The sequence below is a fragment of the Embleya sp. NPDC127516 genome (assembly GCF_044765325.1).
Lineage (GTDB): Bacteria > Actinomycetota > Actinomycetes > Streptomycetales > Streptomycetaceae > Embleya.
The window spans coordinates 1-56165 of the sequence record NZ_JBIWJT010000048.1 but is presented as its reverse complement, the minus strand read 5'-3'; the positions used below and the strand labels follow the sequence as shown (position 1 = coordinate 56165).

Here is a 56165-nt window from a genome sequence, read left to right as displayed (position 1 = left end):
GGCGATCACTTCGATGTCCGCAGAGCCCTCGCCGAGGAGGACTACGTGGACGGCCGGATGGCGATCCTGAACAAGTACGGGCTGCGGACGTGGGCGATATCCAACCACTTGGTGGGACAGGCGGTGTGCGACGCGATCATCGACGAGCGCCACCGCGCCATCCTGCCCGCGCACGTGTGGGGCGACGGTTCGCCCGAGGGGGTGCGCCGCAGGGCCGCCCGAGAGATCCAGGACACCGCGCGAGCCGCCGCCCGACTGGGCGTCGAGACCGTGGTGGGATTCACCGGCTCGGCCATCTGGCACACCGTGGCGATGTTCCCCCCGGTATCCCCGCAGCAGATCGCGGAGGGTTTCACCGACTTCGCCGACCGCTGGAACCCGATCCTGGACACCTTCGACGAGACCGGCGTGCGGTTCGCCGCCGAAGTGCACCCGGGAGAACTCGCCTACGACTACTGGACGACGGCGCGCATGCTCGAGGCGGTCGACCACCGGCCCGCCCTCGGCCTGAACTGGGACCCCTCCCACCTGTTGTGGCAGGGACTGGACCCGATCGCCTTCATCGTCGACTTCCGCGACCGCCTCTACCACGTGGACTGCAAGGACACCCGGCTGCGCGACGGCGACGGCCGACGCGGTCGTCTGGGTTCCCACCTGCCGTGGGGAGACCTGCGCCGGAGCTGGGACTTCGTCTCCACCGGCCGCGGCGACGTGCCCTGGCAGGACTGCTTCCGGGCGCTCAACTCCGTCGGCTATTCCGGACCGATCTCGATCGAGTGGGAGGACGCCGGTATGGACCGTCTGATCGGAGCACCCGACGCGCTCGCGTTCGTACGCACGCTGGCCGCCATCCAACCGCCCGACACCTCGTTCGACGCCGCCTTCCGAACGAATCGCACACCGTGAGGGCACGACCGGCTCGGCCTCTCGCCCATGTCCTACGTCCGCAACCTGCGACTCGACCGGATCCGCGAGGACATCCGCACCTCCACCGACCCCGTCGGCACGATCGCCTACCGGTGGGGCGTCTCGCACCTCGGCCGCTTCGCCCACGAGTACCGCGATCGCTTCGCCGAACTGCCTTCCCACACCGCAACCGGCAGGTCACCGGGCGTTTTTCCGCGTCTGCCACGCATGGCACCTGCCCGTGGGCACCCGCTCAGGCGGGAACCGGCGCAACCCTGGGATACGGGCTGAGCATGGTGTCGAAGTAGCCCTCCGGGGCCGCCTCCAGGAAGGTCGACAGGTTTTCCAGGAAGGCGCGCAGCGGTGGCGTCGCGTTGTGCCGGTCCAGGTCTTCCTGCGAGCGCCAGACCTCGTACAGGAAGAAACGGCCGTCCTCGTGCTCGTGGAGGTGGTATTGCAGATTTCCGGGCTCTTGCCGGGTGGGTTCCACGAAGGAGGAGAGGATGCGCCGAACCTCGTCCGCGCGCTCCGGCCTGGGGCGAAGGAAACCGTAAAGGCACTCAGGTAAGCCGCCTCCGCCACCGTGCGTCCGCGACTGTCGCCCAGCGCGGGTCAACCTGCCGGGTGGGTCGGCGCCGCGGTTTGCGACCTGCTCGTGATGCTCCGCCTTCGCTGCTTCGGCGCTTCCTGTGGCCGCTCTTCCGCGCTGGTGGTCGGGTACAGGAGGATGTTCGGGTGCATGAAGACCCGCCCGTACCGACGCCCGTCATCCTCGGCATCGACGACCTGCGACCGCTGCCGAGGGCCACGCGGATCGCCCGCACCAGCGGCGAGGGTATCCGGCTCCTGCGCGAGTACCGCGACCGCTTCATCGACGAACTCTGGCTCGACCACGATCTCGGCGGCGACGACACCATCCTGCCCGTGGTGACCCTCTTGGAAGAAGCCGCCTTCCACGGAAGCCCCTTCCGCATCGGAGCGGTCTTCGTTCACAGCGCCAACCCCATCGGCGCCGAAACCGTCGTCCGGGCGCTCACACGCTGGAACTACCGAGTCCGGCGGGCCACGGCTTAGGAATCGGGCTCTCCTGACCTTGCGCCGGCCCGAGAACCCGTTCGAGCCTCGCGATCGGCGCCGGGTGACCGGGCGGGTGCTCGTCGACAGCGCGCACGGTTGTCGGCGGAGTGGTCTCGGCGCGGTTGGCGTGTCCGCGCCGGTAGGCCGGTCAGGGCCGGTGGTTGCAGTCGAGGCAGTCGATGGGCGTGTCCGTGTAGACGGCGACCGCCGCAGCCTGGGCCAGAGCCGGGGGACAGTGCCGCGGATCCGCAGCCAACGAGCGTGTCGACCACGGTGGCCCAACGTCGGTCGGAGCGGCGAAGACGGAGTGGCCCGCAGGCGGGCCGGCTCCGACGGGAGGTGCGCGGGACAACCGGGCAGGGCCTTGAGGCCGCCTGCCAAAGGTGTACGGCCCGACACCGGAGAGGACTTCGCCGCTCTGCGCCGCCGGGATCGCCACTGCCGCCGACTTCGGGCCGACCACCGGCGGTCAGTGGTGCGCGGTGCCGGCGAGTGCCTGTTCGGCGGCGGAGTCGTTGGGGCTGCGGGGGGTTTGGCTGCGGTAGGTGTGGCCGAGTTCCGGGCCGAGTGCGAAGTAGTGGCGGAAGTTGTAGACGAGGGGGCTCCAGGCGGCGGGGTCGATGTGGTCGGTGCCGGGAACGACGATGCGGGAGTCGGCGTGAACCTTGTGTACGACGGCCTCGACGATGACGAATCCCCCGGAGACGTCCGGCTCTACCCGCTCGGCGCGGGCCTCCAGTTGGATCGGGCATTCGGCGACGCGAGGCGGACGGACCAGGTGGGACGGTTCGGCGGTCAGGCCGGCCGCGCCGAACTTGTCCGGCTCGAAGCGGAAGCCCTCGGCCTTGGTGGCCGGCACCGGGTTGCGTCCCGTCAGCGGCGCCAGCCGCTCCACCGCCGGCCACTGGGCGGGGGCCGGCAGGTTGATCACCACGTCGGGTCGGATACCGAGGTTGCGCGCGGTCTGCCCCTCGCGGCCCAGTCCGAGTACGACGGTGCGTCCGAGTGCCCATGCGGAGGACATCGGGGCGAGGTTGAACGAGCCGTCCTGGTTCTCCGTCGACAGGAGTGTCACCGGGGTACCGAAGTACAGGATGCTCGGCTCGATCTCCAGGTGGGTGGCGGGTGTCCGTGGGGACGGGGCGCTGCGGGGTGCGATGTCCATGGTCGGCAACCTAGGGTCCGGTCGTTTCGGCGGCGGACGACGCGTCAAAGGTGACAATGGGCCGCCTGAACACCCGGCGTACACACGAGAGCCCCGATCCGGCTTCGGAGGCCGGGCTTCCGGCACCCACACGAGCGGGCTTGCGTCCTGCCCTCCTCGACGGCCGCGCCTGGTCGGCGACGGAACCCCGATCGCCCGCACGTTCGTCTCGGTTCGAATCCCGTGCAGCCGACCCCCGCCTTCGCCGCGGCGGGTCGGTCGATCCCTTGCGGTCGGCTGATCTTCGCCGCCATGTCACAGGTGGCCGCGCTGTCTTGTCTCGGGTAGCGAAGACAGATTCTCGCGTCGGGAAGGTGATGATCATGCGGGTGTTCCTGGCGGGCGGAACCGGCGTTCTGGGGAGGCGGCTGGTGCCACAACTCGTGGCCCGCGGCCACCAGGTGACGGCCACGACCACGAGCGCGGCCAAGCTGCGCGAGTTGGCGCGGCAGGGCGCGGACGGCGTGGTGATGGACGGTTGGACGCGGTGTCGGTCGGCGAGGCGGTGGCCAAGGCTCGGCCGGAGGTGATCGTGCACCAGATGACGGCGATCTCCATGGCGCACGCCGGCAAGCCCGACATCAAGCATCCCGACCGTTGGTTCGCCACGACCAACCGGCTGCGTACCGAGGGGACGGACCACCTTCTGGCCGCAGCCGAGGCGACCGGTGTGTCGCATTTCGTCGCGCAGGGCTACGCCTCCTGGAACGGCATCCGCGCGGGCGGATGGGTGAAGACCGAACAGGATCCGCTGGACCTGCTCGAGGGCACGGCGGCGCACGTGGGGCTGAAAGCGTTGAGCCGTGTCGAGGACGTGGTCCTCGAGGCCGGCGGCGTGGTCCTGCGCTACGGCGCGTTCTACGGGCCGGGCGCCATCGACGACCAGGTCGAGTTGGTGCGCAAGCGGCAGTACCCGCTCGTGGGGCGTGCCACCGGCTACAGCTCGTGGGTGCATCTCGACGATGCGGCGAGCGCCACGGTCCTGGCCGTGGAGCAGAAGGCGAGGGGCGTGTTCGACATCGTCGACGACGAACCGGCCCCGGCGAGCGAGTGGTTGCCCCACCTGGCGGCGTGCGCCGGCGCGAAGCAGCCGATCCGGATCCCGGTGTGGCTCGTCCGACTGCCGGCCAGTGATCAGGCGGTGGTGATGATGACCGAGGGACGCGGCTTTTCCAACGCGAAGGCCAAGCGGGAACTCGGCCGGCGGCTGCGCCACCCCTCGTGGCGGCAGGGCTTCAAGGAGGAACTGAAGTGACCCACACCGAGGAGTTCCAGGAACTGCGACCGCTGCTGTTCTCGATCGCCTACCGGATCCTGGGCAGCGTGACCGAGGCCGAGGACGCCGTCCAGGAGACCTGGCTGCGCTACGCGACCTCCACGACAACCCCCACCTCGGCCAAGGCGTACCTGTCGGCCGTGGTCACCCGCATCTCGATCAACGTGCTGCGCTCGGCTCGCGTCCGGCGCGAGGAATACGTCGGACCGTGGTTCCCCGAGCCACTGCTCACCGACCCCTACCAGGACCCGGAGCAGTCGGCGGAACTGGCCGATTCGGTGTCGATGGCGGCGTTGCTGCTGCTGGAGCGGCTCAGTCCGCTGGAGCGGGCGGTCTTCGTGCTGCGGGAGGTGTTCGCCTTCGGCTTCCCGGAGATCGCCTCGGCGGTGGGCCGCTCCGAGGGGGCGTGCCGTCAGCTGGTGGTGCGTGCGCGCCGCCACATGGACGAGGGCCGGCCCCGCTTCGAGGCGGACCGTCGCGAGCGCGACGAACTCGCCGAACGCTTCTTCGAGGCGTTGCGGGAAGGCGACGTCGACGCGCTGCGGGAACTGCTCGCCGCCGACGTGTCGTTGGTCGCGGACAGCGGAGGCAAGGCCCCGCAGTGGGCCGGAGGCTTCTTCGGCGCCGACCGTGTGTCCCGGGTGCTCGCCGTCTTCCTCCCGCCGTTCGCCCGGATCGGCGGCGTCGTGCAACCGCACCGGATGAACGGCCAGCCCGGCGCGATCTTCCGCGACCGGGACGGCGGGGTCGTCAACACCTGGACGCTCGACATCCTCGACGGGCGGATCCAGGCGATCCGTACGGTGAGCAACCCCGACAAGCTTGGGCATGTGGGCCCGGTGGCGGATGCCTGGGCGGTCCTGCGCGAAACACAGCAGGCCGACCGGGACTCGGACTGACCGAAAAACCCACGGCGTTCCACACCGGGCACGGGATCCGGCAGCCGAACGCGCGCGCGACGCTGCGGACTTCGAGTTTGTGGACCGGATCGGCGACGGGGGCGCCGAGCCGGTCGGCCCGCTCCACCACGCCGTCTTCGGCATGGTCGTGGCGGTACGGAAGCCGCGCGGGCGGGCGTGCCGCAGATGGCCGACATCCGACCGCGGCCGGCGCCGTCGTCGCGGTGCGAGGACTTCCAGGGCTGTGCCGGGTGCGGCCACGCGAGCCGCACCAGGCGCAGGTACACGCACCTGAGCCGCACCCGGCACAGGTACACACACCTGAGCCGCACCCGGCGCAGGTACACGCACCGCTCGACGAACCGCCGGCGCCGGCGCGAGCACTCGGACCGCCGCACGCGGCTTCCCGATCGTCTCGGAGAAGACGTCGTCATCAGGAAAGGACCGTCATCATGCGTATCGCAGTCTTCGGAGCCAATGGCCCCACCGGCCGCCTGCTCACCGCCCGGGCCCTCGCCGCCGGACATCGGGTCGCCGCGGTCACCCGGCAGCCGGACTCGTTTCCGCTGCACCACGATCGCCTCGAGGTGGTCGGTGCCGACGTGCTCGATCCGGTGGCCGTCGACGCCGTCGTGACCGGGCGGGACGCGGTGCTGTCCACGCTCGGGGTGCCCGCCGCGAAGGAGCCGATCAACACCTATTCGCAGGGAGCGGCCAACATCGTCGCCGCGATGAAACGGCATCGCGTGCGTCGACTCGCCGTGGTCAGCTCGAGCGGCGTCGACCCGCACCCGTACTCCGACGGCGGGTTCCTGTTCAACCGAGTACTCCTGCCCTACGTCACCAAGGTGCTGGGCAAGACGCTGTACGACGACATGCGGCGGATGGAGACGCTGGTCCGGTCCGCCGATCTGGACTGGACGATCGTGCGCCCGAGCGGGCTCTACCACCTGCCGTTCGCCACCGACTACACCCTTGTCGAAGGCCACGCCGACGGCAGGTTCACCGCCCGTGTGGACCTGGCCGCGTGCCTGCTCGCCCTGCTGGACGACGACCGTCACCTGCACGGCACCGTCGGCGTCGTCACAACCGTCGACAACCCCACCCTGCTCCGGTGGATTCGCCGCGAAGCACTCGCCAAGCACGACGCGGCAGGGCCCTCCCGGAGTGTCGAGACAAGGGTGCGGCGTCCTGGCGTAGGGGATGCTTCGGGCTCTTGAATGGTTAACGCATGTGCGTTAACGTCCGCGACATGGAAAATTCGGCGGCCACCCGGCTGTGCTTGATGACAACGGCGGAACGTCTGTTCGCCGAGCGGGGCATCAACGCGGTCTCGGCACGGGAGATCGCCGTGGCGGCCGGGCAGCGCAATACGAATGCCGTCAAATACCACTTCGGGTCGCCCCAGGGCCTGGTCGACGCGATCTTCGAGTACCGCATGGGTCCGATCAACGCGCGCCGCACCGAACTGATCGCACTGTTCGACCGGCAGGGACGGGCACAGGATCCGTACGCCCTCGCCGAGGCATTCGTGTTGCCCCTCGCCGAACTGCTCGACCAACTGCGCGACAGCCCGTCGGAGGGCAGTTGGTACCTGCGGTTCTGCGTACAGGCCGCCTACACCGTGCACCCCGACGTCGTCACGTTCGCACTCGACGACCTCGGGCGCAGCCCGTGGACCACGGGGTTGAAGGAACTCAACACCCGCGCCCTGACCCTGTCCGGCGGCACGCTCCCGGACCGGCTCGCCCTGCGACGCTGGCAACACTTCGCCGAATTCGCCACGCGCGCGCTCGCCGAACGCGAGCTGCGCCAGAGCGTCGACTCCCACTACGCCCCGGGCACGACCGCGCTGTACGTGGCCGACCTGGTGGACGCCGGTGTCGGCATTCTCACCGCGCCGTGCCGCCCGGAAACCCTGGCACTGTCCGCATCGGAAACCTCTTTGGAACAGATCCGGAAACCCGGCGCCCCGTAGCAATCCCGCACACCCCGCAGGGGTGATTTCCTTCCGCGACCGGGGGGATCGCCCTTAGTTCCCTCAGCGCGATCCCCCCACCCACCGGAGCAGAGTCGCCCGCCGGCCATGCCCGCGCGCCGCCGCGCCCGCCGCCCCCCGCCCGGCCGGCGCGCCACCTCGACCTGCCCTGAGCCACGTCACGCCGCGCCACCACGTCGTCCGAAGGAGGCCCTCGTGGCAGTCATCCCATCCCCGACACCCGCACCGGAACCCGAACTGGAACAGGCAACTTCGGTCCCCGTGTCACCCACTCCGCCGTACAGCCGGGCCCGGCTCGCGGCCGGGCCCGCCGTCGTGACGGCACGCGACATCGCCCGCGCCGACGCGCGCACCGGCCGCATCGTCTACGCGGACGCCGCCTTCGAGCACGCCTTCGCGATCGCGGCGGTCGTCGGCCTGGTCGGCGTCCTGGTGGCCGTACTCATGCGCCACGGACGTACCCCGGCCACCGGCGGTGCGACCTCCGGAGCGTGATCGCACCGACCGACTCCCCGCGTCCACCGCGCGTGACCGTGCCCACTGTCTCCACCAACTCCTGTTCCCACCAACTCCTGCTTCCCACCGATCCCTGTTCCCACCAACCCTGTTCCCATCAACCCCTGTTCCCATCGATCCCTGTTTCCGCCTCACTCCTGGAGGTTCCCGCCGTGACCACTGCTCCCGAGAACACGCGCCGCCCGGTGTTCGACAACGGCCTATCCGCCGTGCCCGTGCGCGAACTCTGCCCCACCGGCGACTACCGGCCCACCGCCCCGTACGAACTGTTCGAACTGGCGCCGTGCAGCCCCACCATCGGCGCGGAGATCGCCGGCATCGACCTCGCCCGGCCGCTCGGCCCGGAACTGCACGCCGAACTGCACCGAGCCCTGCTCGAGTGGAAGGTCCTGTTCTTTCGCGACCAGAACCTCACGGCACCCCAACACCGTGACCTCGCCCGGCTCTGGGGCACACCGGAGGTCCACCCCTTCCTGCCCAAGGCGGACGACATCCCCGAGGTCGTCCGGCTCTCCCGGGGCGCCGACTCGCCGGCGGTCGAAAACGTGTGGCACTCGGACGCGTCGTTCGAGACCACACCCCCGATGGGCTCGATCCTGCGCGCCGTACACGTCCCCGCCGTCGGCGGCGACACGCTGTGGTCGGACATGGCAGCGGCCTACGACGGCCTGCCGGAGGCGACGAAGACCCGCATGGACGGGCTGACGGCCGTCCACGACTTCACCCAGACCTTCGGCAGCGCCCTCGAACCCGAGGAACTGGCCCGGCAGCAGCAGAAGTACCCCGCAGTCTCCCACCCCGTTGTCCGCACCCACCCGGAGACCGGCCGCCGACTCCTCTACGTCAACCGCATCTTCACCCACCACATCGAGGGCCTGCCGGACGACGAGAGCCGCGAACTGCTGGCATTCCTCTACGACCAGGCCCGCCACCCCGAATACCAGTGCAGGCTGCGCTGGCGCCCCGGCACGATCGCGTTCTGGGACAACCGCGCGACACAGCACTACGCGAGCGCCGACTACTACCCACACGAGCGAATCATGGAACGCGTGACCATCCTTGGCGACCGACCGCGCTGACCCGGCTCGCCGATTCTCCGAGCGCTCTGCGGCCTCCGGGCGCAGGCGGCTCCGATCCCGTCGCACCTGCCCGCCGCATGCGCGGCATCGCCCCGACCCGGCCTCGGGTCGGGGCGGGCGAGCCGTTCGATCAAGCCTCCACCGGGTCCCGATCGCAAACCCGTACGTCGCGCGCCCTCACGTGCGGCTTTTGCCGCAACCGGACATCTCCTGGGGTCGTCCCCGAGGGTGACCGGTCACGCCGGGTCCGAGGAGGGCACGACATGTCCATCGCCCTATCCACCCGCACCCTGCTCGTCTGCTCGGCCGCCCTCGTGCTCGGCCTGTCACTGACCGGGTGCGGCAACACCGAAGCCCGCCGCGAATCAGGGGCCGAATCCGGGCCCACCACCAGTCTCGACCACCCACCGAAGGAAGCTCCTGCCGACAAGACGCGACCGACCGAGGCCAAGGACGGATCGTCCGTCGAAGAACCGCGCGGACCCAGGCCCACGAAGTGGCTCGGTCCCGAGGACCCGCCGCCGCCGGCATTGGGCACCGAATTCGTCCTGCCCAACCTCGCCCGCGTATCGGTGACCCAGGTCGCAACACCCGGCGACGTCCCCGCGCCCGCCGGATCGCGGCGCGGCGACGTCCACGTCCGGCTCGGTCACGACGGCGCGAAGCCGCTGACCCTGGACGGTCAGGTTCACGTGAGCGTGGTGCGTCACGACGACAACGCCGTACACATGGCACAGGTCGACCCGCCGCTCCCCGACCGGACCCTGGCCCCCTCGTTCAACGGGCAGCTGACGAGCAAGGAAACCAAGAACGCCGTGATCGGCTTCGCACTGGAGGAATCCGCCTTTGCCGCGGGCTTCGAGGTGTGGGTGACGGTCGATCAGCCAGGCCGAGCCGCGCCCTACCCGGTCTAATTCCTGTACATCCCGAGCGCCGGCTGACCCCCCGGGCCACAGGATTGCCGTGGTCGCCCCGGCCCCGCGTAGCACCATGCGATTGCCCACGCCGGCAAGGTGCTCCGCCGCCGCAGTGCCACCGCGCACGCCGTTCCGAGCACCGCCCGGTCGCCGAAGTGGCAGGCGTCGTCGAACCACACGACCCGGTCTTACAGGTCGGCCGCGTTCCCGGCGACATCCACCACGAACGGCAGGGTGATCAGCGCGTCCACATCCCAGGGGAACGCCCGCCCCCGCCGCCGGACCCACCACCACACCGGCAGCGCCGGCACCGCGACCGGGTACAAGACGGCCCGCATGCCCATGGCCTTGTCGGCGAACCGTGCCCACGATGGGGCCGCGGCCGTTGTGGTGTCAGTTCAGGTCGAGTGGTGTGTCGGCCGCGATGTGGGTGAGCTTGGCGGGGTTCCGGACGAAGTAGATGTCGGTGACGAGGCCGTCGTCGAGACGGATCGCCATGATGCTGTCGATCTCGCCGTCGACGCGCAGGAGGAGCGCCGGATCGCCGTTGACGGTGGTGGGCTCGCCGGTGAGCGTGCCTTCCTTGTCGCCGAGGGCGGCGAGAAGGAGGCGGACCACCTTCGTGAGGCCGATGACGGGCCGTAGCGCGGCGCTCCTGACGCCGCCGCCGTCGCTGATCAGGACGACGTCGGGGGCGAGCACGTCGAGCACGCCCTGCAGGTCGCCGGTCTCCACGGCGTGTTGGAACGAGGCGATGGCGGCCTTGGCCTGGCGTGGTGAGACCACCTGGCGAGGGCGGCGGGCGTCGACGTGCTTGCGGGAGCGGTGGGCGATCTGGCGGACGGTGGCCGGGGTCTTGCCGACCGCCTCCGCGATCTCGTCGTAGTCGACGTCGAAGACTTCGCGCAGGACGAACACGGCCCGCTCGGTGGGCGAGAGGGTCTCCAGGACGAGCATCACGGCCATGGACAGGCTCTCGGCGAGCTCGACGTTCTCGGCGACGTCCGGCGAGGTGAGCAGCGGCTCGGGCAGCCACGGGCCGACGTAGGTCTCCTTGCGGCGCCGCAGGGTGCGCAGCCGGTCGAGAGCTCGCCGGCTCGTGACGCGGACGAGGTAGGCGCGCTGGTCGCGGACCTGCTCCAGATCGACCTCGGCCCAACGCAGCCAGGTCTCCTGCAGGACGTCCTCGGCGTCGGCCGCCGAGCCGAGGATTTCGTAGGCCACGGTGAAGAGCAGATTGCGGTGGGCGACGAAGGCATCGGTCGCCGGGTCCGCGGTGTGGTCGCGCATCCTCGAATCCTTCCATTCCCTTTCGTGGCGGCCGGTCCCGGGGTTCCGGGTATGCGGGCGGATGGCGGGCGGGCGCCGCCCGCCGTCCCGGGGGTTACGACACGCGTGCGGGTCGGTTCGGGTACTCGGCCCGGACGCGTTGTTGGCGGGTGTCGTCCTTGCTCTTGAGGACGCGTGTGCCGGGTTTGCGCGCCTCGTCGGCGAGTTGCCTGACGGTGTGCGAGACGACGAACTCCTTCAGGCGGGCGCCGGGGCGGCCGCCGACATGGAACCGGATGGCGGTGTCGTCCTTGCGCGCGAATTGGAAGATGCCGGCTCCGCGGCCGAGGCTGACACACAGCCCGGCGAAGGCGACGCCGACGGGTTCGGGCCGCCCGCCCTCGATCCGGCGGAGTACGGCGTCGGCGGCGTGCGGGCCGAGTTGGACGGCGGACTGGCATCCCATCCGGTAGGCGAGGCCCGAGGGCGCGGCCGCGTCCCCGGCGGCGACGATGCGGTCGTCGTCGATGCTGGTCAGGGTCTCGTCGGTGAGGAGGCGACCGCTCTCGTCGGTGCTGAGGCCGCTACGGGCGGCCAGGTCGGGAACGCCGAACCCGGCGGCCCAGATGGTCAGCCGGCCGGGCACTTCCCGGCCGTCGGCCAGGCGCACCGCGTCGGCGGTCACCGATGCCGCCCTGGTGTCGGGGCCTTCGAGGACGGTGACGCCCAGGGCGGCCAGGCGTTTGGCGACGGAGCGGCGGCCGTTGGGGTGGAAGTAGGGGCCGAGCGGGCCTCCGCAGACGAGGGTGACGGTGCGGCCGGCCTCGGCGAGTTCGGCCGCGGTCTCGATGCCGGTGGCTCCGCCGCCGACGACCGTCAGCGCCGCGTCGACGGGCGCGGCGGCCACGGCCTGCCGCAGCCGCTCGGCCTCCTCCAGGGTCGCGATGGGGTGGGCGAACCGGTCCGCGCCGGGCACCTGCGGGGCGCCGCTGCGGCTGCCCACCGCGTAGATCAGGTGGTCGTAGCCGAGGGTGCCGCCGTCGGCCAGCGAGACGGTGCGCGCGTGCCGGTCGATTCCGGTCGCGGTGTCGACCACGAGGTTGACGCGTTCGCTCAGGACGTCCTTGTAGTCGACGACCGCGTCGTCGGAGCCCGCCACCAACTGGTGCAGGCGCAGGCGCTCGACGAAGGTGGGCCGCGGGTTCACGAGGGTCACGTCCACGTCGTCGCGGCCGGTGAGGCGGTTGGCCGCGAGGACTCCGGCGTATCCGCCGCCGATCACGATGACTTCGGTCCGGCCGCTGTTGCGCTTGGTCATGGTCCCTGTTCCGTTCGTTCGCTTCGTCCGCTTGGGGTTTCGCACACAAGGCGCCGGACGGAGGGAACGTGTGACACGGTGTGGCCCGGATCACATTCGACGGCGAGTCGGGGCGCGTCGGACGGAAAGCGCGCATGTACGTCGGGTACCTCGCCGCGTGGCGGCGCTGCCCCTGACGGTCGGCTCGATCCGACCACCGGACCGTTTCGGGAGGTCGGCGCGGGCACCGGCTGCACGCCTGCCTCCCGTGCGCGGCTGCGGTGAGACGATTGCCGATGTGACGACGAGAACGGCTGACATCGAGAAGGCGGCCGCTGTGCTGCGTGATGGGGGCCTGGTGGCCCTCCCGACCGAGACCGTCTACGGTCTGGGCGCCGACGCCGAGAACCCCGCCGCCCTTGCGCGTGTCTTCCGGGCCAAGGGGCGCCCACCCTCCCATCCACTGATCGTGCACATCGCGGGCGCGGAGCGGTTGGGCGACTGGGTCCGGGAAGTGCCCGCGACGGCCCGCCTGTTGGCCGCGCGTTTTTGGCCGGGTCCCCTCACGCTGGTCCTGCGGCGGGGCGGGCGGGTGTCTCCGGCGGCGACCGGCGGCCTGGAGACGGTGGCCGTGCGCGTGCCCGATCATCCCGTCGCGCTCGCGCTGCTCTCGGCCTTCGGCGGAGGTGTCGCGGCCCCGTCCGCCAACCGCTTCGGTGCGGTCAGCCCCACGACGGCGGACCACGTCCGCGCGGAGCTCGGCGATGCCGTCGACTTCGTGCTGGACGGCGGCCCCTGCCTCGTCGGCGTCGAGTCCACCATCGTCGACGCCACCGGCGACGTTCCGAGCATCCTTCGGCCCGGTGGGGTGACGCGCGAGGATCTCGAAGCCGTGCTGGGACGCTCGCTCGAGGTCGACTCCACAGGCCGCACGCCGGTGCCGGGTCGGCATCCCTCGCACTACGCGCCTCGCGCGCGGGTGATCCTGGTCGGGCCCGAAAACGTGGTCGCCGAAGCGGAACTCGCGCAGGAGTCGGGGCAGCGGGTGGGCGTGCTCGTCCCCTCCTCCCGCGCCGGCGCTCCGGTGAAGGCGCACACGGTGATGGCCGTTCCCGAATCGCCGGCCGCCTACGCGCGGGGGCTGTACGGGATTCTGCGCGAATTCGATCGGCGCGGGTGCGACGTCGTCGTCGTGTCCCTACCCGCGGACGAGGGGCTGGGACTGGCGATCGCCAACCGACTGCGCCGCGCGGCAGGGCCCAGACCCTCCCGGTGACCGGCGACGATGCCGTCCGGGGGCGGCTCGGGCAGGGGCACGTCCGGCATCACGTCGCTGCGATGGGCCACCACCCGCGCCGCCCCTACCGTCTCCGCGGCGATCGTCCGCGACGGCTTCCGTTCCGCGAACCGTCCTGCCCGGCCCTCGTGTTCGCCGGTGATGGCCGCGGCGGCCGGCTCGCCCCGCCCCCCGCCGCACCGCGGCGACCCGTTGGACAAGGGACGAAAGACCTGCTTCTACGATGGACCGATGGCAGCGATCAAGCAGTTCCAAGTCACCTTCGACTGCGCGGAACCCGAGCGCCTCGCTCGTTTCTGGTGCGAGGTGCTGGGGTATGTCGTACCGCCACCGCCGGCGGGGTTCGCCACTTGGGACGAGTACAAGCTCTCACTACCTCCCGAGCAGCAGGACGCGTGGTTCGCCTGCATCGATCCCTCGGGCGTGGGGCCGCGGCTGTACTTCCAGCGCGTCCCCGAAGGGAAGGCCGCCAAGAACCGGGTGCATCTCGACGTGAGGGTCGGCACCGGACTCGTGGGTGAAGAGCGCCTGGCCGTGCTCGAGGCCGAGTGCGCACGACTGGTCCCGCTTGGTGCGGTACACGTGCAAACGCTGTATGACGGCACTGATTCGTGCATCCCGATGCAGGACATCGAGGGCAACGAGTTCTGTATCGACTGAGTGGCCGCGATCGCCACACCCTCGAGTGGCAGACAACGCCACACCGTCGCGGATCGACTGGTGCGGTTCGCCGTCATGAGGCGCTCGGGACCGCGGCGCCGGCGGTGGGCACGGGTAGTGCGCGGTGTTGTCGGGCGATGTGCTCCGGGTCCCGGCCGGGGCGCGGGATCGAGGCGAGCAGCAGTGGGGTGTAGGGGTCGGCGGGCGCGGTGAGCAGGTCGCCGACGGGTCGGTGCTCCACGGTGCGGCCGCGATGCAGCACGAGGGCCTCGTCGCACAGGTAGCCCACCACGGCCAGGTCGTGGCTGACGAAGATCAGCCCGATGCCGGTGTCCCGGCTGATGTCGGCGAGCAGATTGAGGACCTGCGCCCGGACCGAGACGTCCAGCGCCGAGACCGCCTCGTCCAGGACCAGCAGCGCGGGCTCCACCGCCGGCGCCCGGGCTATGGCCGTGCGTTGACGCCGGCCGCCGGAGAGTCCGCGCGGTCGGGTCGCCGCCTCCCGGGGGCCGAGGCCGACCTGGGCCGGCAGTTCGCCGATCCGCGCGCTGTGGGCGGCGCGGTGTCCTGTTCGACATCGCCCGCCTGGCCCCGGTCCCGGGCGACCCGGACGCGGAGTTCGCCGGCGCCACCTTCGACCCCGAAGGCCGGATCCTATACGTCAACATCCAGTCCAAGGTCGGCTGCACCATCGCACTGCGCGGTCCGGGCCTATAGTTCCGCTCGCCGGTGTCGAGGCGTTGCCTGTCGGGTGACGGGCGTGGTCGAACGCGCCCACTCGTTCGGGGGGTTGCTCCGTTGAACGCGGTTCGTGCAGGCGGTGGTCCGCGCACCCCCATCGTTGGTTCACCGGGTCGACATTCCACCGCGGGAGCGTGTACGGCGTCGGACCGGAGGGTGTTCGAGAAGCCCCGGTCGTGGGCGCGCGGGCCGGCGCGCGGGGACGGCCGGCTCCGGGAAGTGCCGGCTCCCGGTCACGGTCGGATCGACCGTGACCGGGGGCCGTTCCGGAAGCCGGCCGCCGGGGCTGTGCCGGGATGAGTGGGGATCAGGTGCAGGTGAGCCTGGGGTTTGCCCAGTCCGCGTGGTCGTAGTCAATGCCGTTGCCGCCATCGGTGACGGCGAGGGTCAGCGTGCGGCCTCCGGTCAGGTCGGCGGTGAGTGCCCTGGCCGGGTCCGACGTGGTCAGCACGCCGCTGTCCGCGACCTTGATGTCGTCGCGGTAGATCCGGAACGTGACCGACCCGGTCCGGGTGCTCTCGTCGTCGACGCCGACGTCCACTGTCAGACGGGTGCAGCGGGCGCCGAGGTGGTAGGTGAGGGTGCCGGGGGCGTGCGCGCCGAGGCCCTTGGCGTAGACGGTGCCGTTGATGGTCAGCGCCCGGCCGTCGCCGGCTGCCCGTTCACCGTTGCTGCGGTCCTTCTCCACCGGGCCCCAGCCGTTGAGCATGCCCGTCCAGGGGATGTCGGACAGGTGCGAGGTGCCGGCGGGGGGAACGGGCGCCGGGCCGGGGGTGATTCGGTAGACGACGGTGGCGTGGGAGGGTACGGAGGCGCTGATGGTGCCGGTGGTGTTGGTGGAGGCGACCTTGGTCCACAGATCCTTGAGCCGATAAGGGCTGCGGTTGGCGATGCCCAGGGCGTCCGTGGTGGTGGAGATGGTGGCGGTGCCGCCGGTCTCGTTGGTCAGCGACACGGCGCGGTCGCCGTTGGCCAACTCCTTGACCATGACCACGAGGCCGCCGTTGTTGGCGACGACGGTGCCTTGCTTGCCCAGGGGGTCCTGGTCGACGGCGATCACGTCGGGGTTGGACAGGATCGAGAAGGTTTCCGCGCTCGCCGTGCGCAGATCGGTCCCGATCAGCAGCGGCGCGGACATCATCGACCACAGGGTGAAGTGGGTGCGGTACTCGGCGGCGGTCATGCCGCCGTTGCCGACCTCCAGCATGTCCGGGTCGTTCCAGTGGCCCGGGCCGGCGTAGGGGGCGAGGGGTTGGTTGCGGTGGGCGATGTTGATCATCGAGAACCAGTTGTCCGAGATGTCGCCCGTGGTGCGCCACAGGTGACCGATCGGGGCGGCCCACTCCCAAGCCTTGCTCTCGCCCCAGTCGCAGAGGGAGAAGACGATGGGGCGGCCGGTGGCGTGCAGGGCGTTCGCCATGTCGGTGTAGCGCTTCCTGGCGTCCACGCCCTGGTTGTTGCAGTTGTCGTACTTGAGGTAGTCGACGCCGAAGGAGGCGAACAGGTTCGCGTCCTGGTGCTCGTGACCGAGGGCGCCGGGGAATCCGGCGGCGTCGCAGGTCTTGGTGCCGGCGCTGGTGTAGATGCCGAATTTGAGGCCCTTGTCGTGGACGTAGTCGGCGACGGCCTTGATGCCGTGGGGGAAGCGGACCGGATCGGCGACCAGGTTGCCCGCCGCGTCCCGGTTGGGGAGGGCCCAGCAGTCGTCGAGGTTGACGTACTGGTAGCCGGCGGCCTTGAGGCCCTTGGACACGAAGAGGTCGGCGATGCCCTTGACCATGGCCTCGTTGAAGTCGGCCCGGCAGTGGGTCGAGTTCCAGTTGTTGAATCCCATCGGGGGTACCACGGCTTGGCCGTCGGGTGCGGCGGCGGCCGTCGGGGCGGCGACGACGGATGCGCCGGCCAGGGCGGCCGCGCCCACCGTCGGGGCCAGGAGCGGCAGGGCGGTGAGGATCGCCGCGAGGCGGCGGGTGAGGGTGGTTCGTACCTTGTGCACGGACGGCTCCAGAGCTCGGGGATTCGAATGAGCACAGGTGCTGATTGGTGCGATGGGTACTTACGGCCCGTGGAAATCATCGTGATCGAACGTATTTCAACGGGAATTGACATCCCATCGGTGGGGAGTTGGGCGTGTCAAGGGATGGACCGGAGCAATACGCGTCACTTGTCGCGGTGTTCGGGGTGTTGTGATGTTGATATCTGTCGGGTTGTTCGGGCGACCGTTAGTGCCCGGCGAGCGCCCGGCGATCCCTCGGCGGAACTGCTTGACCGCGCCCGCCGGTTTCCGTGTGGGCAGGCCGATGGCCCGTTCGCCGTCGCGGTGTTGCCGGATGACGACGGCGACGCCCCCAAGGGAGCCTCGTTCCGGCGCAGTCCGGTCCCTCCGGTGCGTTCCCATGTGTCGACGGCGGGTCGATACTCGAGGAGTCCGTACGCTCACCGACCGAGGAGAGCCCGTGCGCAAACACCGCAGGAACGACGGCGACCACACCGATGCGACTCCACGCGATCTGCCGGGCGGGCCCGAACTCGCCTCCCGTGCGAGCGCCCTGACCAAGACGTTCGGAGCCGACGACACACGGGTCGTGGCCGTGGACGCGGTCGACATCGGCATCGAACGGGGTTGCTTCACCGCCATCATGGGGCCGTCGGGCTCGGGCAAGTCGACCCTGATGCACTGTCTGGCCGGCCTCGACTCGGTGACCAGTGGTCACATCTGGGTCGGGGACACCGAGATCACCGCGCTCAAGGACAAGGATCTCACCCGACTGCGCCGGGACAAGATCGGTTTCATCTTCCAGACCTTCAACCTGCTTCCCTTCCTCACCGCGATGGAGAACATCGTGTTGCCGATGTCCATCGCCCACCACCAGCCGGACCGGGCCTGGCTCGACCAGGTGGTGGCGACCCTGGAGATCGGTGACAGGCTGCGCCATCGTCCATCGGAGATGTCCGGCGGGCAACAGCAACGCGTCGCGTGTGCCCGGGCGTTCGCGTCCCGCCCCGAGCTCATCTTCGCCGACGAGCCGACCGGCAACCTGGATTCGCACGCGGGTGCCGAGGTGCTGGGCGTACTCCGCCGCAGCGTCGACGAGCTGCGCCAGACCGTGGTCATGGTCACCCACGATCTGGTCGCCGCCTCCTACGCGGACCGCGTCGTCTTTCTCGGCGACGGCCACATCGTCGACGAGATGAGCACGCCGACCCACGAGCGGGTCCTCGAACGCATGAAGCGCTTCGACGCCACCAAGCGCACCACCTGACCCGGAGCCGGGCGGGAGCGGCAGGGGATGGCGATCCGGCCGCTTCGCACGGACGGGCGGCTCGCGGGGCCCGGAGAGTTTCGATGGTGCCGCCACCGCCGGGTCTCCACGCGCCGCACGGGGTGCGGTGCGCGGGTGGCGGTGACGTCAGGGTGTCGTGGTGCGCTCCGGGCTGCCCGGTGTCGGGTCGACGATCGCTCCGGGTGTGATCGCGGAGGCGGCGACGGGGAGGCGGGGCGTGCGGGTGTCTTCGAGTGCGTCGAGTTCGGCAAGCCATCGGGTGGAGAGTTCGTCGATGGCGGGCAGGCTGGGGTCGGCGACGACGGCCAGGTGCGCGGTTCCGGCGTATTCGGCCAGGCAGATCGACAGGCGGTGTCCCGCGGGCAGGAACATCAGCGGCAGCAGGGTGTGGATGCTGTGGCCGTGGAGTTCGAGGGGCCGTGCGGGACCGGGGACATGGGTGGCCACCACGGTGGTGCGCCGCGGATGCAGGACGCGGGCCAGGGCCCGACCGTGCCAACGAGTGGGCAGGGTATCGAAGAGGACGTCCGCGTCGGGATCGTAGCGGCCGGTCCGGATGTTCGCGGTGGCCAGGTGCGTGGCGGCCAGTCGCTCGGCCGCGGTGGGCACTCGGCACGGCAGGACGACGGGGACGCCGCGGTGGAAGTTGCCCACCGCGGTGCTCGTGTCCTCGCGCCGGCTGTCGAGGGGGACCATCGCCCTCACGGTGCCTGTGGCGTCGTCGGGCAGCCAGGGTCGCAGGGCACCGGCGAGGGCGGCCAGATACACGTCATTGAGGCTGGTGCCGCCGGCGCGCGCGATCGCCTTCATACGAGGCAGCGGCGTGTGGGCCCATCGGCGTAGCGGCGGGCCGGTCGGGGCTTGGACACGCGCCGGGCCGAGGTCGATCGCGTGCGCGGGCAGCGCGATGTCGATCGCGGCGCGCAGCAGGGCGCGCACGCGGCCGGGCGTCCAGGTGCGTGGTGGCCTGGGGGGTGTGCGGCGGCGCGGGAGGCCGGATTCCCCCAGCGCGGCGAGCATGACCCCGATCAGGGACATGCCGTCCATGAGGCCGTGGTGGGCGCGAAGGAGCAGAGCGAACTCGTTGTCACGGTGGCCGTGGAGCAACGTCATGCCCCAGGTGACGTCCGCGAGGGGTCGGGCGCACACGCGCTCGATCGCCGCGTGCAGCGCGACGTCGCCGCCGCGGGTGGGCAGCGCGACCTCCTCGAGGTGATCGGCGGGCGCGGCCGGACCGCGCGTGTTCGCGCCGGGCGCGCGGGCTCGGTCGCGCAGCGGTGGGTGGGCCGCGCGGGCCAAGTCGATCAGCGCGTGCAGTTCGACCGTCGAGGGCGCGGGGCCGGTGATCACGGCCACGCCACCGATCTCCATGCTCGAGTGGGGGTGCGCCGCCGCGTAGTCGAACCAGCGTTCGCCCGCCGCGGCCGCGGCGTCATGTCCGTGCACGGTGTTCTCCGTCGGATGTCGTTCGCATGACGAGAGGGCGGACGCGTGGGCGCAGGTGGACGGGGCGTGGCACGTCTGCGGCTCGCGCATCGTCGGCGCGCCGGCACGGCCGGATTCCGGTCACGTGCACGGTCCCGGCTTCTCGGGGTGTGTGGTGGGTTTCGCGGTGCCCCGGGCAGGTGTGGCCGCGCGCGGGCGTGTTCGTGGTCACCGTGCGCCCACCGGGGCCGTCGTCGGGGCCTCGGATGATGGGGGTCGGTGGTCGGGGATCGCGGCGGCGACCTCGCGTACCAGTTCCCAGGCGTTGCGTACGGAACTCTGCGATGCCAGACGCGAACCCAGGGCCGCGCGCAGCACGTAGCGGCCGTCGACGGTGGTGGGCGTCACCAGGAGTCGGTGGGTGGCGTCCAGGTCGGTGCGCAGGCGTTCGGTGCGCGCGTTGTCGCCGACGAGGCGGAAGCACACCAGTCCGAGGGTGTGCGAGACGAGTTCGAAGCCGGGGGTTTCCCGGACCAGGTCGGCGAACAGGTCGGCGAGCAGGAGCTGTTCGCGGATGTGCGTGCGCAGGCCGTCGATGCCGTGGGTGCGCAGGACGAACCACAGTTTCAGGGCGCGGAAGGGGTGCATGAGTGGCACCTGCCAGTCCCGGAAGTCGGTGACCTCGCCCGAGTCGCTGGCCCGGTTCCGCAGGAAATCCGGGCGGATGTCCATGGCGGCGGTGAGGCTGTGCCGGTCGGCCACCCACATGGCGTCGCAAGGCGGCCCCGTCAACAACCACTTGTGGCAGTTCACGGCGTAGGAGTCGGCGTGTTCGACGCCGTCGTTGATCCAGCGGTTTTCCGGGCAGACGGCCGCCGATCCGGCGTAGGCGGCGTCCACGTGCAGCCACGCGCCGAATTCCCGGCACACCGCGGCGACGGCGGCGAGCGGGTCGATGGCGCAGGTGCCCGTGGTGCCGACGGAGGCGACCACGATCGCGGGAACGATGCCCGCGGCGCGGTCGGCCGTCAGTTGCTCGCGCAGGGCGCGAGGGTCCATCGCGCACGTGCCGGCCGTGGTGGCGATCAGGCTCGGTTCGCCCAGGCCGGCGATGCGCGAGGCTTTCGGGACGCAGGAGTTCGCCTGGTCGGTGCAGTACAGGCGATAGCGGCCCTCGGTGCCGTGTTCGCGCCAACGCCCGCCCGAGGCCCGGTACAGGGCGGCGACCACGGCCACCAGGACCGCCGAGGACGCGGAGTCCTGGAGGACCCCGCCGCCGTCCCCGCCGCTGAGGAACCGCTCCGGCAGGCCCAGCGCGACCGCGAGGTGGTCCAGGACCGCCTCCTCGAGTTCGGTGGCGGCCGGGCCCGTCGACCACATCATGTGCTGGACCGCCAGACCCGATGCCAAGAGCTCGCCGACCACCGACGCGGGGCTGGTCTGCGTGGGGTAGTAGCCCAGGAACGACGGGTGTTGCCAGTGCACGAGGCCGGGCATCACCACACGCCGCACATCGGCGAGCACGTCCTGGATCGGCTCGCCCCGTACCGGCACGCCGTCGGGCAACATCGCCCGCACGTCCCCGGGGCGAAGCTCCGGCGTCACCGGCAGGCGTTCCTCGCGCAGGTCCTCCCAATAGTCCTCGAGGATCTCGGCGACCATGCCGATCGCGCCGCGAAACGAATCATCCATGGGAATTCGTGACATGACGGGTAACGTACCGCACAAATCTACTGAAACGGCCCATATGACAAGCGAATCCGTGCTGTGGCTGGCTCCTCCGCACCAACTGCCCCATGACCTCGCGACCCTGCACGCGGCCGCGAACCGACCTGATCGTCACCACACGCCCCCAGGCCACGGACGCGTCCGCGAACGCAAGCCTCGCGAAGCCGTGTTCGACGAATACTTCGCCGTCGCCCGGTGCGCGTGTGCCCCCGCGCCCCTGTTGATCGACGCCCTCGACGACACCCTCGCCAAAGTGCGCGCCCTGTCCCGGAACCCGGACGGGACCCCGACGGAGCCCGACCTCGAACTCGCCGCGCATGCCGCCGGGCTGACCCCCCGAAGCGACCCCCACGAACTCCGGACGCACGCCACGGTCCGCGAACGCTGGATCCAGGGACACCGACTGTTCTTCGCCCTCACCCAGGCGACCATCGTCGCCCTGCGACACGCCCTCCACGCTCCCTCGCCCGCCGGATCCGCCGTCGGCCTGGACAGCGCCGCGCACTTCCTGCGCGCCGGCGCGTCCGCCCTGCGTGTCACCGCGAGCTTCGGCGTCGACGACTACCACGACATCGTCCGGCCCTCGATGGCCCCACCGCACGTTCCCCGAACGGGATTCTCGGGCCTGTGGTCGGCCGATCACCGCGTCCTGGTGTGGAGCCTGCGCGAGTGGGGCCGGGTCGCGCCGGCGAAGTCCTCCACCCTGCGACCCGCCCACCGACGCCTGGTCGAGGTCCTGACGGACGTCCACCACGCCCACGTCGGCGTCTGCTCGCGCTTCGTGGGCTCCGGCCCCTCCCTGCTCCGCGGCGCGGAACCGGGGGTACAGGCGCTGGAACGCCTGTGCCGGCGGCGCCACGCCGACCTGGACGCCGCGCCCGCCGGCAAACCGGCCCGACTTCCCGACGCCAGGGACGCAACCCTCACTCGTCACCACTGAATGCCACCCGCTCGGGCGCCCCCGGACTCGCTCCGTCGACCGCACGCGGTCGGCGGGATCATCATCGGACGGACGGACGGACGGCGGACGAACGGACGGGGACGCGGGTCCGGCCGCCGCGGCGTCGCCAACCCGTGCGGGCCGGGCGGCTCGACACCCGGCGGCTGTGCGGCTACCGCCTCGGATCGGCGGCGGTTTCGAGCAGGGTCTGCGCGGCGGAGAGCGCGGCCTGGGCCGCGTGTGGGTCCGCCAGATGGTCGGCCACCACGGTGGCGCCTTCCAGAAGAATGAGCAACTGCCGGGCCAGCGCTTCGGGTTGCGAGGCGTTCGCGGCTTCCGCGATCGACGTCAGGAGCGGCGGCCGACGCCGCGCTGGTCTGGACGGCCGCGCTGTGCGCACTCGGAGCCTTGGCCACGACGTTGCCACGATCACGGGTCGGACCTCGTACAGCGGTCGGCGCCGACGGCCGACGGGATCTTCGGTGACGGCGACCCGACCCCGGGCGAGTTCCTCCGGCGCCCATATCCTGCGTGACATGATCAACTCGTATGCGGACCTTGACGATGCCGGAGTCGCGATAGCGGCGGCACGCGCCGGCGCGGACGTAGTGCGCAGCATGTACGGCCGGCGGCTCACGCGCATCGACAAGGGCGCCGGGGACTTCGCCACCGCCGCCGACGTGGAGGCCGAGAAGACGATCCTCGGCGTCATCCGTGCCGCCCGACCCGACGACGCCGTCCTCGGCGAAGAGGGCGGGCAGCAGGGTGCCGCGGAGACCGAGCGCCGGTGGCTGGTGGATCCCTTGTGCGGCACGCTGAACTACGCCGTCGGCAACATGCTGGTGGCCGTCAACGTGGCGCTGCGCAACGGGGCGGCGGCGGTCGCCGACCCCTTCAGCGGCGAGATCTTCTTCACCGACGGCGAGACCGCCCGGGTGCGGCACGAGGGGGTCGATGCCCGGCTGTCGCCCACCCCCGACACCCGACTCGTGGATGTCAACCTGGACCCGCCGTTCCCCGGCGCGCCCGGCTTCCGGGCCGTGGACCTGTTGGCCCAGCCCGGGTTCGTCGAACGGTTCCGGCCCCGGGTCGTGTCCACGACACTGGCATTGGCCTGGGTCGCGGCAGGCAAGCGCGCCGCATACGTCACCGACGGCGGCGATCTGTCCGGGAGCGTGCATTTTGCCGCCGGCATCGCGCTGTGCCGAGCCGCCGGCTGCGTGGTCACCGGCATCGACGGTGCCCCGATCGGGCAGGCAGGCCGCGGACTCGTCGTGGCCGCCGACGGTGAAACCCACGAATTGCTGATGTCGATGATCCGCAGCAGCCGCCGGCACCGCACCTGACCGATCGTCCCCGCCTCAACGGGCCGGAGCCCTGTCGAGAGGGAACCGACCGCGCAACTGCGGCCATCCCGGAACAGAGGGCGGGGACAACCGACATCAACCGCGGCTCGCTCAGCACGGGCGCTGTCGAACCCGTGCACGGTTCGACACACCCACGGGCGCCGGCCGCCTCCCAGGCCTGCTCCGGCCGACGCCGTACCGCGAGCCCTGCCCCCGGGTCGCCGGCCCGTGGGGTCGTACCCGGCTCACCCCGAGGGCAGCACTCGCAGGTGTCGGTGGCGGCGTAGCCGTGCCGTGGAGACGGCGGCCAACGCCAGCGAGAACACGAGGGCGGCCACCAGGCCGTGGGCGACGCCGCGAACGAGGAAGGCGGTGTCGGTGTGGTCGATGGCGTACGTGCCGATCTCCCGTCCCGACCAGAAGGGCATCAGTCGCGCCGTGGTCGTCGCGGGGTCGGCGACCATCTGCATTCCGACCGTGACGAGCAGAAGCAGCGTGCCCTCGAACTCGCCCGGCACCAGGGCTCCCAGGAGCAGGCCGAACGGTGCCGCCACGGCCACGCACAGCACCATCGCCACGGCGAGCGCGTCGCGGCGCACGTGTGGTTGGTCCATCGTGACGATCGCCAGGTAGGGCAGTGTCACCACCACACCGATCAGCCACAGGGCGAGCATCCTGCCCATCCAGAGGTGATGCGCCCGATAGCCGGACAGGCGAAGTCGTTGGTCGATCGAGCGTCCGTTCTGCGCGACGAACAGGGCGGAGCCGCTCATCGCCCAGCTCAGACCCACGAACAGGAACCTGATCGCCTGTCCGGGGTGGTCGGCGCGTTGCATCAGGTAGAACGGCAGGGGGAACAGCAGCAGGAGAAGGAGCACCACGCGGCGCCGCAGAATCTCTCGGCCGGTCATCTCGGCAATGGTCGACAGTCGCGTCACCGCAGGTGGGTTCCCTTCGGGTGGTGCCGGCCTCGAAGGGCCGGGGCTGCTTCATGGCGCGGCGTCAGATCGACGACCGTGTCGGCTCGTTCGAGCCGATCCAGCAGGTGCGTGACCACGACCACGGCCCGGCCGCTGTTCGCCCATTCCCGGACCTGGTCCCAAAAGTGCGTGTACGAACCGTGGTCGAAGCCCTGATAGGGCTCGTCCAGGAGAAGCACGTCCGGATCACCCAGCGCGGTCAACACCACCTCGAGTTTTTGTCGGGTACCGCCCGACAGGCGCGCGGCCGCGGTGGGCGCCGGCTGGGGCCATCGCAGGTGTTCGGCCATGGCCCGCCCGGCTCCACGAGAGCGGTTGCGGCTCAGGCCGCGGCCGGCGCCGACGAGTGCGAAATGCTCGTCGGGGGTGAGGAAATCACTGGTTCCCCCGCCTTGCGGGCAGTAGCCGATCGACCCGCGCACCACGATCCGACCCGCGTGTGCCCGCTCCAGTCCCGCGCAGATGCGCAGGAACGTGCTCTTGCCGCAGCCGTTCGCGCCGACCACGGCGGCCACTTCCCCGGCATGCACGGTCAGGTTGACATCGTCGAGCAGTGGGCGCCGGCCGTGCCGCTTGCCGATGCCGCTCGCCTGGAGTCGAGGCGGCTCCGAGGGAACGACCCGGCGTTTTACCGGTGTCGGCGGCGTGCCGAGACTCTCGTATACCGCCGCCGCGTAGGCCGAGGGCGTCCCGAACGCGCGGAGGGGATCCTCGCCCGCCTCCCACAGATGCGCCCGCGTCTCGTCCAACACCCGCGCGACCTGATCCGCCGGCAGCCCGCGGAGTCGAAGTTCGCTCGCCAACGAGCCGAGCCAATCGGAACCGGCGATCACTGCCGCACCCCTTCCCATATCGCGCCTACCCGCTGGGCGAACTCGGTCCATTCACCGGCCGCGGTACGCAACTCCCGGTCGCCCAGGGGCGTCGACCGGTAGTACTTGCGGGCCGGGCCCGCATCGCCCACACCCCAGCGGGACGTGATCAACCCGTCGCGTTCCAGACGCAGCAGCACGGGATACAACGTGCCGCCGCGGATCGTTCCGAGCCCCGCGGCCTCCAGCGCCTGCGTGAGTCGATATCCGTAGCTCTCGCCGTCGGCGAGCAGGCCCAACACACACAAGTCCAGTACGCCACGCAGCCATTGGCTGTGCCGCTCCGCGTTCATGTGGCGACACAGTAGCAGCACTATCTACCTGGTACCGCTACTTAGTATCGATCGCCCGGAGCACGGACGACACACGGACGACACGCGGATGGGGCAGGCGTCACCGGCACCGGCGAGCGGTCGACAACGCCCGCTGCGCCGAGGGGATACGACCGTGTCGTCGACCTCGGCCTCGTCGCGGGTCGCGACGCCGGCGGCTCGCCGGTGGGCGTTGTTCAGGCCGAGCGGGTAGCGGCCGCGCCTGACCTCCGGCCCACTCGTCGGTTGCACCGGGGTCGACGTCGGCCCGGAACTTCACGGTCCGTTCCCGCCGTCCTGCCGGATCGCCGCACATGCAGCCCGCTGTGCCTCCGGAGACGGGACCACTTGCCGCGATTGGGCGAATCGCAACATGTTGCCGGACGGATCGACGAACGCGCAGTCGCGGACGCCGCCGGGCCTGTCGATCGGTTCCTGCATCACCTCGGTGCCCGCAGCCTCGATGCGCTCGAAGGTGGCGTCGCAGTCGTCGGTCGCGAAGACGAGGGGGCCCAGCAGACCGTTGGCCATCAGGCCGGCGATCGCCTGCCGGTCGGCCGGTGGGACATGGGGGTCCGCGCCGGGGGATTCGAGGACGATCCGCACATCGGGCTGTGCGGGCGGGCCGACGCTCACCCGTCGTATCCGCCCGGAGCCGTGGCCGTCGCGTACCTCGAAGCCGAGCACGTCACGGTAGAAGCCGAGCGCCGCGTCGAGATCGTGGACGGTGAGCGTGCAGGACGAGAGCCTGAGGTTCGTACGGGTCACCTCCGCTCCTTGTCGCCACCGGGAAGTACGACGATGTCGCGGTCGCGGAGCCGGTCGGGGTCGGTGTCGATGTCGATGCGGGTGATCTTGTCGTCGTCGACGGTGAACGCGAAGACGGCCTTCGGCCGGCCCAGGTGCGACCAGACGGCAGCCGGTACTCCGTCGACCAGAGCGAGCCGGGCGGCCTGAGCCCGTCCGGCGAAGAAGGCCGCGACCTCGTGGCCGCCGCGGATGTCGCCGACCACCGCGTCCGGATCGAGCACCTCGACCAGGGCGGCGAAGTTCCCGCTCCGGGCGGCGGCGAGGAACGCGTCGATGATCTCCCGTTTGGCCGATCGCGCGGCATCGGATGCGTCGGCGGCTCCTTGTACCCGACGCCGGGCCCGGCTGGCGAGCTGCCGCGCCGCCGCCGGGGAGCGGTCGGTGATGGCGCCGATTTCGCCGAACGACACCGCGAAGACGTCGTGCAGGACGAACGCGAGCCGCTCGGCGGGAGTCAGCGTGTCCAGCACCACCGTCAGCGCGACACCGACCGAATCGGCCAGCAGCGTCTCGTCCTCGGGGCCGGACGGGCCGGTCGGCCGGATGGTCGCATGCGGCGCCTCCGGCTCGGGCGGCAGCGCCCCGGCCGACTCCTCCCGCCGATTCCGGCGCGCCTCGAGCATGTTCAGGCACACCCGGGCGACGATCGTGGTCAGCCATCCTCCCGGGTTCTCGATCTCGCCGGTGTCGGCGCGGCTGACCCGCAGCCACACCTCCTGCACCGCGTCCTCGGCCTCGCCGGGCGTGCCGAGCATCCGGTAGGCCACCGCGTGCAAGCGGCCCTGGTGCTCGGCGAACTGCTCGCTCACCCAGTCCTGATCGACCATGTGTCACATTCCTTCGTCTCGTCGGTCATTACTGATTGACCGGTGAACCCGTGCCGATGTGACATCCGGGCCAGACCCGGCGGTCCGGCCTGCCGGCGGTCGGACGGCACAGCACCTCAAGCACCAGGGAGACAAGCATGAAAGCGCACGTGAGCTCGATCCTTCTCGGCGTCCGGGACATGGAGGCGTCCAAGCGGTTCTACACCGAGGGGCTGGGCTGGAAGGTCGCGAACGACTACGGCATCTCGGTGTTCTTCGAATCGGACGGCGCCTCACCCGTCGGCTTCTACGGCCGCGAAGGCCTGGCCGACCAGGTGGGCACGAGCCCGGAAGGCAGCGGATTCAGCGGGCTGGTCCTCACCTACGTCGTCCGCAGTGAGGCGCGGGTCGACGCGGTCGTCGCGGAGGCAGCGAAGGCCGGCGCCACGATCCTCAAGCCCGCCGGGGCCCTGCCCTGGGGCGGGTACGGCGGCACCTTCGCCGACCCGGACGGCTACATCTGGAGCCTCGCCTACAGCGCCCAGGGCGAGGACCAGCCCTACGCGGAGTAGCCGCCGAGGACAGCGTCCGGACATGGCGGGACGCGGTCCTTGCCGGCCACGCGGGACGGCCCCTGCCCACCGGTGAACTCGCGGCGCGACCGCCGCGACCGGCGCCGACGGGCGGGTTCGGCGCGACCGCGGGTCGGGCGCGACGCATTCGGTTCACGGACGGGCACCGAGCCCGCCCCGCACGAGCCCGCCCCGCACGAGCCCGACCCGCACGCGCCCGCCCCGCGCACCGCCGACGGCGAGACGTTCCGTCGCTATGTGCCGCGAACCGTCCGAGCGCACCGCCGGCCCCGAGGAGATCACCGCCGCCCGCACCTCGCGGCATGCAGGTCACCCGCAGCACGGGCGACGGGGCCCGAAGAACGTCGCGGATTTCCGGTTCCCGGTATGCGCCTGGGCCGACTACTCCACCCTCGGCGGCGTCAACGTCGTCGGCTTGGCGCAAATGACGATCGGCGGCGAAGGCGCCTGGCAGGACGAGGTCGCCGCGTTGACCGTCAGGCTCTACAACAACGGCCCGCCAAAGGGCCTGACAGGCGGCGGGGGAGCAGCCCGACCGAAGCGGTCGGCCGGGCTGCTCCGGACAGCCTCCCGGTCAGCCGGGCATGGCGGTGCCGCCGTTGATGCGAAGTATCTGGCCGGTGATGAACTCGGCGGCGGGCGACGCGAGATAGCAGACGGCCCAGGCGACGTCGTCGGGGTGGCCGATCCGGCGGAGGGCGGCGGCTTCGATGTTGCGTTCCTGGGGGACGCCGGCGGTCATGGGCGTGGCGATGACGCCGGGGGCGACGGCGTTGACACGGACGCCGTCCGGGCCGGCTTCGACGGCGAGGGTTTTGGTGAGTTGGGCGACGGCGGCTTTCGACATGGCGTAGCAGGCGACGTTGGGGCGCAGGGTGTCGATGGCGCTGGAGGCGACGTTGACGATGTTGCCGCTGCCTTGGGCGGTCATGACCCGGGCGGCGGCGCGGCAGCCGAAGAAGACGCCTTTGAGGTTGACGGCGAGGACACGGTCCAGGTCGGCTTCGTCGGTGTCGACGACGCGCCGGGCGTGCGAGATGCCGGCGACGTTGACCATGGTGTCGAGGCGGCCGTGGCGTTGTGTGGTGCGGTCGATCAGGTCGTCGACGGCGGCGGCGTCGGTGACGTCGAGGGGGTGGTGCCAGGCGCGGTCGGTCCCGTGCGCGGTCTCGATCGTGTGGGCGGTTGTCGCGGCACCGTGGCCGTCGTGGTCGGTGCAGATCACGGTGGCGCCGCAGTCGGCGAGGCGCAGTGCGGTGGCGCGGCCGATGCCGCCGGCGGCACCGGTGACGACGGCGATCCGGTCGGTCAGGTCGTGGGCGGGGTTCACCGGCTGTCCCTGGTGGTGGTGAGGGTGCGGAGGGCCTCTCGGGAGGTGGTGGCGGCGATGCGGTAGATGCCGCGGCCCATGAAGGAGGTCTCGGCGTCGAAGCGCCGGGTGAACGCCTCGGCCGCCGCCTCGTGGGCGCCGGTGTTGTCCGGTGCGGCGAGGACGGCGAGTTCGGCGAGGTGGCAGGCGAGTTGCAGATCGTCGCCGATGAGATCGCGGGCTTTGGCGGCGAGGGCGTCGGCGCCGCCGGCGAGTTCGGCGAGGACCGCGGCGAGTTGCTCACGGGGAGCGGGGAGCAGGTCGGCGGCGTAGCCGTTCCACCAGCCGCCGTGCAGCCGGATGACGTTGGCGGCGATGAACTCGGGGCGGTCGTGCAGGGGTTGCAGGTACGGCAGGTCTGCCAGGTGCGGCGGGACGCGCAGCGTGTCGAGGATGGTGTCCGGGCGCTGACCGGCGTTCAGCGCGTCGAGGGTGTGGGCGACGATGTGGCGCAGGAGTTCGGCGGCGTTGCCGAGGCGTTCGCGGATGGTGGCGGCGCCGAGGATCGGCATGGAGTGGCCGGGGATGAGGGTGTCGGGGCCGACGGCGGCGATGCGGTCGAAGGCGTCCGCCCATTCGTCGGCGTAGCGCTGGACCTTTTGCGGGTTGCCGGCGTTCGGGCACACCCCGTTCCACAGGTCGCCGACGCAGACCACGCGTCGCCCGGGGATCCACACCCAGGTGGCGTCGTCGGTTTCGGCGCGGGCGTGGTGCAGGTGGAAATTCTCGCCGCCGATCCGCAGGGTCAGCGTGTCGTCGTACACGGTGTCCGGCCAGAATATGTCGGTCTCGTGCCGGGGCCACCAGGTGCGCGGGCCGCCGGACTGGCGGGCGTTGACGGTGGTGTTGAGGTCGGCGGTGCGGATGTAGCGGCGGAACCGGTCCATGACGGCGCGGTGCGCCACGATGCGCGGGGGCGGGTCGCCCCGTTCGGCCGCCTCGGCGAGCAGCGGGCCGTGTCCGAACGCGTGGTCGATGTGGGCGTGGCTGTACACGACGGTGTGCAGCGGCGCGTCGGTGACGGTGCGGATCAGGCGCAGCAGTTCCGGTCCGTCGTGCCGCATCGCGGTGTCGACCAGGACCAGGCCCTCGTCCGTCTCGATCACCGCGACGTTGACCACTCCGGCGGTGACCTGCCACGTGCGCGGCGCGACCTCGATCGCCCGGCCCTTCGGCTCTGCCCAGACCTCGAACAACCATCCCATGGTGCCGGACGGAGTGCGGTGCTCGGCGGGAGCCGGCGTGTCCGCGGTGTCGTCGGGCGGGGCGGCGAAGGGGTCGTTCATGTAAACCTCCGAGAGTCCAGAGCGTCCATCGACTGATTTAAACGTATGATTGAATCAGATGATGGAAACAGGTGATGGCTATCATGGTTCCGGTGTGATCGGCAAGAACCAGGAAGGCGGTACACGGTGGGCAGCAGTGGCGGGGCGCGGATCGGCGGCATGACCGAGACCGACGGAGACACGACCGCGACGCGGCTGATCGAGGCCGCCGAGCGGCGGATTGCCGAAGCCGGCGTCGACGGCGCCTCGATGCGCGCGATCAACGCCGAAGCGGGCGTGAACGTGGCCGCCGCGCACTACCACTTCGGCTCCAAACAGGCCCTCGTGAACGCGGTGCTCACCCACCGCATGAGCCGTCTCGCGCAGCGCCGCGCGCGCTACCTCGACCGGCTCGGCGTCGCCGACACGCCCGAACTCGGCGCGGTCGTCGAAGCCTTCGTACGCCCCCTGGACGAAATCCGCCGGGAGGAGCCCTGGGGCCCGACCTATCTCGGCTTCCTTGCCGCCCTGGCCCGGGCCGCACAGCCCTGGCGCGACCGCCTGGCCGAACAGGCCGCTCTGCACCGGGCCCCCTTCGACGCCGAACTCGCCCGTGCCCTGTCCGCGTTGCCGCCCACCGTCCTTCGCACCCGCTTCGCCTGGGCCGCACTCACCATCGTCACCGCCCTCGCCGACGCGCCCCCGACCGACGACCACAATGCGCACGACGTCGCCGACGCACTGATCGACTACACCACCGGCGCACTGGGAGCAGCACACCGCTGACCACACGCGAAACCGGACGACAGCCGCCGTGAACGGCACGCCGCCGACCCGTCGGAGCCGGCAGGCGCCACCACTTGGCGTGCGCGTCGCCCCGCCCGCGCGCGCACCGCCCGCCCCCGAGCACGCGTCAACGCGTCTTCAGGCCGCAGTGACCACCTTTCCCATGCCTCGGCCTCCGACGGCCCCTCGGCGAACCAGCCGGTCGCGCGGCGCATGTCGTCGGTGGCGGCGCGGTCGGTCGCCGCACCGTCGCGGTGGTGTCACAGGGCGCGTCGGTGCCCCCGTCGCGCCGTCACGAGACCACGACCGCTTCCGTTGCCCGGGCTCCCCGGTCGGCGGCAGGCACGCGGGACTCCGGCAGGCTCTCGCGTGTCTTCGCCCAGTGCAGGAGGTCGGCGTCGGCCAGTGTGCTCACCCACATGTCGGCGAGAGCCAGTTCCTCGTCGCGAGGGTCGGCACCCACGCCCAGGACGCGCAACCCCGCCCGCGTCGCGGAGAGGATGCCGCAGTACGAGTCCTCCACCGCCAGGGTGACGGCCGGAGCGGCGCCGCAGGCTCGGGTGGCGGCGAGGTAGACGTCCGGTTCGGGCTTGGGGCGCAGGTTCGCGTCCGGGACCACGACGTCGACGAAGCGGTGGAGCAGTCCGGCGTGTGCCAGGCCCGACTTCACCACGTCACGGGGGCAGTTGCTCGCCACCGCCAGGGGTGCGAAGCACGAGGCCAGGCGTACGAATTCGACCGCCCCGGGAATCGTCACGGGATGGGCCGCGACCAACTTGCGGAAGTGTTCGAGGAGTTGCCCGGTCACCTGGTCTGCGTGGCTGGTGGGCAGGCCCACCACTTCGGTCATGAGCCGCCCGCATTCGGTGAAGTGCAGGCCCTTGGTGCGTTCGCCGAAGTCGGCCGGGGTCGGGACCCCGTACCCACGAAGCACGAGCTCACGCGCTTCTTCCCAGTGGCATTCGCTGTCCAGCAGGGTTCCGTCGCAGTCGAAGACGATGGCTGCCGGGGTCCAGGAGAGGAGGGAGTTGCCTGTCATCGATGGGGCCGTCCGATCGAGAGAGGGCGGGCCCCCGAGATGCCCGCGCGAGGTCCGGAGACGGCGTTGTGGGCCGACCCGAAACATAACGCTCATTACGTTAGGTTGGATACGGTAAGTAATCAAATAATGACGCTTTGACAGCGTGTTGCTCTCGATGCGGGTGCGGGCGGGTGCGGGCGACCCGTCGGTCCGGTGGTACGCGTCGCGCTCCGGGGTGCCGGGCACGATGGGTGGCCGCGTCGTTCGGTGATCCGCCGGCAGGTGAGGAGGCGTTCGCGTGGGTGGTCGGGACGGCGCGTTCGGGGCTGTCGGCCGTGGCTATTCGGCGTCCGCGCAAACCTTCGGGGCGACTCCGGGGCCGTCCGTTGTACCCGCCAGGGCGCGGGCCAGGGTGGCCTCGGCGCGCGGGGGATCGGCGAGCAGGGCCGGCAGGAGCAGGCGCCAGAGGTCGGTCAGGTCGTTCTCGATGTCGGCGCGGCCGGAGAGCGCGTCGGAGACGGTGTGCATGCCGAAGAAGGCGTGGATGATCGAGCGAGCCGCCGCCGCCGGATCGACGCGGTCCGCGAGATCGCCTTCCTCGCGCGCGCGATCCAGCAAGGCGTGCGCGGCGGCGATCCAGTCCACGAAGGGGGTCGGCAGTGTCGCGTCGATGGCATAGCGCTCTCCCCACAACCGTGCCCCGCCACGGACCACGGGATCGTCGCGATAGGCCCGGGCCACCGCGAAGCTGAGCCGCACCAGACCCTCCAAGGCCGGTGCGCCCGCCGGGATTTGCCGTTCGATGAGCTCCGGCCAGGTGGCGAAGTGGGCTTCGACGATCGCGCGGGCCAGGGCATCCTTGTTGGTGAAGTGGAAATAGATGGCACCGCTGGTGAGTCCCGACGCGTTGCCGATATCGCTGATGCTCGTCCCGGCGAACCCTCGCTCGTGGAACAGGCGTGCCGCCGTCTCCAGAAGGGATTGGCGAGTCGCTCCGGCCCGTTCCTGCACGTGCCACCTCCAGCTCGGATATCTGCGTAGAAACTAGTGCCGTTCGGGCTCGTGGTGACGCACCACGGACGCGACACGACATCGCTCGGAAGCGGAACCGTCGCACCTTCCAAGGCGCGCCTGATGCCGCGAGAGTCGTGGCGAGAGGACGACATGCACCATCCCGGCCCCTGGGTTCTGCTTGTATCCATGACTACGTTCGGTGGCCGCGCAGCGTCTTCGGGCCTGTCGGCGAGGCAGTTGAGTTGGTCGCGCACCGTGGCACGGGAGTCGGTGCACCGGGCTTCGGTGGCCGAGGTGTTGTTGACCGATGTGGTCCGTCTCGCGGAGGCGACCTTTCTGGCCGCGGCCCAGTGGCCTCGCTCGCATCCCACATTCCCGCCGTCCGGCGACGGCGGACACAGCCGGCTGATGATCGTGGAAACGCTCCGTCAGCTGGGAATCTTCATCCCGTCGCAGTTCTTCTCCGTGCCCCTCGAAGCGCACTTTCTGATCAAGGACCTTTTTTACGGCGTGAACGTCGCCACGGAGCCGCGTTTGCGGAGCGGCGCCACCGATATCACCTGTTTGGCCGAAGTCGACGACCTGCGGCCCACGCGCGACGGGCGCGGACTTCGGGGCATGCGCTTGCGCATCCACCTCTCGGCCGGCCTCACAACCTTCGCGCGCGCGGGCGGCAACGCGCGATTCCTGGACGCGGGCACGTATGCGGCTCTGCGCGGCGATTCGGCCGGGGTCCGAGCGCCTCGGCCGTGCCGCAGACCGACACCGGAGGCGGTGGACGCGGTCCTGCCCCGCGACGTCCTGCTCGCACACAGCGGGGGCGGGATCCTGGAACTGGACCCCGCCGATCACCTGCATCCCTTCTTCTTCGATCACGCCGGCGACCACGTGCCCGGGATGGTGCTCGTCGAAGCCGCCCGGCAGGCGATCGCACTCGCGAGCGACGGCGAGCTGTTGCGGCCGACGGCGTTTCGGCTGCGGACGCCGTACTTCACCGAGTTCGATCCGCCGGCCCGGGTCGAATGCTCCCTGCACAGCGGACGCCAGGCCTCGTTCCGTTTCCGGCAGGGGGCGGGCCACACGGCGACGGGGGCGTTGCGGTACCGCTGAGACGGGGCCGACGGTCGAGTCGCGCCGCGGTCGCCGCCCGCGAACGCGCGGGTGACGAAACGTCGACCCCGGCGGGCAGGCCGAGGTTCTCCGGCCGGCAGGACAACGCGCTGTGTACCTCGGTCGGGTCGGAGATCGGGGCGCTCTCGGACAAAAGTGAATGAAAACAGGAGAAAAGGAAAATAAGTGCTCGGGTGCTCGACTGCTCGGAGAGTACGTTCCGCCGGGTGGCGACCCCGCCGGGCGCCCGCCCTCCCGTCCGTCCCGGCCGGCGGTGGCCGGTCCGCTCGTTTGCAGAAAGGTGCGGGTATGGCGCGCGCGATCTGGACCGGTGTGATCAATTTCGGCTTGGTGACCGTCCCCGTCGGGCTGTTCTCGGCGACCGAGGACCACACGATCCACTTCCACCAGCTCCAACGCGGCACCGCCGACCGGGTCCGGAACCAGCGAGTGAACGAGCGCACGGGCAAGGAGGTCGACTACGCCGACATCGTCAAGGGTTACGACACCGGCGACGGCCGGTACCTCACCGTCGAGCCCGACGAACTCGCCGACATCGCCCCGGGCCGGTCCCGAAGCATCGACGTCACCGCTTTCGTCGACCTCGCCGACATCGACCCCATCCACTTCGACAAGACCTACTACCTCGCTCCCACCAAACCCGAGTACGAACGCGTCTACGCCCTGCTGCTCCAGGCGCTGGAGCGCACGAACCGCGTCGGCATCGCCCTGTTCGTGATGCGCGGCCGCCAGTACCTGACCGCTCTGCGCGCCCGGGGGCGGGTACTGACCCTGGAAACGCTGCACTTCGCGGACGAGATCCGCGATCCCACCGCCGAACTCGACCATCTCCCGAAGAAGACCGCGTTCAAGGAGCGGGAACTGAAGATGGCCGAACAACTCGTCGAGGCGATGGCCGCCCCCTGGCACCCCGACGAGTACCACGACACCTACCGCGAACGCGTCGAGGAACTCCTGGAGAGCAAACGGCAAGGCAACGAGATGGTCTCCGCCGAGGAAGCCCCCGAGCCGACGAACGTGGTCGACCTCATGGACGCCCTGCGCCGCAGTGTGGACACCGCGGGCGGGCGCGGCCGTACCACGGCCGGCCGCACCAAGCCCGGCAAGGGCGAAGCCGCAGGCTCCGCCAAGCGTCGCGCGGGGACGACGACCCGCCCGCGTGGGAGGAAGGCCGGCCCCACCGGCGGGAAGTCTCGGCCGAGGACGGGCGACAGGAGCGACAGCGGCGGGAAGGGCGGCTCCGCGCCGAACGGCAAGGCCGGGAACCTGTCCGCCTTGACCAAGGCCGAACTGTCCCGCATGGCCGCCGACCTCGAGGTACCGGGACGCTCCAGGATGACGCGCGACCAACTCGAGGACGCCGTCCGCGACGCCGGCGGCAGGAAGCGCGCGCACGGCAAGCGCAAGGCGTCCTGAACACGTCCACGGCGGCATCCCGTGTACTCGGAAGCCTGTTCACCGTAACCCCAAGTCATCGATGTACTACGATGAGTGCGCATGTCGGACGGCTGCGGCCCGGTTTTGGTCCGTCGGAGCGGACGGATTGTCCGCGGAAGGACGAGGCAGCCGAGTGGGGGAGGGGCTTCGGGACCCTCGGCGGGTCGGCGCTCCTGCGTGACCGTCCGGTTCATCCGTGATGAAGGGGGCCGTGCGTGTCGGTCTATCCGCCGGAGCCGTGGGAGCTGCGCGGGCAACTCCACATTTCGCTGTTCGCCGTTCCGAGGCGTCATCTGTCCGCCGACACGCCGGAAGGGACCCGGTCCGTGACGATCGCCGGACGTCGCCTGGTCGCCGCGGCCTGGGTCGTGTACGAGCCGGAGGGCGTACTCGCCTACCGCGAATTCCTCGTGGCGATGCTGGTGCGCGAGGGACTGCGTCCGAGGGCCTGCATCCGCGACATCTGGGTCGACCATACGATTGCGCGTGACGGTGGCCGCGCCCTGTGGGGCATCCCCAAGGAGATGGCCCGTATCGACATCCGGCAATACACGGACGGTGGAGTGAACGCACGGGCGGAAACCGCACATTGCCTGGCCCGCGCCGAGTTCACGCCCCGCTTGACGGTGCCCCGGCGATGGACCATCGCCGGCCGGATCGTCCAGACCCTCGACGGCCGTGCGAAGAGGAGCCGCGCACGCGTGCGCACCGGTTTGCGGATCGCGTCCGCCCGCTGGGAGTTCCCGCTCGACGGCCCGTTGGCCGCGCTTTCCGGCCGGCGCCCCCTCGTGTCACTGTCGCTGCGCGACTTTCGGCTGCGCTTCGGGGGCTGACCCGCAGGGCTCGCCGCCCACGCTCCACCATCCGCCGGAACCGCCGGGCACGCGGCGCCGGGGGCTGCTCGCAAGGAGCGCCTCATCCGGTCGTCGCGGTCGTGGCGGCGTGGGTCGTCCCGACGGCGAGCGTCCCCCGGTGCCGGGCGCGGCCGGGCGGACGCGCCCGGCACCGGTGGGGTCGGGTCAGGCCAGGCCGAGGACCTCCTTCGCGGCGCGCTCGCCCTCGGTGGCGCCGCCTTCCATGAAGCCTTGGAAGTCGTAGGAGGTGTGTTCGCCGGAGATGTGCACGTTGCCCTGGCGGGTTCCCTCGTAGCCGGCGTAGCGGTGCAGGTAGCCGACCGGCCAGTACGAATAGGCGCCCAGGGAGTACGGGTTCCTGGTCCAGGCCGACAGTTGGGCCTTGCCGGTCCATTGGGCCTTCGTGCCGGGGAAGAGTTTGTCGATCTGTCCCAGGTAGGTGTTCGCCAGGTTCGCGACGTAGGCGTCCTGTTCGGCGGTGTTGAAGGGGCCGGACGGGTTGAGGGCGGAGGCCATGGTGCCGCCGCCGTATTGGATCAGTACGCCCTTGGTTCCGGGTTGGCCCTTGGTGGTGTCCCAGGTCTGCTGGAACGGCAGGTCGGTGAAGGCGTCGCCGGCCGTCACGCCGGGCCAGGGCCCGAGGCCGTTGCCGCCCGCTCCGAGCCAGGTGCGCTTGGTGAACTGCATGTTGAGTTTGGAGACGTGGCCCATGCGGGAGTCGCGCAGCAGGTTCGTCATCATCGGGTCGAACCCCGCCCGGGTCAGGTCGAGACCTTTGAGGATCGGCAGCGGGACGGCCAGGATCGTGTGGTCGGCGGTCACCGTGGTCGTCGTGCCGTCGGTGTCGAAGGTGAGGGTCTGGGTGCCGTCGCCGTTCGCCCGGACGGCGAGCAGCTTGTGTCCCATCCGCACGGTGCCGGAAGGCAGTGCGGCGTTGATGGCGTTCGGGACCTGGTCGTTCCCGCCGACCACGTGGTAGCGCTCGTTGGAGCCGCCCCAGATGTTGAAGTGCCCCGGGTTGGACTGCCAGCCGAGCATGCAGACGGCGGCGTAGGCGGACTGGTCGGCGGTCTCCGCGCCGTATTCGACGGTGTAGGCGACGTCGAGGAACTGCCCGAGCTTGGACGAGGAGCCGCCCGGGGTCCGGGAGTCGATCCAGTCGCGCAGGGTCGTGTTCGAGATCGCGGTGCCGGCGGCGGTGGTCCGGTTCCAGGTGACGTCGCCGCATTCCTGGTAGTCCCGGCGGACCGCCTGGTACATCGCCTTGAAGTCCTCGTCGGCCTGGGCACGCGGGTAGTAGGCGTTGTCGAACCACAGGGTCTCGGTGGCGCCGTTCGGCCCGGAGCCGGCGAAGTCCACGGTGGCCAGTCCGAACCGGCGGCACAGTTCGAGCATCTTCTTGTGCCCGGTGTCGATCAGCTCGCCGCCGATCTCCGAGGTCTGGCCACCGCCCCAGTAGGTCTTCTGCGAGTACATCCGGCCGCCGACACGGGTGGGATTCGCCTCGTACACGGTGGACTTCACGCCCGCGTCGGCCAGGGTCAGCGCCGCCGTCAGCCCGGCGATGCCGGCCCCGACGATGACCACCCGGCCCGGGTTCGCCGGGGGCCTGGCCGCGCTTTCCGCGGCGAGCGCCGGGCGGCTCAGCGCGGTGCCGGCCAGGCCCAGGCCGATCCCCAGCACTCCGGCTCGCTTGATCAACGCACGCCGGCTCGGCCCGGCGGGGTCGGCGGCGGCCTCGTCACGGATGTCCCGGTACTCGCCGACCGGCATGCGCAGGGCCGCTGCGGCCCGGTGGTCGGCGGCCACGCGTTGCAGCGCGGCCATCGCTCTGGTTCGGCTCATCTTGATGCTCCTTGGAAGAAGGAAGTCGGTTCCCGGCCCGGAACGGGGCGTTGCGGGCACACCGAAGCCTCGGCTCGCGGGCGGAACCGGAAGGGCTTACGCATGACGAAGCCCCGGGCCGTACGCAGAACGGGGAAGGACGTGCGTACGGCCCGGGGCCGGGTGGAGGAGGTCAGCGCTCGGCCGCGTCCTCGAGGATGATGCGGCCCATCCGCTCGTAGCGTTCGGGGCGCTGGTGCTTCATGTAGAGCGCGAGGGCGATGCCCGCGAGGAAGAATCCGCCGACGATGTACGGGATGAGCTTGAAGAGCAGCGTGTCCGCCGCCGCGCCGGCGGCCGTGTCCATGTTGTAGACGAGCAGCCCGACCACGGCGGCCATCGCGACGCCGCCGACGACCGGCGCGGTGAGGGTGGCGAACCAGTGCCTGGTCTCCGGGTGCCTGTGCTGTACGTGGAAGTAGCCGACGACGGAGAAGGAGCACAGCGTCTGGACGATGAGGATCGCCATCGTGCCCAGCAGCGCGAGCAGGCCGTACAGGTGCACCGACGGGTCCATGTCCGCGACGATGAACGCCACCACGAGGACGATCGCGATGACGGACTGGACGAACGAGGCGATGTACGGCGAACCGTGCTTGGCGTGGGTTTTGCCGAGCGCCGGGTGGATGAAGCCCTCGCGCCCGATGGCGTAGAGGTAGCGCGAGGCGCACTGGTGGAAGGCCATCGCACAGGCGAAGGAGCCGGTGACCACCAGCCACTGGAAGATCTTGACCGAGGTGTCGCCGAAGTGATCGCCCAGAGGCGCGAAGAACAGGGTGCCCTCGGAAGCCGCTTCGGCCAGACCGGACTTGCCGGCGGCGGAGACCATCATCCAGGACACGAAGATGTAGAACAGGCCGACGCCGACCACCGAGATGAGCGTGGCCCGGGGGACCACCTTCTTCGGGTCGCGGGACTCCTCCCCGTACATCGCCGTCGACTCGAAGCCCACCCAGGACCAGAAGGCGAAGAACAGCCCGAGGCCCGCCGCTCCCATGCTGCCGTTGACCCCGTCGAAGGCCTTGAGCGGGTTGACCGCCTCGCCGACGATGCCGTCCGGTCCACCGCCGGTGAACAACACCGCGAAGGAGACGGCGGCGAGCACCGCGATCTCCAGGACCAGCGCGACGCCGAGGAACTTGGCCGTCAGGTGGATGTCGAAGAACGCCATCGCCGCGATGGCCAGCAGCCCGAACATCGCGTAGTAACCCCAGTGCAGGTCGAGCCCCCACTGGTCGCTCGCGAGCTGTTTGAACGAGGCCGCGAAGAAGCCGATGATCGAGGCTTCGAAGACGACGTACGCCAGGACCGCCAGCAGGCCCGACGCCATGCCCGCGACCCGGCCGAGGCCGTGCGAGATGAAGCCGTAGAACGCGCCGGCGGCGGTGATGTGCTTGGCCATCGCGACATACCCGACCGAGAAGACGGTCAGCACGAGGGTGGCGAACAGGTACGCGGCGGGAGCCCCGATGCCGTTGCCCGACCCGGCGATGATCGGCAGGTTGCCGGTCATCGCGGTGATCGGGGCGGCGGTGGCGACCGCCATGAATACGACGCCGACCAACCCGACGGAGTTCGCCTTGAGCCGGTTGACCTGTTCGCCGGGGACCTGCAGAGCCACGTCGACCTCGGCACTGTCGAGGGGCTGTTGCTGGGTGGACATCCCACCTCCTTGAGGGTGCGGCCGGAAACGGCACGACACGTCTGACGGACGCCTGTTCTCCGGTTCCTCGTTGAACAGGACGAACGTGATCCGACGGGCCGTCAGCTTCCCGTCGAACCGGAATCCCCCGCAACATGCAATGCGTCAGAAGAAGCCCCCAGGCATCGACACTGTGATCGTTGCCATGGCCCGAGAAAGCACCTTGAAACCCGTCGGTGGGCACCGGCACACGGCACGTCGAGGTGCGGCGCGGCGGGGTGCGACGGCATCATCGGACCGCGCCGATCGCGGCCCGGACCTCACCGGCGCCGGCGAATCCGGTGGTGGACGTCGTCTCGCCCACCCGGAAGCTCCCGACCAGGAAGCCCTGTTCCGGGTCATCGGCGTCATCGGCGTCGTCCACGTCATCGAGGTCTTCGATGACGTAGTCCAGCGTCGCCACGCCGTGGTGCGAGAGTGCTGTCACGGCGGTTGAGTCAGGACGGCTGCCTGCCAAGCCCCGGCAATTCACGGCCGACGGCTGTGTGCACGGATGCTCGTGCAGTCCCGCGTCCGGAGGTCCGACGACGAAGCGGGTGAACCGCACTCGAAGGTCGGCGCGTTCGGGCGAGCGGCAGAACGGTCCGGCGAAGGCGCGCGCGGCCTTCCCTTCATCCGATGCGGTCGGTGTCGCGGTCGGTGGATTCGCGCACCGTGTCGGCGATCGCGTTCTGGAGCTGTTGGTCCGGCATCGTGCGCAAGGCGCCCCGATCCGGCGCCACAAGCCACGCGACGGGCGCGTCCGATGGGCAGGGTGACGGCGGGAAGGTGATCCACACGCCGGCACCGTGGCGTCTGGGAAGTTCCCGGCGACGACGACCGGCGCCTTCGTGCCGCGGGGGAACCAGAAAACCCACGGTGTGGCGTCGGCGATCGAGGATGACCGTGCCGGGTCGGACCCCTCGGGTCCGCAGGAGACTCAGGGCCGCCTCGCCGATCGCGGCACTCACCTCGACGACGTCGAAGGTTTCACCGGCCGCGACCATGCGCGGTTGGTCGGGGTTCGCGACGGACCGGCGGGCCGCGCATCTCGTGTCGACCGTGGTCACTTTCGACTCCTTGGGGATGTACGCGCCCGCCTGTTCGTCACGATGCAGTCCTCGTCGCAACGCGGCGACCTTGATCGCGCGGCCGGGGTCGGGACGAGCCACAGCCACTCTCCCAACAGGTTCAATCATAAAAACACAATGCGGTCCTCGGTTTCAAACATTTCTCACCGCCTCATGCTCGAAATACGGCGCGTCCCCGGGCGCGTCACGAAGCCTGCCGAGGGAGCGGTCGACTCGTTGGATGGGAGGTCCGATGCGACCGGTTCGGCGGCTGCTATGTTTGAAACTGTTGATACGTGGCCCCTGCAATCAATAGGAGGCGGGATGCTGGCCCGGCAGCGGCAACTCGCGATAGTCGACCTGGTGGCCAAGCAGGGAGCGGTGCGTGTCGCCGCCTTGGTGGAGATGTTCGGCGTGTCGGACATGACCGTCCGGCGTGACCTCGAGGTGCTGGCCGAGCAGGGGCTGGTCGCCAAGGTGCACGGGGGCGCGACCTCGGTCGAGATGGGTTCGACGGAGGAACCCGGCTTCGTGACGAAGTCGGGCCGGCAGGCTGCTGAGAAAGAGGCGATCGCCCGTCGTGCGGCGGACCTGGTGCCGCCCGGCAGCGCCGTGGCCCTGTCGGCCGGAACCACCACGTGGACTCTGGCGGGACATCTCGCGGATGTGCCCGGCCTGACGGTGGTCACCAACTCGATTCCCGTGGCCGACGTCTTCCACCACCAGGGCCGCGCCGACCAGACCGTCGTCCTGGTCGGCGGCGTACGTACCCCGTCGGACGCGCTCGTCGGACCCGTCGCGGTCGCGTCGTTGGAGAACCTCAACGTCGACGTGCTCGTGCTGGGGGTGCACGGGATGAGTGTCCGGGCGGGATTCACCACCCCCAACCTGCTGGAAGCGGAGACCAACCGCGCCCTGGTGCGGGCGGCTCGCAAACTCGTGGTGGTCGCGGACCACACGAAGTGGGGCGTGATCGGCATCAGCACGATCGCCCCACTGAGCCAGGCGGACGCTTTGATCGTCGACTCGCGCCTGGGCGAGGAAGCGCAGGAGGAATTGGCCGAACACGTCGGGGAACTCGTGGTCGTCGATCCGAACAACGACATGACCGGGTGACCGGAGCGGTCGTGGCGCGCGGCGGTTCGCCGCGGACGAGCACGTGATCGGCCTGGGCCGCATCGCCGGGGCCGGAGCCCGTGGCCTCTGTTGAGGCCGTTGGCGCGCTCGTGATCCTTCGGCGGCGTGAAGGCGCTCCGGTCGAACGGTCCACGCCCCTTCGCGGGGGACAGCGCCGTTCCCGGCGCGATGGCAGGGGCGAGCCGCGCGCACGACTCGCGGGTGGAAGCTGGAGCGTCCCAGGGGGAGCGAAGCCCGCCCCCCGCCACCATGCCCTGGTCGGACGCCACCATGGTTTGATCGATATGACCGAATTGATACAAGATGGCGGGCATCGGAACCGAGTTCGTGGCTACCGTGACCCCGGGGCGTCCACCAGACGCCGGGTCAAGGCCCTGGTCATGGTTTCGCCTGGCATGTGACCTCATTGCCGGGCGCGACCGCCCTCGCCCGGCGACCCCGCGCAGGTGCGCGGCTGCCGATCGGGCGTGCCTCGTGAACCCCCGCCCCGATGGAGCCGCAGTCCACCCCGGTCGCTTCATCGCGTGCCCGGGCGATCGCTGATCCGCCGCCGACGCCTTCGTTCCGTCGAATCGTCAGGTGCGAGGCGTGCGACCCCCGCCGTAGGCCGCGGTCCGATCCTGCCCCGATCCGCGACCGTTCCGGGATCCAACTCGGTCTCCGACCTGCCGCTATCCCAAGCACCCTGCTTGGCGCAACGGCAATCCAACACATTCCAACGTGCCAACGTTCGTCTCATCCCTCGTTTCACTTCCGTCTCGGTCTCAGACCGGCATGTTTCGGGCTTGGTTCGACGAACGATGTTGCGTTACCGAAATGAGTCTTGTTGGTTAATGTTTGAACTGCTAGATATATGCCTCACGTCGCGAGTGGTTGCGTCGGAAGATGTTTGTTTGACAATCGCAAGCTCCCCGCTGTCCCCAAGGAGATCGATGATGATGCACCGCAGACGCAGTAGGCACGGCGCCGCGATGGTGGCCGCCCTCGCGCTCGCCGTGGGGCTCACCGCCTGCTCGTCGGGCAAGGAAGACAGCAAGGCGGGGACGACGTCGAACACGGCTCCCGTGTCGGGGAACGTCAAGATCGCGTACCTGCAGAAGCAGGGTGACCAGCAGTACTTCATCGACGAAGCGGACGGGGCCAAGGCCAAGGCCAAGGAACTGGGTGTCGATCTGAAGGTCGTCAACCTCGGCAACGACACCAACAAGGCGGTCAGCGAGGTCCAGGCGGCGCTGGCACAGAAGTACAACGGCGTGGTGATCGTCGTGCCGGACCCCGCAGTGGGACCGCAGGTCGTCGAGATAGCGAAGAACGGCGCGGCACTCTTGGCGTCGGATGACCAGATCTGTGTGAACGGCGCCGATCCGACCAAGTGTTCCGCTGATCAATTGGTGCCACGTGTCGGCTTCAGCGGGGCTCAGATGGGCACCCAGGTCGGTGACCGGGCCGCCGAGGAGTTCAAGAAGGCGGGTTGGGCTCCGCAGGACACCGCGATCATCGCCGCGTGGAAGCAGGACGTGACGGTCTGCTCGGATCGTGTCAACGCGGCACACGAGGCGTTCAAGCGGGCGACGGGCGCGGACGTCAAGCTGCTCAAGGTCGGCACCGACAACACCCCGCCCGACGCCCAGAACAAGACCGCGGCCACGATGAGCGGCAACCGCTCGATCAAGCACTGGATCGTGTGGGGTTGCAACGACGAGAACGTCAGCGGCGCGGTCACCGCACTGCAGAACGGCGGCTACGGGGCGGCCGACGTCGTGGGAGTGGGCCTGGGCGGCTACCTGGCCTGCAAGGACTGGGGCTCCGGCAAGCCGAGCGGGATGAAGGCCGCGCTGTTCATCAACGGCTACGAGGTCGGTGGTCTCGCCGTGCAGACGATGGTCGACCGCCTCAAGAACGGCAAGCCCTTCGCGCCCGAGGCGTTCGCGACCACCAAGATGGTCGACCCCTCGAACTGGCAACAGTCCGGCCTCAAGTGCAGTTGACCGAGCCCCCGCCCACGGCGGCAACGACCTGAAAGCCGTCGCCTTCGACGGCACCGACCGGTGCGAGTCGCGACGACCCGACGTCTACCCGCGTCGTCGCGACTCCCCGAAACGCCCCGAGGTCAGTCATGACGCAAAGCCCGCCCCTCGACTCGCCCGGATCCGCGCTCACGGTCGAGAACATCCACAAGGAGTTCTCCGGGGTCCACGCCCTGCGCGGCATCACCCTCGACTTCCCTCGCGGCACGGTCACCGCCCTGATGGGGGAGAACGGTGCCGGCAAGTCGACTCTGATCAGGATCATCAACGGCGACCACCGTCCCAGCGACGGACGCATCATGGTCGCGGGCACCCCCCGCGAGCTGCACAGCCCCGCGGACGCGCGCAGGCACGGAATCCGGGTGATCGCGCAGGAACCCGAGATCGTCCCGCACGTCAGCGTCGCCGAGAACGTCTACGTCGGCGCGTTGCCGCGCAAGAAGGGTCGAATACTCGACCGGGCCGCTCTGTATCGGCGCATGCGCTCCGACCTCGAGCGCCTCGGATTCGCGCACGCCATCGCCCCGCAGACGCTCGGCTCCCAGCTCTCGCCCGCACAACGCCAACTCGTGGAGATCCTGCGCGCGCTGACCACCGAGGCCACCGTCCTGGCCTTCGACGAACCCACATCCTCCCTGTCCGATCACGAGGTGGAGGCCCTCTTCGACCTCATCCGACAGCTCCGTGACCGAGGGCTCGCCATCATCTACGTCTCCCACCGGATGCAGGAGATCTTCCGGCTCGCCGACCGCATCGCGGTACTGCGCGACGGGGCACTGGCCGGCATCCGCGACGCGGCGCAGACCGGCGAGGGCGAGGTCGTGCGACTCATGGTCGGGCGCGACCTGTCGGCAATGTTCGCTCGCAAGCGCAACCCCGTCGACAAAACCGTCCTCGACGTACGCAACCTGACCACCGACCACGTCGCCAAGGTGAACCTCGACGTGTGCGAGGGGGAAGTCGTCGCGCTGGCCGGCCTGGTCGGCGCGGGACGATCGGAACTGGCGGCGGCGCTGGTCGGGGACCTGCCGATCCGCTCCGGCGAGGTCCGCGTCGACGGCCGAAAACTTCGACTACGCATGCCCCGGGACGCGGTGCGGGCCGGCATCGGCTACGCCCCCGAGGAACGCAAGGCCCAGGCGCTGTTCATGACCGGCTCGGTCCGCTACAACATCAGCATCGCCGTCCTCGACCGACTGCGACGCCGGCGGTTCGTCAGCTCGCGACGTGAACGGGAACTCGCCGAGCAGTTCGTCGAGCAACTCGGCGTACGGACGCCGTCCATCGACCACGAGGTCCGCAAGCTGTCCGGCGGCAATCAACAAAAGGTCGTCCTCGCCCGCTGGCTCGCCCGCCGTCCCAAGCTCCTGATCCTGGACGAGCCCACCCGCGGCATCGACGTCGGCGCGAAGGCGGAGATCTACCGCCTCATCGACGAACTGGCCAAATCCGGCGTCGCGATCCTCGTCATCTCCTCCGAACTCCCCGAGGTCCTCGGCCTCGCCGACCGGATCGTCGTCATGCAGAACGGGCGGGTGACCGGCGAACTCGACCGCGCCGCCGCCAGCGAGGAGAGCATCCTCGCCCTCGCCATGGCCTACGACCTTGCCAAATCGACTCCAGGGAACCCGTCATGACCGCCACGACCAGGCAGGCACCAGCACCGATGCCCACCCCCACCGCCGGCGGATCCGCCCGGGCACTCCCACGCCGCGTCACCACCGCGATCGGCGCGCAGAACACCAGCCTCATCGCCGCAGTGATCGCCGTCGTCGGCATCTTCACCTGGCTCGACGACGGTTACCTGACCACCGCCAACATGACGGTGATCGGCGACACGGTGGCCGTGACCGGCCTGCTCGCGGTCGTACAGACCGTCGTCATCATCTGCGGAGCCCTCGACATCTCGGTCGGCTCGCAGGCCGGCATAGCCTCCGTGGTCAGCGCGATGGCGTTCACCTCGGCCGGCGGCAAGGCGGCGGTCGGCATCCTCGCCGCGATCGGTGTCGGGATCGCGGCGGGTGTCGTCAACGGCATCGTCATCGTGTACGGGCGGGTCAACCCGGTCATCGCCACCCTAGCCACGCTCGCCGCGTACAAGGGCGTCGCCCAACTGCTGGCCGGCGGCCGGGCGCAGGGCTACGTCCTGGGCAACGACTTCTTCATCTTCCTCGCCCGCGGCAAGATCCTCGGCCTGTCCGTCCAGATCTGGGCCCTGCTCCTGGTCGCCGCCGCCGTGCACGTCCTGCTCAAGTACACCGACATCGGCCGCAACATCTACGCCATCGGCGGCAACGACACCGCCGCCCGCCTCGCCGGCATCAACATCAACAAGTACCTCGTGTCCGTCTACGCGCTCGCCGGCGTGGTGGCCGCGATCGCCGGCGTCATCCTCACCGCGCGCACCGGCTCCGGACAACCCACGTCCGGCAGCGAGGGCCTCGAACTCAAGGCCATCACCGCCGCCGCACTCGGCGGCTGCGCCCTCCAAGGCGGCAAGGGCGGCATCGGCGGCACGCTGCTGGCGGTCTTCCTGCTCGGCGCCCTGGACAACGGTCTCAACGTCGTCGGGGTCAACTCCTTCTGGCAAAACGTCGCCCAGGGAGCCCTCCTCGTCGTCGCCGTCGTCATCCAACAACGCCGCAGCGGCGAACGCGCCGTCGGCCTGCCGACATAGCGAGCGGCACAACGGATCGAGACCACGCCGGGCGCCGATTCGGCCACGGAGGCCGAGTGCCCGAGCAGGCCCCGCGGCTGCCGGTCGTCCCGGTGCGTGACTCGCAAGGACCTCGCCGAGACCGGCGGGAACGACACCGGTGCCGTCCCCGTCACCGGGCGGCGGTCGCACTGATGGCGATCGGTGGTGGAGCGCTGTACCCGAACCAGCGTCGCGGCCGTCCCCGGGCCTGAGCGGATCGGATCATCGGGTCGGACCGGCACGAATCGTCGTGCCGGTCCGACCCGATGACGCAGGACAAGAGCTCCGTGAACAGCGATTCCGGACGCCCCCGCGATGTGCGAGCGGCGGTGCGCACCCGTGCGCGGGAACGTTGGTATGAAGATCGAGAGGGACGACGAACGTGTTGTGGTGTGTGTTGTGCGGCTCGCCATACGCGGAGACCGACGTCTACTGCCCGGGCGGGCAGTGCGGAGCCGACCTGAGCGGTCAGCGATCGGGAAATCCGGTGTATGCCGTGCAGGCGTGGTGCGAACCGCGCGAGGTGACGGCCGGACCCGGTGAGACGGTCATGGTCAGGTTGAACCTGCGCAACGCCGGCAGCGCGCTCGACCGCTACGAACTGCGGGTCGCGCCGGATGCCGAGTCGCGGACGGCCGTGGACCGGCCCGGCCTTCCCGACGTCTTCTCGGGCGAACGGCGGGTGTGGGCGATCGTGTATACGGTCGGGCAGGACGATCTCGACGTCGCCACCCGGGTCCCGAGCGACGGCGGTGTCCCAGCGTCCGACTTCGGTGCGGGCGGCGCGTTCGAGGAATCGATCGAACGGGAGCCGGCGAACACCGACGTGGTGATCCGAGTGGTCTCCACCAGGGACCCGAGGGTGGAGGCGGTCGCGGTGTTCTCGATCCGCGCCGCGTCCGCGGATCGCCGGGGCCGGCGCGTGTCGGCGGCGGACCCCTACGAATCGGGCGACCCGTATGGGGGTTTGCACGGAGGTCGCGCCCGCGGGCTCCGTATGGCCGGAGTCGCCGCCGCGCTCGTGGTCACCGTCGTCCTGGTGAGGCTCGGCGCGTCGGGACCCGGCGACGCCGAGGGGCCGGCTGCGCAGCCGGTGACCGGATCGTCGGCGATGGCCTTGCCGACCGCCACGAGCAGCCCATCCGTCTCCGACACTCCCGCGCCGATCACGCCGAGCACATCGACCGACGTCACCGTCGCGGTACCCGACGTGGTCGGCAAGTCCCGGACCCAGGGCCTGGCAATCCTGCGCGAGAAGGGCTTTCGCTACACCGTTGTGGGCGTGGGTGACAAGATCGCCTCGACGGATCCGGCTCCCGGCAGGAAGGTGCACCCCGCGAAGACGACGATCACGGTCACGTTGTCCGGACCGACGGCGTCCGCGAGCACCCCCGCCGCGACGGTGAGCGTACCGGGCGTGGCGAACCTCCCGTACGAGCAAGCCGAGGCCCGGCTGATCGCCCTCGGCTTCATGGTCACCCGTGTGGAGGAGACCTCGACCTCGGCTGCGGGCACGGTGCTGCGGACCAGCCCCGCGGAGGGCGCGACGGCTTCCCCGGGATCCACGGTGACCGTGACGGTGGCAAAGGAGGACGGCGCCATGACGGTGGTGCCCAACCTCTACAACCGGTACATGCCCGACGCGTTCGCCATAGTGCGCGCGGCCGGTCTCAAGTTCGACCTGCCGTACGGCGACCACCTTCGCATGTGCCGACTTCGGGGCTTCAGTCCCGGCGAGGGCGCGCCGATTCGCAAGGGCGGCACGATCAAGGTGCTGCACATGGTGGGCTGCGATTGATCCCCGCGCCCGGGCCGGCCGGACGCCCCCGCGCGGTGCCCCGACCCGGGTAGGTCGTCTCCCTCAACCCCCACGCATTCGATTCCCGACGTCGAACTGCCCCTCGCGCGGCATGATTTGCCGGCCGACGACCGCGACCTCACGCGCCGAACCGGCGCGCCCCCGCGAGGTGTGACCGTTCCTGGGTTCCATGCCGGTCCGCCAACGCGGCGTCTGCTCGATCCCGAGTGACCACAGGAAGCCGGCGCGTTCGTCTCCCCCTGCCTTGAAGGCACGCCTCTGGCCGTCACGTCGGCCTCGACCGCGGTGAAGTCGTCGCGGAGCGAACTCGGGGTCGCAATGTGCGTGCCCCGGTGGCCCACGCGTATCCGACGGAGTCCACACGGCGTAGCCGGTGTCGGACGGGATAGCGCAGTCGGGCGCATGCCGGTGAGTGCGGCGAGTCTCATGGTTGGGGCGTCGGCAGGCGCGGAGGCGCGGCCCGGATGAGGGCCGCGCCTCCTGTCCCTCCCTCGTGGGGAGGAGATCGGATGGCTCTGCGGGGGTCCGACCGCATGATCAGGGACCCGGGACCCGGAACCCGGGACCCGATGCCGCTGCGCCGGTTCGGTTCCTGTCGTCGGACCGGTGCGGCGGGTGTGGGATCACGCAGGCGGAAGGGAACTGCATCCTGGGGTCAAGTCGTGTGCAGGGAGCGGTGGTTGGTGCCACCGGCTTGCCCTGCGCCTGGCCCGTGAGCGGCTGCGGACGGTGACGAGGAGGCCGGTCGCCAGTAGTGCCCCGGCACAGACGAGGATGACCGGTGTGTGGTCGGTCTCCCGTGTCCCGGCCAAGGTGCCGCCGTCGACTTCGGTGTCGGTGCCGACACCGACTTCGGTGTCTGTGTCGTTGTCGGCGGGGAGGTCTTCCGCGGCGGCGGCAGACGCCGGAGCCTGCGCTGCGGTTGCCGGGGCCGACGGCGGCGCCGATGCAGCCGCAGACGCCGCTGTGGACTCGGACGCCGACACGGATGCCGCGGGCCTGCCCGGCGCGGAGGATGTCGGGGGTTGATTTCCGGATGTGACGCGTACGCGTGCCGAAGCGGGTCGAACAAGCACCCGGGGAGGGCTGTTCGACCCGCGACGAGAGCAAGCGTCACTTGATCGTGAAGCCCTGGTCCTTGCCGAAGGAGACGATGCGCTCCTGCCAGGTCGAGAGTGCCCCGGGCAGGTCGCCGCCGGGCTTGGACGCCTGGCCGATGGTGTCCTTGAAGATGCTGTTCGCGTACACCTGGAACGGCAGGTACTGCCATCCCGGCCGGACGGCCTCGGACATCTGCGCGAGGACCTCGTTGGGCTTCGAGCCCGGGAAGTACGGGACTTCGGCGCCGCGGAAGGCCGGGTCCTCGAGCAGCGCCTTGGTCGCCGGGAAAAGGCCGACATCACTGTTGAGCGACTTGACCGCCTCCGGGTCGGAGTTCAGCCACTGGGCGAAGGCGAGGGAAGCCTCCTTGTTCTTGGCCTGCTTGGTCACCGCGACCGCGGACCCGCCGTTCTCGGAGCCGGCCGGCGCCCCGTCCTGACCCTGTGGCATCGGTGCGACCGCCCATTGGCCCTTGCTTTGTGGGATGTTCTTCTGGAGCACGGCCGGCGCCCACGCACCCGTCATCCACAGCGCGTACTTGCCGGCTGCCATGGACTTCCACCACTCGTCGTTCCAACTCGGTGTGGTGTCGACGGTCTTGTCCGCGAGCATTTGTCCCCAGGTCGCCGCCCACTTGTCCGCGCCCGGGTCGCCCTTGAGCTTGACCGCGACCGTGCTCTCGCCGGTGACCTGGTACGGCTTCCCGTCCTGCTGCCAGATCATGCTGTTGCCGATTCCCGCGTCGCCCGGGTCGACGTAGGTGACGAAGTTCTCCGGATTCGCGGCCTTGATCTTCCTGCCGAGTTCGGCGACCTCGGCCCACGTCTTGGGCGGTGTCGCGCCGAGCTTGTCGAGGATGTCCTTGCGGTAGAACATCGCCATCGGTCCGGTGTCCTGGGGGATGCCGTAGATCCCGCCGGCCACATTGACCTGCGACCACGCCGACTTGGCGAACTTGTCCTGGAGTGAGGCCGCCCCGTAGTCGGCGAGGTTGACCAGTTGCTTGGTGAGCGCGAACTGCGGCAGCGCGAAGTACTCGATCTGCGCCACGTCGGGGGCGCCGGTCCCGGCCTTCAGCGCGGCCTGCAACTTGGTGTACTCGTCGGCGGATTGACCGACGTTGGTGACCTTGACCTTGACCTTCGGGTACTTCTGCTCGAACAGGGCCACCGTCTTCTCGATGTTCGGCACCCAGCTCCAGAACGTGATCTCGGCGGGCTTGTCGAGCGCTCCGGCAACCGCGGTGGGGTCGGACTTCTTGCCGCCGCCCTGGTCGTCGGACTTGCCGTCCGAGCCGCACGCGGTCAGCGCGAGAGCAAGGGTCGCGGCGGTCGCGGCGGTGATCCCGCGTGCCGTGCGTCGGCGGACGATCGGCAGTCTTGCGTTCATGTGTGCCACTCCAGAGGTATTTCGCGTGGTCGAGGACAAGCGAACGTGGGAACGGGTGGGTGACGAAGGGGTGGTGGAGCCGACGACAGTCCGGCGAGCGAGCGGCCGCGGATCGGGCGAACGAGAGATCCGCTACTGCTTGACGCCACCGGCCGACAGGCCGGACTGCCAGAACCGCTGGAGGAAGAGGAAGGCCACGACCAACGGCACGATCGCCAGCAGGCTGCCGGTGAGCAGCAGCGGATAGATGGGCGTGTCGCCCGCGACGCTGCCGCCGTTGGCGAGCCCGTTCCACCGGTTGAGGCCGACGGTCAGCGGGAACCAGTTGAGGTCGTTGAGCACGATCAGCGGCAGGAAGTAGTTGTTCCAGGTCGCCACGAGTGCGAACAGCAGCACCGTGACGAAGCCGGGCATGAGCAGTCGCAGTGAGATGGTGAAGAAGATCCGCAGCTCGCCGGCGCCGTCCATGCGGGCGGCCTCCAGCATCGCGTCCGGCACCGCGTCGGCCGCGTACACGCGCATCAGGTACAGGCCGAACGGGCTGGCCAGGGAGGGCAGGATGACCGCCCACGGGGTGTTCACGATGCCCACGTCGCTGAACAGCAGATACGTGGGGACCGCGAGCGCGGTGCCCGGGATCGAGATCGCCCCGACCACGAGTGCGAACATCAGCCTGCGTCCGACGAAATCGAACTTGGCCAGCGCGTATCCGCCGAGCGTGGCGATCAGCGCCGCGCCACCCGCGCCGACCACCGAGTACAGCAGGTTGTTGGCGAACCAGCGCAGATAGATGCCGTCGTCGTAGGTGAAGACGTCGTGGATGTTGTCGAACAACGCGAAGTCGTCGGCGAACCAGAGCCCGCGCGAGGAGAACAGGCCCTCGTTGGACTTGGTCGCACCGAACATCAGCCAGAGCAGGGGCAACAGGGTGTAGGCAAGCATCAGCGCCATCGCGACGGTCAGCGCGGCGCTCTTGCGATCGCGGCGCCCGCGCCGCGGTCGGCGGCTGCGAGGGCGCAGGAACCTGGTCGGTGCCTCGTCGGTCACGGCCGGTCGATCCGGCAGGGTGGAAGTGCTCACTGCATGCGCTCCCGTCGTGCGGTGGCGAGTTGGACCAGGTACGCGACGAACACGGTGACCACGCCGAGGACCACCGCGATGGCGGCCGAGTAGTTGAACTGGCGGCCGCTGAACGCGAGGTTGTAGGCGTACAGGTTCGGGGTGTAGTTGGTCGGCACCGACGCCGGGGCGAGCGTCTGGAGGATGCTCGGCTCGTTGAACAATTGAAAGCTGCCGATCACGGAGAACGTGGTGGCCAGCAGCAACGCCGGCTTCAGCGCCGGGAGTTTGATGCTCCAGGCCTTGCGGAAGGAACCCGCGCCGTCCATGTCGGCGGCCTCGTAGAGCTCGTCGGGGATCGCCCGCAGAGCGGCGTAGAGGATCAGCATGTTGTAGCCGACGTAGGACCAGGTCACCACGTTGCCGATGGACGCGAGCATCCAGTCCGGACCGAGCAGATCGGGCAGTTTCGTGCCGAGCAGGTCACCAACCTCGGCGGCGAGGCCGAAGCGGTCGCCGTAGATGTAGCCCCACATCAGTGCCGCGACCACGCCGGGCACCGCGTAGGGGATGAATATGCCCACCCTGAAAAGGCCCGGCGCACGCAACCGGCCGCTGTCGATGGCCAATGCCATGAGCAGCGACAGGGTCAGCATCAGCGGTACCTGGATCGCGAAGAACAGCGCGACCCGGGCCAGCCCGGCGGTGAACAGGTGGTCGCTCAGCGCCTTCGAATAGTTGTCGAAGCCGACGAAGACCGTGCCCCCGATCATCCGATCCTCGTACAGGCTCAGCCGGAACGCGTAGACGAGCGGTGCGGCAACGCCGATGACGAAGACGATCAGGAAGGGGGCGAAGAAGGCATGACCGGTGAGGTTGCGCCGTAGGGCGCCGCGCTTCACCGCGGACCTCTGCGGCAACGCGGGGCCGAGTCGAGTCTCACGGAAGGTCCTCCGGGACGCTGCGTCACGCCGGGCTCGATATCGAGGACGGATCGCAGGCGGTTCGGGTGGAAGGGGGCGGGATCGCGGAAACGAGGATCGCTCGTTGATGTTTGCGCCAACATTTCGGCTGCGATTCGAGAGTGTGTCCTCAGCATGTCGTGCTGTCAATAGTCGACCGTGGGGCAAGAAGTCGGAAATAGTCCGCCATCGGTACCTCGGAACCGACAATCTCAGGTCACGATCGCAACCCCGTTGACCTGACTTCGTGTTTGCGCAAACATGACTCGTGCGCTGCCAGGGCGCCACGCGGTGAGTGAAAGGACCGGGGTATGCCGAAGGAAGGTGGACCGGCGATGCCCGGGACGGGTGGATCCGCCACAGCGCGCAAGCGCGCCCCGTCCATGGCCGACGTCGCCGAGATGGCCGGGGTCTCCAGCCAGACCGTCTCGCGCGTCGCGAACAACCGCAACAACGTCGACGAGGCGACGCGCGAACGCGTGCTCGCCGCGATGCGGATGCTCGGCTACCGACCCAACACGGCCGCCCGGGCACTGGCCACCGGCAAGTTCCGGATGCTCGGCGTGATCAGCTTCGGACTGAACGCGTACGGGAACGCCCGCACGCTCGAAGCCATCGTGTCGGCCGCGCAGGACGCGGACTACTCGGTGAACGTGGTCAGCGTGCGCGCGCAGACCGAGAGCGCGGTGCACGAGGCGTTCGACCGGTTGACCATGCAGGCCGTGGACGGCATCATCCTGATCGAGGCGCAGATCCTCGACACCTCCGCGCTCCGGCTACCCTCCGGCCTGCCGGTCGTCGTGGTAGACGGCGAGGAGACGCGGCGTCACCCCGGAGTCGACACCAATCAGGCCGAGGGCGCCCGGTTGGCCACCGAGCACCTGCTCGACCTGGGCCACCGCACGGTGTGGCACGTGTCCGGCCCCCAGGACTCTTACGCGGCCCGCCGCCGTGCCGAGTCGTGGCATCGCACCCTCAAGGACGCCGGCTCGCGCGTTCCCCCACTGCTGTACGGCGACTGGACGGCGGCAAGCGGCTACGCGGCCGGCCTCGAACTCGCCGCGAACCCCGATGTGACCGCGGTGTTCGCGGGCAACGACCAGATGGCACTGGGCATCGTGCGAGCCCTGCACGAGGCCGGCCGTGCCGTACCCCATGACGTCAGCGTCGTCGGCTTCGACGACTTGGCCGAGTCGGCCTGGTTCCTGCCCTCGCTCACCACCGTCCACCAGGACTTCGAGGAAGTCGGCCGGCAGTGCGTCGCACTGTTGCTCGACCAATTCCGCGTCGGCCACGCGGACGTCCGCGGCGCGACCTCGGTCGCGTCGAACCTGATCGTCCGCGACAGCACCGCCGCACCGCTCGGCGCCTGACCACCACCGCCCAACGAAACCCCAACCCATACCGAACCGGAAGCACCCACACGGGCGCGTCGCGTGCCCGCGAATCCAATGTGGGTCGGCGGCGAATGCGCGGCGCTCGAAGTCCCCCCGCGAACCGGCACATCCCGGGGGGCACGTGCCTCCGGGTCCCACCGCAACCTCGAAGGAGAAGTGGCGCACGGACCGGTGGCCATAGGCCCTGCCACGCCACAACGCACCGATGAACGACACCACACCCACTCCCGCCGGCCGCGTGGCCGCGCTGCGCGCGCGCCTGGGCGGCATCGGCTTCGGCGCCGACTACAACCCGGACCAGTGGCCCGAGGCCACCCGCGCCGAGGACCTCAAGCTGATGACCGAGGCCGGGGTCACCGTCGTGAACCTCGCGATCTTCGGCTGGGCCCGGGTGGAACCGGCCCGCGACGCCTACGACTTCGCGTACTTCGACCGCGTCATGGACGACCTCGCCGCCCACGGCGTCACCGCCGACCTCGCGACCATGACGGCCGCACCGCCGCCGTGGCTGATCACCGAACACCCCGAGGTGCTGCCCAGGACGGCCGACGGCACGGTCCTGTACCCCGGCGGGCGTCAGCACTTCTGCCCGTCCTCGCCGATCTTCCGCGATCGTGCCGCGCGTCTGGTCGAGGCGGTCGCCACGCACTACCGCGACCACCCCGCGCTCGGTCTGTGGCACGTCGGCAACGAGTACGGCTGCCACGTCGCGGAATGCTTCTGCGACACCTCCGCCGCCGACTTCCGACGCTGGCTGGGCGAGCGCTACAAGAACGTGGACGCCCTCAACGACGCGTGGTCCACCGACTTCTGGTCCCAACGCTACGCGTCC

53 protein-coding genes and 1 pseudogene (1 of these 54 running past the window's edge) are annotated in these 56165 nt (G+C 70.2%); 28 read left to right on the top strand and 26 right to left on the bottom strand.

The window, feature by feature from the left end; translation table 11 throughout:
- A protein-coding gene (locus tag ACIRL2_RS47685) for a sugar phosphate isomerase/epimerase family protein (protein ID WP_402241471.1) crosses the window boundary here: on the top strand, positions 1-906 show its 3' portion. Its footprint begins 111 nt before the window's first position; the window shows 906 of its 1017 coding nt (coding positions 112-1017); its start codon lies off the left edge, out of view; its stop codon occupies positions 904-906.
- An 18-nt stretch (positions 907-924) separates the two neighbouring features.
- Positions 925-1197: pseudogene (locus ACIRL2_RS47680) on the top strand (helix-turn-helix domain-containing protein); the annotation flags it as partial.
- Here ACIRL2_RS47680 and ACIRL2_RS47675 read toward each other — a convergent pair.
- Entirely contained in the window at positions 1160-1522 is a 363-nt protein-coding gene (locus ACIRL2_RS47675; RefSeq protein WP_402241469.1) for a putative quinol monooxygenase, read from the bottom strand. The pseudogene ACIRL2_RS47680 and the gene ACIRL2_RS47675 sit on opposite strands and share 38 nt — an antisense overlap.
- A gap of 119 nt (positions 1523-1641) precedes the next feature.
- On the opposite strand from ACIRL2_RS47675, the gene ACIRL2_RS47670 reads away from it, so the two are divergent.
- Entirely contained in the window at positions 1642-1980 is a 339-nt protein-coding gene (locus ACIRL2_RS47670; RefSeq protein ID WP_402241467.1) for a cyclic-phosphate processing receiver domain-containing protein, read from the top strand.
- 472 nt (positions 1981-2452) lie between these two features.
- Here the strand turns inward: ACIRL2_RS47670 and ACIRL2_RS47665 are convergent, their stop codons facing one another.
- On the bottom strand, positions 2453-3148 hold the full coding sequence (locus tag ACIRL2_RS47665; protein WP_402241465.1) for a flavin reductase family protein: 696 nt from the start codon (positions 3146-3148) through the stop codon (positions 2453-2455).
- Between the two features lie 362 nt (positions 3149-3510).
- On the opposite strand from ACIRL2_RS47665, the gene ACIRL2_RS47660 reads away from it, so the two are divergent.
- The 8 genes from ACIRL2_RS47660 to ACIRL2_RS47625 all read left to right on the top strand — a co-directional run bounded on the left by ACIRL2_RS47660 (position 3511) and on the right by ACIRL2_RS47625 (position 9870).
- Positions 3511-3717 carry an NAD(P)H-binding protein gene (locus ACIRL2_RS47660; RefSeq protein WP_402241462.1) on the top strand — a complete coding sequence of 69 codons (207 nt, stop codon included), beginning with the start codon at positions 3511-3513 and terminating at the stop codon, positions 3715-3717.
- Between the two features lie 11 nt (positions 3718-3728).
- Entirely contained in the window at positions 3729-4442 is a 714-nt protein-coding gene (locus ACIRL2_RS47655; protein WP_402241459.1) for an NAD-dependent epimerase/dehydratase family protein, read from the top strand.
- Entirely contained in the window at positions 4439-5362 is a 924-nt protein-coding gene (locus ACIRL2_RS47650) for an RNA polymerase sigma-70 factor (protein ID WP_395872400.1), read from the top strand. The genes ACIRL2_RS47655 and ACIRL2_RS47650 overlap by 4 nt, the downstream gene beginning before the upstream one ends.
- Positions 5363-5814: 452 nt before the next feature.
- On the top strand, positions 5815-6582 hold the full coding sequence (locus ACIRL2_RS47645) for an NAD(P)-dependent oxidoreductase (protein WP_395872398.1): 768 nt from the start codon (positions 5815-5817) through the stop codon (positions 6580-6582).
- 32 nt (positions 6583-6614) lie between these two features.
- Complete coding sequence (locus tag ACIRL2_RS47640) at positions 6615-7340, top strand: TetR/AcrR family transcriptional regulator (protein WP_402241455.1); 726 nt, start codon at positions 6615-6617, stop codon at positions 7338-7340.
- A 216-nt stretch (positions 7341-7556) separates the two neighbouring features.
- Positions 7557-7856 (top strand): hypothetical protein, encoded by a 300-nt coding sequence (locus ACIRL2_RS47635; protein ID WP_402241453.1) that lies wholly within the window; start codon positions 7557-7559, stop codon positions 7854-7856.
- Positions 7857-8029: 173 nt separating this feature from the next.
- A complete protein-coding gene (locus ACIRL2_RS47630; RefSeq protein ID WP_402241451.1) occupies positions 8030-8956 on the top strand; it encodes a TauD/TfdA dioxygenase family protein in 927 nt (308 codons plus the stop codon).
- A 263-nt stretch (positions 8957-9219) separates the two neighbouring features.
- On the top strand, positions 9220-9870 hold the full coding sequence (locus ACIRL2_RS47625) for a hypothetical protein (protein ID WP_402241449.1): 651 nt from the start codon (positions 9220-9222) through the stop codon (positions 9868-9870).
- A gap of 191 nt (positions 9871-10061) precedes the next feature.
- Here the strand turns inward: ACIRL2_RS47625 and ACIRL2_RS47620 are convergent, their stop codons facing one another.
- From ACIRL2_RS47620 to ACIRL2_RS47610, 3 genes are all read right to left on the bottom strand, one after another.
- Complete coding sequence (locus ACIRL2_RS47620; protein WP_395872387.1) at positions 10062-10211, bottom strand: hypothetical protein; 150 nt, start codon at positions 10209-10211, stop codon at positions 10062-10064.
- Between the two features lie 55 nt (positions 10212-10266).
- Positions 10267-11163, bottom strand: a complete 897-nt coding sequence (locus tag ACIRL2_RS47615) for an RNA polymerase sigma-70 factor (protein WP_402241445.1) — start codon at positions 11161-11163, stop codon at positions 10267-10269.
- 94 nt (positions 11164-11257) lie between these two features.
- A complete protein-coding gene (locus ACIRL2_RS47610) occupies positions 11258-12460 on the bottom strand; it encodes an NAD(P)/FAD-dependent oxidoreductase (protein WP_402241443.1) in 1203 nt (400 codons plus the stop codon).
- Between the two features lie 277 nt (positions 12461-12737).
- Here ACIRL2_RS47610 and ACIRL2_RS47605 point away from each other — a divergent pair, with 277 nt between their 5' ends.
- Positions 12738-13715 carry an L-threonylcarbamoyladenylate synthase gene (locus tag ACIRL2_RS47605; protein WP_402241441.1) on the top strand — a complete coding sequence of 326 codons (978 nt, stop codon included), beginning with the start codon at positions 12738-12740 and terminating at the stop codon, positions 13713-13715.
- Between the two features lie 252 nt (positions 13716-13967).
- Positions 13968-14396 (top strand): VOC family protein, encoded by a 429-nt coding sequence (locus ACIRL2_RS47600; RefSeq protein ID WP_402241439.1) that lies wholly within the window; start codon positions 13968-13970, stop codon positions 14394-14396.
- 73 nt (positions 14397-14469) lie between these two features.
- Here the strand turns inward: ACIRL2_RS47600 and ACIRL2_RS47595 are convergent, their stop codons facing one another.
- Together ACIRL2_RS47595 and ACIRL2_RS47590 are read right to left on the bottom strand one after the other, a co-directional pair.
- A complete protein-coding gene (locus ACIRL2_RS47595; protein WP_402241497.1) occupies positions 14470-14937 on the bottom strand; it encodes an ATP-binding cassette domain-containing protein in 468 nt (155 codons plus the stop codon).
- A gap of 507 nt (positions 14938-15444) precedes the next feature.
- Positions 15445-17133, bottom strand: a complete 1689-nt coding sequence (locus ACIRL2_RS47590) for an NPCBM/NEW2 domain-containing protein (protein ID WP_402241436.1) — start codon at positions 17131-17133, stop codon at positions 15445-15447.
- Between the two features lie 460 nt (positions 17134-17593).
- On the opposite strand from ACIRL2_RS47590, the gene ACIRL2_RS47585 reads away from it, so the two are divergent.
- Entirely contained in the window at positions 17594-18400 is an 807-nt protein-coding gene (locus ACIRL2_RS47585; protein ID WP_395872378.1) for an ABC transporter ATP-binding protein, read from the top strand.
- A gap of 147 nt (positions 18401-18547) precedes the next feature.
- Here the strand turns inward: ACIRL2_RS47585 and ACIRL2_RS47580 are convergent, their stop codons facing one another.
- Positions 18548-19867, bottom strand: a complete 1320-nt coding sequence (locus tag ACIRL2_RS47580; RefSeq protein ID WP_402241433.1) for a wax ester/triacylglycerol synthase domain-containing protein — start codon at positions 19865-19867, stop codon at positions 18548-18550.
- Positions 19868-20074: 207 nt separating this feature from the next.
- Positions 20075-21553, bottom strand: a complete 1479-nt coding sequence (locus tag ACIRL2_RS47575; protein WP_402241430.1) for a pyridoxal-dependent decarboxylase — start codon at positions 21551-21553, stop codon at positions 20075-20077.
- A gap of 40 nt (positions 21554-21593) precedes the next feature.
- Between ACIRL2_RS47575 and ACIRL2_RS47570 the strand changes: the two genes are divergently transcribed.
- Positions 21594-22514, top strand: a complete 921-nt coding sequence (locus ACIRL2_RS47570) for a hypothetical protein (RefSeq protein ID WP_402241427.1) — start codon at positions 21594-21596, stop codon at positions 22512-22514.
- A 172-nt stretch (positions 22515-22686) separates the two neighbouring features.
- Here ACIRL2_RS47570 and ACIRL2_RS47565 read toward each other — a convergent pair whose 3' ends face one another.
- Complete coding sequence (locus ACIRL2_RS47565; protein WP_402241425.1) at positions 22687-23052, bottom strand: hypothetical protein; 366 nt, start codon at positions 23050-23052, stop codon at positions 22687-22689.
- Here ACIRL2_RS47565 and ACIRL2_RS47560 point away from each other — a divergent pair.
- On the top strand, positions 23051-23860 hold the full coding sequence (locus ACIRL2_RS47560; RefSeq protein WP_402241422.1) for an inositol monophosphatase family protein: 810 nt from the start codon (positions 23051-23053) through the stop codon (positions 23858-23860). The genes ACIRL2_RS47565 and ACIRL2_RS47560 overlap by 2 nt on opposite strands.
- 245 nt (positions 23861-24105) lie before the next feature.
- On the opposite strand, the gene ACIRL2_RS47555 is transcribed toward ACIRL2_RS47560, so the two are convergent.
- From ACIRL2_RS47555 to ACIRL2_RS47535, 5 genes are all read right to left on the bottom strand, one after another.
- Positions 24106-24771 (bottom strand): ABC transporter permease, encoded by a 666-nt coding sequence (locus ACIRL2_RS47555; protein ID WP_402241420.1) that lies wholly within the window; start codon positions 24769-24771, stop codon positions 24106-24108.
- 23 nt (positions 24772-24794) lie between these two features.
- The gene (locus tag ACIRL2_RS47550; protein ID WP_395872360.1) at positions 24795-25673 is read right to left on the bottom strand and encodes an ATP-binding cassette domain-containing protein; all 879 of its coding nucleotides are present in this window, start codon (positions 25671-25673) and stop codon (positions 24795-24797) included.
- Positions 25670-26005 (bottom strand): PadR family transcriptional regulator, encoded by a 336-nt coding sequence (locus ACIRL2_RS47545; protein ID WP_395872359.1) that lies wholly within the window; start codon positions 26003-26005, stop codon positions 25670-25672. The genes ACIRL2_RS47550 and ACIRL2_RS47545 overlap by 4 nt, the downstream gene beginning before the upstream one ends.
- Positions 26006-26299: 294 nt before the next feature.
- Positions 26300-26791 (bottom strand): VOC family protein, encoded by a 492-nt coding sequence (locus tag ACIRL2_RS47540; protein ID WP_402241416.1) that lies wholly within the window; start codon positions 26789-26791, stop codon positions 26300-26302.
- Positions 26788-27660 carry a sigma-70 family RNA polymerase sigma factor gene (locus ACIRL2_RS47535; RefSeq protein WP_395872355.1) on the bottom strand — a complete coding sequence of 291 codons (873 nt, stop codon included), beginning with the start codon at positions 27658-27660 and terminating at the stop codon, positions 26788-26790. Before ACIRL2_RS47535 ends, ACIRL2_RS47540 begins: the two co-directional genes overlap by 4 nt.
- Before the next feature lie 137 nt (positions 27661-27797).
- On the opposite strand from ACIRL2_RS47535, the gene ACIRL2_RS47530 reads away from it, so the two are divergent.
- Positions 27798-28211: a VOC family protein gene (locus ACIRL2_RS47530; protein WP_395872353.1), complete on the top strand. Its 414-nt coding sequence runs from the start codon at positions 27798-27800 to the stop codon at positions 28209-28211.
- 595 nt (positions 28212-28806) lie between these two features.
- Here ACIRL2_RS47530 and ACIRL2_RS47525 read toward each other — a convergent pair.
- Positions 28807-29562 carry an SDR family NAD(P)-dependent oxidoreductase gene (locus ACIRL2_RS47525; RefSeq protein ID WP_402241412.1) on the bottom strand — a complete coding sequence of 252 codons (756 nt, stop codon included), beginning with the start codon at positions 29560-29562 and terminating at the stop codon, positions 28807-28809.
- The gene (locus ACIRL2_RS47520) at positions 29559-30887 is read right to left on the bottom strand and encodes an alkyl sulfatase dimerization domain-containing protein (RefSeq protein WP_402241409.1); all 1329 of its coding nucleotides are present in this window, start codon (positions 30885-30887) and stop codon (positions 29559-29561) included. The genes ACIRL2_RS47525 and ACIRL2_RS47520 overlap by 4 nt, the downstream gene beginning before the upstream one ends.
- Before the next feature lie 159 nt (positions 30888-31046).
- Here ACIRL2_RS47520 and ACIRL2_RS47515 point away from each other — a divergent pair, with 159 nt between their 5' ends.
- Positions 31047-31652 (top strand): TetR/AcrR family transcriptional regulator, encoded by a 606-nt coding sequence (locus ACIRL2_RS47515; RefSeq protein ID WP_402241406.1) that lies wholly within the window; start codon positions 31047-31049, stop codon positions 31650-31652.
- Between the two features lie 292 nt (positions 31653-31944).
- Here ACIRL2_RS47515 and ACIRL2_RS47510 read toward each other — a convergent pair whose 3' ends face one another.
- A complete protein-coding gene (locus ACIRL2_RS47510; RefSeq protein ID WP_402241403.1) occupies positions 31945-32691 on the bottom strand; it encodes an HAD family hydrolase in 747 nt (248 codons plus the stop codon).
- A 321-nt stretch (positions 32692-33012) separates the two neighbouring features.
- Complete coding sequence (locus ACIRL2_RS47505) at positions 33013-33684, bottom strand: ScbR family autoregulator-binding transcription factor (RefSeq protein WP_395872344.1); 672 nt, start codon at positions 33682-33684, stop codon at positions 33013-33015.
- 189 nt (positions 33685-33873) lie between these two features.
- On the opposite strand from ACIRL2_RS47505, the gene ACIRL2_RS47500 reads away from it, so the two are divergent.
- The 3 genes from ACIRL2_RS47500 (at position 33874) to ACIRL2_RS47490 (ending at position 37088) form a co-directional block, all read left to right on the top strand.
- Positions 33874-34797 carry a ScbA/BarX family gamma-butyrolactone biosynthesis protein gene (locus tag ACIRL2_RS47500; protein WP_395872343.1) on the top strand — a complete coding sequence of 308 codons (924 nt, stop codon included), beginning with the start codon at positions 33874-33876 and terminating at the stop codon, positions 34795-34797.
- Positions 34798-35106: 309 nt separating this feature from the next.
- Complete coding sequence (locus ACIRL2_RS47495; RefSeq protein ID WP_402241400.1) at positions 35107-36234, top strand: Ku protein; 1128 nt, start codon at positions 35107-35109, stop codon at positions 36232-36234.
- Between the two features lie 236 nt (positions 36235-36470).
- Positions 36471-37088, top strand: a complete 618-nt coding sequence (locus tag ACIRL2_RS47490; RefSeq protein WP_402241397.1) for an acetoacetate decarboxylase family protein — start codon at positions 36471-36473, stop codon at positions 37086-37088.
- A 186-nt stretch (positions 37089-37274) separates the two neighbouring features.
- On the opposite strand, the gene ACIRL2_RS47485 is transcribed toward ACIRL2_RS47490, so the two are convergent.
- From ACIRL2_RS47485 to ACIRL2_RS47470, 4 genes are all read right to left on the bottom strand, one after another.
- Positions 37275-38954, bottom strand: a complete 1680-nt coding sequence (locus ACIRL2_RS47485) for an FAD-dependent oxidoreductase (protein ID WP_402241394.1) — start codon at positions 38952-38954, stop codon at positions 37275-37277.
- Positions 38955-39126: 172 nt separating this feature from the next.
- A complete protein-coding gene (locus ACIRL2_RS47480; RefSeq protein WP_395872335.1) occupies positions 39127-40656 on the bottom strand; it encodes an APC family permease in 1530 nt (509 codons plus the stop codon).
- 268 nt (positions 40657-40924) lie between these two features.
- On the bottom strand, positions 40925-41122 hold the full coding sequence (locus tag ACIRL2_RS47475) for a hypothetical protein (protein WP_395872333.1): 198 nt from the start codon (positions 41120-41122) through the stop codon (positions 40925-40927).
- Positions 41123-41306: 184 nt separating this feature from the next.
- Positions 41307-41846, bottom strand: coding sequence for a hypothetical protein (locus tag ACIRL2_RS47470; RefSeq protein WP_395872331.1), 540 nt, complete (start codon positions 41844-41846; stop codon positions 41307-41309).
- Positions 41847-42068: 222 nt separating this feature from the next.
- Between ACIRL2_RS47470 and ACIRL2_RS47465 the strand changes: the two genes are divergently transcribed.
- From ACIRL2_RS47465 to ACIRL2_RS47445, 5 genes are all read left to right on the top strand, one after another.
- The gene (locus ACIRL2_RS47465) at positions 42069-42860 is read left to right on the top strand and encodes a DeoR/GlpR family DNA-binding transcription regulator (protein ID WP_395872330.1); all 792 of its coding nucleotides are present in this window, start codon (positions 42069-42071) and stop codon (positions 42858-42860) included.
- 956 nt (positions 42861-43816) lie between these two features.
- Positions 43817-44869, top strand: a complete 1053-nt coding sequence (locus ACIRL2_RS47460; RefSeq protein WP_395872327.1) for a substrate-binding domain-containing protein — start codon at positions 43817-43819, stop codon at positions 44867-44869.
- A gap of 128 nt (positions 44870-44997) precedes the next feature.
- The gene (locus tag ACIRL2_RS47455; protein WP_402241389.1) at positions 44998-46545 is read left to right on the top strand and encodes a sugar ABC transporter ATP-binding protein; all 1548 of its coding nucleotides are present in this window, start codon (positions 44998-45000) and stop codon (positions 46543-46545) included.
- Positions 46542-47585: an ABC transporter permease gene (locus ACIRL2_RS47450; RefSeq protein WP_402241387.1), complete on the top strand. Its 1044-nt coding sequence runs from the start codon at positions 46542-46544 to the stop codon at positions 47583-47585. Before ACIRL2_RS47455 ends, ACIRL2_RS47450 begins: the two co-directional genes overlap by 4 nt.
- Before the next feature lie 571 nt (positions 47586-48156).
- Positions 48157-49404, top strand: coding sequence for a PASTA domain-containing protein (locus tag ACIRL2_RS47445; RefSeq protein WP_402241384.1), 1248 nt, complete (start codon positions 48157-48159; stop codon positions 49402-49404).
- 1134 nt (positions 49405-50538) lie between these two features.
- Here the strand turns inward: ACIRL2_RS47445 and ACIRL2_RS47440 are convergent.
- From ACIRL2_RS47440 to ACIRL2_RS47430, 3 genes are all read right to left on the bottom strand, one after another.
- Positions 50539-51915, bottom strand: coding sequence for an ABC transporter substrate-binding protein (locus tag ACIRL2_RS47440; RefSeq protein ID WP_395872319.1), 1377 nt, complete (start codon positions 51913-51915; stop codon positions 50539-50541).
- 132 nt (positions 51916-52047) lie between these two features.
- A complete protein-coding gene (locus tag ACIRL2_RS47435) occupies positions 52048-52995 on the bottom strand; it encodes a carbohydrate ABC transporter permease (protein WP_402241381.1) in 948 nt (315 codons plus the stop codon).
- Positions 52992-53876: a carbohydrate ABC transporter permease gene (locus ACIRL2_RS47430; RefSeq protein ID WP_395872315.1), complete on the bottom strand. Its 885-nt coding sequence runs from the start codon at positions 53874-53876 to the stop codon at positions 52992-52994. Before ACIRL2_RS47430 ends, ACIRL2_RS47435 begins: the two co-directional genes overlap by 4 nt.
- 443 nt (positions 53877-54319) lie before the next feature.
- Between ACIRL2_RS47430 and ACIRL2_RS47425 the strand changes: the two genes are divergently transcribed.
- Entirely contained in the window at positions 54320-55309 is a 990-nt protein-coding gene (locus ACIRL2_RS47425) for a LacI family DNA-binding transcriptional regulator (RefSeq protein WP_402241494.1), read from the top strand.
- A 229-nt stretch (positions 55310-55538) separates the two neighbouring features.
- Positions 55539-56165 (top strand): beta-galactosidase (locus tag ACIRL2_RS47420; RefSeq protein WP_402241378.1); only part of this gene is annotated, 627 nt, incomplete at its 3' end.

Excerpts from the sequence above, each read along its gene's own strand:
- ACIRL2_RS47665 (WP_402241465.1), bottom strand. The coding sequence starts at position 3,148 with ATGGACATCGCACCCCGCAGCGCCCCGTCCCCACGGACACCCGCCACC.
- ACIRL2_RS47660 (WP_402241462.1), top strand. The coding sequence starts at position 3,511 with ATGCGGGTGTTCCTGGCGGGCGGAACCGGCGTTCTGGGGAGGCGGCTG.
- ACIRL2_RS47655 (WP_402241459.1), top strand. The coding sequence starts at position 3,729 with ATGACGGCGATCTCCATGGCGCACGCCGGCAAGCCCGACATCAAGCAT.
- ACIRL2_RS47645 (WP_395872398.1), top strand. The coding sequence starts at position 5,815 with ATGCGTATCGCAGTCTTCGGAGCCAATGGCCCCACCGGCCGCCTGCTC.
- ACIRL2_RS47640 (WP_402241455.1), top strand. The coding sequence starts at position 6,615 with ATGGAAAATTCGGCGGCCACCCGGCTGTGCTTGATGACAACGGCGGAA.
- ACIRL2_RS47625 (WP_402241449.1), top strand. The coding sequence starts at position 9,220 with ATGTCCATCGCCCTATCCACCCGCACCCTGCTCGTCTGCTCGGCCGCC.
- ACIRL2_RS47620 (WP_395872387.1), bottom strand. The coding sequence starts at position 10,211 with ATGCGGGCCGTCTTGTACCCGGTCGCGGTGCCGGCGCTGCCGGTGTGG.
- ACIRL2_RS47615 (WP_402241445.1), bottom strand. The coding sequence starts at position 11,163 with ATGCGCGACCACACCGCGGACCCGGCGACCGATGCCTTCGTCGCCCAC.
- ACIRL2_RS47610 (WP_402241443.1), bottom strand. The coding sequence starts at position 12,460 with ATGACCAAGCGCAACAGCGGCCGGACCGAAGTCATCGTGATCGGCGGC.
- ACIRL2_RS47600 (WP_402241439.1), top strand. The coding sequence starts at position 13,968 with ATGGCAGCGATCAAGCAGTTCCAAGTCACCTTCGACTGCGCGGAACCC.
- ACIRL2_RS47575 (WP_402241430.1), bottom strand. The coding sequence starts at position 21,553 with ATGTCACGAATTCCCATGGATGATTCGTTTCGCGGCGCGATCGGCATG.
- ACIRL2_RS47570 (WP_402241427.1), top strand. The coding sequence starts at position 21,594 with ATGACAAGCGAATCCGTGCTGTGGCTGGCTCCTCCGCACCAACTGCCC.
- ACIRL2_RS47560 (WP_402241422.1), top strand. The coding sequence starts at position 23,051 with ATGATCAACTCGTATGCGGACCTTGACGATGCCGGAGTCGCGATAGCG.
- ACIRL2_RS47565 (WP_402241425.1), bottom strand. The coding sequence starts at position 23,052 with ATGTCACGCAGGATATGGGCGCCGGAGGAACTCGCCCGGGGTCGGGTC.
- ACIRL2_RS47555 (WP_402241420.1), bottom strand. The coding sequence starts at position 24,771 with ATGACCGGCCGAGAGATTCTGCGGCGCCGCGTGGTGCTCCTTCTCCTG.
- ACIRL2_RS47545 (WP_395872359.1), bottom strand. The coding sequence starts at position 26,005 with ATGAACGCGGAGCGGCACAGCCAATGGCTGCGTGGCGTACTGGACTTG.
- ACIRL2_RS47535 (WP_395872355.1), bottom strand. The coding sequence starts at position 27,660 with ATGGTCGATCAGGACTGGGTGAGCGAGCAGTTCGCCGAGCACCAGGGC.
- ACIRL2_RS47530 (WP_395872353.1), top strand. The coding sequence starts at position 27,798 with ATGAAAGCGCACGTGAGCTCGATCCTTCTCGGCGTCCGGGACATGGAG.
- ACIRL2_RS47520 (WP_402241409.1), bottom strand. The coding sequence starts at position 30,887 with ATGAACGACCCCTTCGCCGCCCCGCCCGACGACACCGCGGACACGCCG.
- ACIRL2_RS47515 (WP_402241406.1), top strand. The coding sequence starts at position 31,047 with ATGACCGAGACCGACGGAGACACGACCGCGACGCGGCTGATCGAGGCC.
- ACIRL2_RS47510 (WP_402241403.1), bottom strand. The coding sequence starts at position 32,691 with ATGACAGGCAACTCCCTCCTCTCCTGGACCCCGGCAGCCATCGTCTTC.
- ACIRL2_RS47500 (WP_395872343.1), top strand. The coding sequence starts at position 33,874 with ATGACTACGTTCGGTGGCCGCGCAGCGTCTTCGGGCCTGTCGGCGAGG.
- ACIRL2_RS47495 (WP_402241400.1), top strand. The coding sequence starts at position 35,107 with ATGGCGCGCGCGATCTGGACCGGTGTGATCAATTTCGGCTTGGTGACC.
- ACIRL2_RS47485 (WP_402241394.1), bottom strand. The coding sequence starts at position 38,954 with ATGAGCCGAACCAGAGCGATGGCCGCGCTGCAACGCGTGGCCGCCGAC.
- ACIRL2_RS47480 (WP_395872335.1), bottom strand. The coding sequence starts at position 40,656 with ATGTCCACCCAGCAACAGCCCCTCGACAGTGCCGAGGTCGACGTGGCT.
- ACIRL2_RS47465 (WP_395872330.1), top strand. The coding sequence starts at position 42,069 with ATGCTGGCCCGGCAGCGGCAACTCGCGATAGTCGACCTGGTGGCCAAG.
- ACIRL2_RS47460 (WP_395872327.1), top strand. The coding sequence starts at position 43,817 with ATGATGCACCGCAGACGCAGTAGGCACGGCGCCGCGATGGTGGCCGCC.
- ACIRL2_RS47455 (WP_402241389.1), top strand. The coding sequence starts at position 44,998 with ATGACGCAAAGCCCGCCCCTCGACTCGCCCGGATCCGCGCTCACGGTC.
- ACIRL2_RS47450 (WP_402241387.1), top strand. The coding sequence starts at position 46,542 with ATGACCGCCACGACCAGGCAGGCACCAGCACCGATGCCCACCCCCACC.
- ACIRL2_RS47445 (WP_402241384.1), top strand. The coding sequence starts at position 48,157 with ATGGTCAGGTTGAACCTGCGCAACGCCGGCAGCGCGCTCGACCGCTAC.
- ACIRL2_RS47440 (WP_395872319.1), bottom strand. The coding sequence starts at position 51,915 with ATGAACGCAAGACTGCCGATCGTCCGCCGACGCACGGCACGCGGGATC.
- ACIRL2_RS47425 (WP_402241494.1), top strand. The coding sequence starts at position 54,320 with ATGGCCGACGTCGCCGAGATGGCCGGGGTCTCCAGCCAGACCGTCTCG.